General features: G+C 59.3%; 54 protein-coding genes, 3 tRNA genes, 1 other RNA gene and 1 other annotated feature (2 of these 59 running past the window's edge). Of the genes, 36 read left to right on the forward strand and 22 right to left on the reverse strand.

What is annotated here, in order from left to right; genetic code table 11:
• The 8 genes from thrS to ihfA form a co-directional block, all read left to right on the forward strand.
• Positions 1-1,634: the 3' portion of a threonine--tRNA ligase gene (gene thrS, locus WCL58_RS13675; RefSeq protein ID WP_025159696.1), read on the forward strand. Its footprint begins 295 nt before the window's first position; 1,634 of the gene's 1,929 nt are visible here — the last part of the coding sequence; its start codon lies beyond the left edge, outside the window; the stop codon is at positions 1,632-1,634.
• Between the two features lie 3 nt (positions 1,635-1,637).
• Positions 1,638-2,189, forward strand: a complete 552-nt coding sequence (infC, locus tag WCL58_RS13680; protein ID WP_048233542.1) for a translation initiation factor IF-3 — start codon at positions 1,638-1,640, stop codon at positions 2,187-2,189.
• 98 nt (positions 2,190-2,287) lie between these two features.
• Complete coding sequence (gene rpmI, locus WCL58_RS13685; protein ID WP_004931418.1) at positions 2,288-2,485, forward strand: 50S ribosomal protein L35; 198 nt, start codon at positions 2,288-2,290, stop codon at positions 2,483-2,485.
• A 43-nt stretch (positions 2,486-2,528) separates the two neighbouring features.
• Positions 2,529-2,885, forward strand: a complete 357-nt coding sequence (gene rplT / locus WCL58_RS13690; protein ID WP_004931417.1) for a 50S ribosomal protein L20 — start codon at positions 2,529-2,531, stop codon at positions 2,883-2,885.
• 113 nt (positions 2,886-2,998) lie between these two features.
• Positions 2,999-3,121: a sequence feature (Phe leader region), on the forward strand.
• Positions 3,003-3,047 (forward strand): pheST operon leader peptide PheM, encoded by a 45-nt coding sequence (gene pheM, locus WCL58_RS13695; protein WP_121626058.1) that lies wholly within the window; start codon positions 3,003-3,005, stop codon positions 3,045-3,047. Its footprint overlaps the feature before it by 45 nt.
• A 187-nt stretch (positions 3,122-3,308) precedes the next feature.
• Positions 3,309-4,292 (forward strand): phenylalanine--tRNA ligase subunit alpha, encoded by a 984-nt coding sequence (gene pheS, locus WCL58_RS13700; RefSeq protein ID WP_004931416.1) that lies wholly within the window; start codon positions 3,309-3,311, stop codon positions 4,290-4,292.
• A gap of 14 nt (positions 4,293-4,306) precedes the next feature.
• Positions 4,307-6,694 (forward strand): phenylalanine--tRNA ligase subunit beta, encoded by a 2,388-nt coding sequence (gene pheT / locus WCL58_RS13705; protein ID WP_197808187.1) that lies wholly within the window; start codon positions 4,307-4,309, stop codon positions 6,692-6,694.
• A 4-nt stretch (positions 6,695-6,698) separates the two neighbouring features.
• A complete protein-coding gene (gene ihfA / locus WCL58_RS13710; protein ID WP_004931414.1) occupies positions 6,699-6,995 on the forward strand; it encodes an integration host factor subunit alpha in 297 nt (98 codons plus the stop codon).
• 189 nt (positions 6,996-7,184) lie between these two features.
• Here the strand turns inward: ihfA and WCL58_RS13715 are convergent, their stop codons facing one another.
• Positions 7,185-7,316 carry a hypothetical protein gene (locus tag WCL58_RS13715; RefSeq protein WP_047727673.1) on the reverse strand — a complete coding sequence of 44 codons (132 nt, stop codon included), beginning with the start codon at positions 7,314-7,316 and terminating at the stop codon, positions 7,185-7,187.
• A gap of 232 nt (positions 7,317-7,548) precedes the next feature.
• On the opposite strand from WCL58_RS13715, the gene WCL58_RS13720 reads away from it, so the two are divergent.
• From WCL58_RS13720 to WCL58_RS13790, 15 genes are all read left to right on the forward strand, one after another.
• Complete coding sequence (locus tag WCL58_RS13720; RefSeq protein ID WP_336851283.1) at positions 7,549-7,914, forward strand: DUF2502 domain-containing protein; 366 nt, start codon at positions 7,549-7,551, stop codon at positions 7,912-7,914.
• Positions 7,915-8,093: 179 nt separating this feature from the next.
• Positions 8,094-9,101, forward strand: coding sequence for a vitamin B12 ABC transporter permease BtuC (gene btuC / locus WCL58_RS13725; protein ID WP_087763502.1), 1,008 nt, complete (start codon positions 8,094-8,096; stop codon positions 9,099-9,101).
• 45 nt (positions 9,102-9,146) lie between these two features.
• Positions 9,147-9,698, forward strand: coding sequence for a glutathione peroxidase (locus tag WCL58_RS13730; RefSeq protein ID WP_336851284.1), 552 nt, complete (start codon positions 9,147-9,149; stop codon positions 9,696-9,698).
• A 5-nt stretch (positions 9,699-9,703) separates the two neighbouring features.
• On the forward strand, positions 9,704-10,459 hold the full coding sequence (gene btuD, locus WCL58_RS13735; protein WP_049198618.1) for a vitamin B12 ABC transporter ATP-binding protein BtuD: 756 nt from the start codon (positions 9,704-9,706) through the stop codon (positions 10,457-10,459).
• A gap of 401 nt (positions 10,460-10,860) precedes the next feature.
• Positions 10,861-12,015: a UDP-4-amino-4-deoxy-L-arabinose aminotransferase gene (arnB, locus tag WCL58_RS13740; protein WP_089185898.1), complete on the forward strand. Its 1,155-nt coding sequence runs from the start codon at positions 10,861-10,863 to the stop codon at positions 12,013-12,015.
• The gene (arnC, locus tag WCL58_RS13745; RefSeq protein WP_033642884.1) at positions 12,002-12,982 is read left to right on the forward strand and encodes an undecaprenyl-phosphate 4-deoxy-4-formamido-L-arabinose transferase; all 981 of its coding nucleotides are present in this window, start codon (positions 12,002-12,004) and stop codon (positions 12,980-12,982) included. Before arnB ends, arnC begins: the two co-directional genes overlap by 14 nt.
• Positions 12,982-14,964 (forward strand): bifunctional UDP-4-amino-4-deoxy-L-arabinose formyltransferase/UDP-glucuronic acid oxidase ArnA, encoded by a 1,983-nt coding sequence (arnA, locus tag WCL58_RS13750; RefSeq protein ID WP_336851300.1) that lies wholly within the window; start codon positions 12,982-12,984, stop codon positions 14,962-14,964. The genes arnC and arnA overlap by 1 nt, the downstream gene beginning before the upstream one ends.
• Positions 14,961-15,866, forward strand: coding sequence for a 4-deoxy-4-formamido-L-arabinose-phosphoundecaprenol deformylase (gene arnD / locus WCL58_RS13755; RefSeq protein ID WP_147840229.1), 906 nt, complete (start codon positions 14,961-14,963; stop codon positions 15,864-15,866). Before arnA ends, arnD begins: the two co-directional genes overlap by 4 nt.
• On the forward strand, positions 15,863-17,527 hold the full coding sequence (gene arnT, locus WCL58_RS13760) for a lipid IV(A) 4-amino-4-deoxy-L-arabinosyltransferase (protein ID WP_070914902.1): 1,665 nt from the start codon (positions 15,863-15,865) through the stop codon (positions 17,525-17,527). Before arnD ends, arnT begins: the two co-directional genes overlap by 4 nt.
• Positions 17,524-17,868 carry a 4-amino-4-deoxy-L-arabinose-phosphoundecaprenol flippase subunit ArnE gene (gene arnE, locus WCL58_RS13765; RefSeq protein WP_060419210.1) on the forward strand — a complete coding sequence of 115 codons (345 nt, stop codon included), beginning with the start codon at positions 17,524-17,526 and terminating at the stop codon, positions 17,866-17,868. The genes arnT and arnE overlap by 4 nt, the downstream gene beginning before the upstream one ends.
• Positions 17,865-18,257, forward strand: a complete 393-nt coding sequence (arnF, locus tag WCL58_RS13770; protein ID WP_336851285.1) for a 4-amino-4-deoxy-L-arabinose-phosphoundecaprenol flippase subunit ArnF — start codon at positions 17,865-17,867, stop codon at positions 18,255-18,257. Before arnE ends, arnF begins: the two co-directional genes overlap by 4 nt.
• Before the next feature lie 174 nt (positions 18,258-18,431).
• Positions 18,432-18,896 (forward strand): NlpC/P60 family protein, encoded by a 465-nt coding sequence (locus WCL58_RS13775; RefSeq protein WP_016927954.1) that lies wholly within the window; start codon positions 18,432-18,434, stop codon positions 18,894-18,896.
• A 59-nt stretch (positions 18,897-18,955) separates the two neighbouring features.
• Complete coding sequence (locus tag WCL58_RS13780) at positions 18,956-19,969, forward strand: lipoate--protein ligase A (protein ID WP_336851286.1); 1,014 nt, start codon at positions 18,956-18,958, stop codon at positions 19,967-19,969.
• Positions 19,970-20,481: 512 nt separating this feature from the next.
• On the forward strand, positions 20,482-21,213 hold the full coding sequence (locus WCL58_RS13785) for an EAL domain-containing protein (protein WP_087763499.1): 732 nt from the start codon (positions 20,482-20,484) through the stop codon (positions 21,211-21,213).
• Positions 21,214-21,473: 260 nt separating this feature from the next.
• Complete coding sequence (locus WCL58_RS13790) at positions 21,474-22,916, forward strand: protein adenylyltransferase SelO (protein ID WP_084826322.1); 1,443 nt, start codon at positions 21,474-21,476, stop codon at positions 22,914-22,916.
• Between the two features lie 34 nt (positions 22,917-22,950).
• Here WCL58_RS13790 and WCL58_RS13795 read toward each other — a convergent pair whose 3' ends face one another.
• The 9 genes from WCL58_RS13795 to ppsR all read right to left on the reverse strand — a co-directional run bounded on the left by WCL58_RS13795 (position 22,951) and on the right by ppsR (position 31,852).
• Entirely contained in the window at positions 22,951-23,736 is a 786-nt protein-coding gene (locus WCL58_RS13795; protein ID WP_142109794.1) for a heme ABC transporter ATP-binding protein, read from the reverse strand.
• A complete protein-coding gene (locus WCL58_RS13800) occupies positions 23,729-24,733 on the reverse strand; it encodes a FecCD family ABC transporter permease (protein WP_016927948.1) in 1,005 nt (334 codons plus the stop codon). The genes WCL58_RS13795 and WCL58_RS13800 overlap by 8 nt, the downstream gene beginning before the upstream one ends.
• Entirely contained in the window at positions 24,733-25,563 is an 831-nt protein-coding gene (locus WCL58_RS13805) for a heme/hemin ABC transporter substrate-binding protein (protein ID WP_033638352.1), read from the reverse strand. The genes WCL58_RS13800 and WCL58_RS13805 overlap by 1 nt, the downstream gene beginning before the upstream one ends.
• Complete coding sequence (locus WCL58_RS13810) at positions 25,560-26,597, reverse strand: hemin-degrading factor (protein WP_060440066.1); 1,038 nt, start codon at positions 26,595-26,597, stop codon at positions 25,560-25,562. The genes WCL58_RS13805 and WCL58_RS13810 overlap by 4 nt, the downstream gene beginning before the upstream one ends.
• 66 nt (positions 26,598-26,663) lie before the next feature.
• On the reverse strand, positions 26,664-28,706 hold the full coding sequence (locus WCL58_RS13815; RefSeq protein WP_197827520.1) for a TonB-dependent hemoglobin/transferrin/lactoferrin family receptor: 2,043 nt from the start codon (positions 28,704-28,706) through the stop codon (positions 26,664-26,666).
• A gap of 94 nt (positions 28,707-28,800) precedes the next feature.
• Positions 28,801-28,983, reverse strand: a complete 183-nt coding sequence (gene hemP, locus WCL58_RS13820) for a hemin uptake protein HemP (RefSeq protein WP_043141213.1) — start codon at positions 28,981-28,983, stop codon at positions 28,801-28,803.
• 171 nt (positions 28,984-29,154) lie between these two features.
• Complete coding sequence (locus WCL58_RS13825) at positions 29,155-29,640, reverse strand: glutathione peroxidase (protein WP_336851287.1); 486 nt, start codon at positions 29,638-29,640, stop codon at positions 29,155-29,157.
• A 107-nt stretch (positions 29,641-29,747) separates the two neighbouring features.
• Entirely contained in the window at positions 29,748-30,794 is a 1,047-nt protein-coding gene (locus WCL58_RS13830; RefSeq protein WP_336851288.1) for a 3-deoxy-7-phosphoheptulonate synthase, read from the reverse strand.
• 197 nt (positions 30,795-30,991) lie between these two features.
• Positions 30,992-31,852 carry a posphoenolpyruvate synthetase regulatory kinase/phosphorylase PpsR gene (gene ppsR / locus WCL58_RS13835; RefSeq protein WP_162215433.1) on the reverse strand — a complete coding sequence of 287 codons (861 nt, stop codon included), beginning with the start codon at positions 31,850-31,852 and terminating at the stop codon, positions 30,992-30,994.
• A gap of 459 nt (positions 31,853-32,311) precedes the next feature.
• Between ppsR and ppsA the strand changes: the two genes are divergently transcribed.
• Positions 32,312-34,690 carry a phosphoenolpyruvate synthase gene (gene ppsA / locus WCL58_RS13840; RefSeq protein ID WP_060419199.1) on the forward strand — a complete coding sequence of 793 codons (2,379 nt, stop codon included), beginning with the start codon at positions 32,312-32,314 and terminating at the stop codon, positions 34,688-34,690.
• Positions 34,691-34,799: 109 nt separating this feature from the next.
• On the opposite strand, the gene rprA is transcribed toward ppsA, so the two are convergent.
• Together rprA and ydiK are read right to left on the reverse strand one after the other, a co-directional pair.
• An RNA gene (rprA, locus tag WCL58_RS13845) (antisense sRNA RprA) lies at positions 34,800-34,909 on the reverse strand.
• A gap of 255 nt (positions 34,910-35,164) precedes the next feature.
• Positions 35,165-36,265 (reverse strand): AI-2E family transporter YdiK, encoded by a 1,101-nt coding sequence (gene ydiK, locus WCL58_RS13850; RefSeq protein WP_055317060.1) that lies wholly within the window; start codon positions 36,263-36,265, stop codon positions 35,165-35,167.
• Positions 36,266-36,510: 245 nt separating this feature from the next.
• Here ydiK and ydiJ point away from each other — a divergent pair, with 245 nt between their 5' ends.
• Both ydiJ and menI read left to right on the forward strand, forming a co-directional pair.
• Complete coding sequence (gene ydiJ, locus WCL58_RS13855) at positions 36,511-39,567, forward strand: D-2-hydroxyglutarate dehydrogenase YdiJ (protein ID WP_336851289.1); 3,057 nt, start codon at positions 36,511-36,513, stop codon at positions 39,565-39,567.
• Positions 39,564-39,980: a 1,4-dihydroxy-2-naphthoyl-CoA hydrolase gene (gene menI, locus WCL58_RS13860; RefSeq protein ID WP_016927938.1), complete on the forward strand. Its 417-nt coding sequence runs from the start codon at positions 39,564-39,566 to the stop codon at positions 39,978-39,980. The genes ydiJ and menI overlap by 4 nt, the downstream gene beginning before the upstream one ends.
• Positions 39,981-40,025: 45 nt before the next feature.
• Here menI and WCL58_RS13865 read toward each other — a convergent pair whose 3' ends face one another.
• The gene (locus WCL58_RS13865; RefSeq protein WP_047727659.1) at positions 40,026-40,430 is read right to left on the reverse strand and encodes a hypothetical protein; all 405 of its coding nucleotides are present in this window, start codon (positions 40,428-40,430) and stop codon (positions 40,026-40,028) included.
• 526 nt (positions 40,431-40,956) lie between these two features.
• Here WCL58_RS13865 and sufA point away from each other — a divergent pair.
• From sufA to WCL58_RS13900, 7 genes are all read left to right on the forward strand, one after another.
• Positions 40,957-41,328: a Fe-S cluster assembly scaffold SufA gene (sufA, locus tag WCL58_RS13870; RefSeq protein ID WP_004931368.1), complete on the forward strand. Its 372-nt coding sequence runs from the start codon at positions 40,957-40,959 to the stop codon at positions 41,326-41,328.
• 14 nt (positions 41,329-41,342) lie between these two features.
• Positions 41,343-42,839: a Fe-S cluster assembly protein SufB gene (sufB, locus tag WCL58_RS13875; protein ID WP_033638360.1), complete on the forward strand. Its 1,497-nt coding sequence runs from the start codon at positions 41,343-41,345 to the stop codon at positions 42,837-42,839.
• Between the two features lie 43 nt (positions 42,840-42,882).
• Positions 42,883-43,629, forward strand: a complete 747-nt coding sequence (gene sufC / locus WCL58_RS13880; protein ID WP_004931365.1) for a Fe-S cluster assembly ATPase SufC — start codon at positions 42,883-42,885, stop codon at positions 43,627-43,629.
• Positions 43,604-44,890, forward strand: coding sequence for a Fe-S cluster assembly protein SufD (sufD, locus tag WCL58_RS13885; RefSeq protein WP_336851290.1), 1,287 nt, complete (start codon positions 43,604-43,606; stop codon positions 44,888-44,890). Before sufC ends, sufD begins: the two co-directional genes overlap by 26 nt.
• A complete protein-coding gene (gene sufS, locus WCL58_RS13890; RefSeq protein ID WP_087763495.1) occupies positions 44,887-46,113 on the forward strand; it encodes a cysteine desulfurase SufS in 1,227 nt (408 codons plus the stop codon). Before sufD ends, sufS begins: the two co-directional genes overlap by 4 nt.
• Positions 46,114-46,149: 36 nt before the next feature.
• The gene (gene sufE / locus WCL58_RS13895; protein WP_336851291.1) at positions 46,150-46,566 is read left to right on the forward strand and encodes a cysteine desulfuration protein SufE; all 417 of its coding nucleotides are present in this window, start codon (positions 46,150-46,152) and stop codon (positions 46,564-46,566) included.
• 297 nt (positions 46,567-46,863) lie between these two features.
• A complete protein-coding gene (locus WCL58_RS13900; protein WP_060440060.1) occupies positions 46,864-47,877 on the forward strand; it encodes a L,D-transpeptidase family protein in 1,014 nt (337 codons plus the stop codon).
• Positions 47,878-48,019: 142 nt separating this feature from the next.
• Here WCL58_RS13900 and WCL58_RS13905 read toward each other — a convergent pair whose 3' ends face one another.
• The 7 genes from WCL58_RS13905 to WCL58_RS13935 all read right to left on the reverse strand — a co-directional run bounded on the left by WCL58_RS13905 (position 48,020) and on the right by WCL58_RS13935 (position 52,627).
• Positions 48,020-48,256, reverse strand: a complete 237-nt coding sequence (locus tag WCL58_RS13905; RefSeq protein ID WP_004931354.1) for a major outer membrane lipoprotein — start codon at positions 48,254-48,256, stop codon at positions 48,020-48,022.
• A gap of 308 nt (positions 48,257-48,564) precedes the next feature.
• Positions 48,565-49,977: a pyruvate kinase PykF gene (gene pykF / locus WCL58_RS13910; RefSeq protein WP_070914911.1), complete on the reverse strand. Its 1,413-nt coding sequence runs from the start codon at positions 49,975-49,977 to the stop codon at positions 48,565-48,567.
• Between the two features lie 394 nt (positions 49,978-50,371).
• Complete coding sequence (locus WCL58_RS13915) at positions 50,372-50,677, reverse strand: cupin domain-containing protein (protein ID WP_060419183.1); 306 nt, start codon at positions 50,675-50,677, stop codon at positions 50,372-50,374.
• A gap of 121 nt (positions 50,678-50,798) precedes the next feature.
• Positions 50,799-50,875, reverse strand: a tRNA-Val gene (locus WCL58_RS13920).
• Positions 50,876-50,895: 20 nt separating this feature from the next.
• A tRNA-Val gene (locus WCL58_RS13925) sits at positions 50,896-50,972 on the reverse strand.
• 20 nt (positions 50,973-50,992) lie between these two features.
• Positions 50,993-51,069, reverse strand: a tRNA-Val gene (locus WCL58_RS13930).
• Between the two features lie 181 nt (positions 51,070-51,250).
• A complete protein-coding gene (locus WCL58_RS13935; RefSeq protein ID WP_060419181.1) occupies positions 51,251-52,627 on the reverse strand; it encodes an MATE family efflux transporter in 1,377 nt (458 codons plus the stop codon).
• Positions 52,628-52,864: 237 nt separating this feature from the next.
• Between WCL58_RS13935 and WCL58_RS13940 the strand changes: the two genes are divergently transcribed.
• Together WCL58_RS13940 and WCL58_RS13945 are read left to right on the forward strand one after the other, a co-directional pair.
• Positions 52,865-53,515 (forward strand): riboflavin synthase, encoded by a 651-nt coding sequence (locus WCL58_RS13940; RefSeq protein WP_016927930.1) that lies wholly within the window; start codon positions 52,865-52,867, stop codon positions 53,513-53,515.
• Positions 53,516-53,569: 54 nt separating this feature from the next.
• Positions 53,570-53,863 (forward strand): I78 family peptidase inhibitor, encoded by a 294-nt coding sequence (locus tag WCL58_RS13945; RefSeq protein ID WP_038874785.1) that lies wholly within the window; start codon positions 53,570-53,572, stop codon positions 53,861-53,863.
• A gap of 72 nt (positions 53,864-53,935) precedes the next feature.
• Here WCL58_RS13945 and cfa read toward each other — a convergent pair whose 3' ends face one another.
• Together cfa and punC are read right to left on the reverse strand one after the other, a co-directional pair.
• On the reverse strand, positions 53,936-55,087 hold the full coding sequence (gene cfa / locus WCL58_RS13950) for a cyclopropane fatty acyl phospholipid synthase (RefSeq protein WP_038874787.1): 1,152 nt from the start codon (positions 55,085-55,087) through the stop codon (positions 53,936-53,938).
• 343 nt (positions 55,088-55,430) lie between these two features.
• On the reverse strand, positions 55,431-56,642 hold the full coding sequence (punC, locus tag WCL58_RS13955) for a purine nucleoside transporter PunC (RefSeq protein WP_060419179.1): 1,212 nt from the start codon (positions 56,640-56,642) through the stop codon (positions 55,431-55,433).
• Positions 56,643-56,765: 123 nt separating this feature from the next.
• Between punC and punR the strand changes: the two genes are divergently transcribed.
• A protein-coding gene (gene punR, locus WCL58_RS13960) for a DNA-binding transcriptional activator PunR (RefSeq protein WP_060419177.1) crosses the window boundary here: on the forward strand, positions 56,766-56,984 show its 5' portion. 726 nt of this gene lie beyond the right edge of the window; only the first 219 of its 945 coding nucleotides appear in the window; its start codon is at positions 56,766-56,768; its stop codon lies beyond the right edge, outside the window.

Consider the following 56,984-nt stretch of genomic DNA (forward strand, 5'->3'; position numbering starts at 1 on the left):
ACAACGGTTTCTATTATGACGTGGATATCGACCGCACCCTGACGCAGGAAGACCTGGATCTGCTGGAAAAGCGGATGCACGAGTTGGCCGATAAGGATTACGACGTCATCAAGAAGAAGGTCAGCTGGCAAGAAGCCCGCGACACCTTCGCTGAGCGCGGCGAAATCTACAAAGTGGCGATCCTGGATGAGAACATCAGCCATGACGATCGTCCTGGCCTGTATCACCACGAAGAATACGTCGACATGTGCCGTGGCCCGCACGTGCCGAACATGCGTTTCTGCCACCATTTCAAGCTGCAGAAAACCTCCGGCGCTTACTGGCGCGGCGACAGCAAAAACAAAATGCTGCAGCGTATCTACGGCACCGCCTGGGCAGACAAGAAGCAGCTGAACGCCTACCTGCAGCGCCTGGAAGAAGCGGCCAAGCGCGATCACCGCAAGATCGGCAAACAGCTCGACCTGTATCACATGCAGGAAGAAGCGCCGGGCATGGTGTTCTGGCACAACGACGGTTGGACGATTTTCCGCGAGCTGGAAGCCTTCGTGCGCATGAAGCTCAAAGAGTACCAGTACCAGGAAGTGAAAGGTCCGTTCATGATGGACCGCGTGCTGTGGGAAAAAACCGGCCACTGGGAAAACTACAAAGACGCCATGTTCACCACCGCGTCGGAAAACCGCGAATACTGCATCAAGCCGATGAACTGCCCGGGTCACGTGCAGATCTTCAATCAGGGCCTGAAGTCGTACCGCGATTTGCCGCTGCGCATGGGCGAGTTCGGCAGCTGCCACCGCAACGAGCCATCGGGCTCCCTGCACGGCCTGATGCGCGTGCGTGGCTTCACTCAGGATGACGCACACATCTTCTGTACCGAAGAGCAGGTGCGTGCCGAAGTGAACGAATGCATTCGCATGGTCTATGACGTGTACGGCACTTTCGGCTTCGACAAGATCGCCGTCAAGCTGTCTACGCGTCCGGAAAAACGCATCGGCACCGACGACATGTGGACCCGTGCGGAAGAAGACCTGGCCGCCGCGCTGACCGAGAACGGCATTCCGTTTGAATATCAGCCGGGTGAGGGGGCCTTCTACGGACCGAAAATTGAATTTACCCTGCATGATTGTTTGGATCGCGCATGGCAATGTGGTACCGTGCAGCTCGATTTCTTCTTGCCGGGCCGTTTGGGCGCCTCGTACGTTGGCGAAAACAACGATCGCGTCGTGCCGGTAATGATTCACCGCGCCATTTTGGGCTCCATGGAACGCTTCATCGGTATCCTGACCGAAGAATACGCCGGGTTCTACCCGACCTGGATCGCCCCGGTGCAGGTGGTGGTGATGAATATCACCGACAGCCAGTCTGATTACGTCCAGCAATTGACCAAAAAACTGCAGGATGCAGGTATTCGCGTGAAAGCGGACTTGAGAAATGAGAAGATTGGCTTTAAAATTCGCGAACATACTTTACGTCGAGTCCCTTACATGTTGGTGTGCGGCGACAAAGAGGTCGAAGCAGGCAAAGTTGCCGTTCGTACCCGCCGTGGCAAAGACTTGGGAAGCCTGGACGTAAACGAAGTCGTAGACAAGCTGCTGAAAGAGATTCGCAGCCGTAGTCTTCATCAACTGGAGGAATAAAGTATTAAAGGCGGAAAACGAGTTCAACCGGCGCGTCCTAATCGCATTAACAGAGAAATTCGCGCGCAAGAAGTTCGCCTAACCGGCGTCGATGGCGAGCAGATTGGTATTGTCAGTCTGAATGAAGCTCTTGAAAAAGCTGAGGAAGCGGGCGTTGATTTAGTAGAAATCAGCCCAAATGCCGAACCGCCAGTTTGCCGAATCATGGATTACGGCAAATTCCTCTACGAGAAGAGCAAGTCGACGAAAGAACAGAAGAAGAAGCAAAAAGTTATCCAGGTTAAGGAAATCAAATTCCGTCCTGGCACCGATGATGGCGACTATCAGGTCAAACTACGCAACCTGATTCGCTTTCTGGAAGATGGCGATAAAGCCAAAATCACCCTGCGTTTCCGTGGGCGTGAGATGGCGCACCAGCAGATCGGTATGGAAGTGCTTAACCGCGTCCGTAAAGACCTGTGTGAAGATATGGATCTGGCAGTGGTCGAATCCTTCCCTACGAAGATCGAAGGCCGCCAGATGATTATGGTGCTCGCTCCTAAGAAGAAACAGTAAGGCTTACAAGTAATGGAACCCGCGCGGCGCTTGCGCTGTGTGGGTTTTATTCGCCCAACTGATTCGTTGTTTAACAATGCGAAGTGGATTTAATTAAAATGCCAAAGATTAAAACTGTACGTGGTGCAGCCAAGCGCTTCAAAAAAACCGGCAGCGGTGGTTTTAAGCGTAAACATGCCAACCTGCGTCATATTCTGACCAAAAAAGCAACCAAGCGTAAACGTCACCTGCGTCCGAAAGGCATGGTGTCTAAAAACGATCTGGTCCTGGTTACCGCGTGCCTGCCGTACGCATAAGCCATTTTTTTTGAATTTAGAATAAGACTTTAGGAGAGAGCATATGGCTCGCGTAAAACGTGGTGTAATTGCACGCGCACGTCACAAGAAAATTATGAAGCAGGCGAAAGGTTACTACGGTGCCCGTTCGCGCGTATATCGTGTTGCCTTCCAGGCAGTAATCAAAGCAGGCCAGTATGCTTACCGTGACCGTCGTCAACGTAAGCGTCAGTTCCGTCAGCTGTGGATTGCACGTATCAACGCAGCTGCTCGTCAGAACGGTCTGTCTTACAGCAAGTTCATCAACGGCTTGAAAAAAGCGTCGATCGAAATTGACCGTAAGATCCTGGCTGACATCGCAGTCTTCGACAAAGTGGCCTTCGGCGCACTGGTTGAGAAAGCGAAAGCAGCTCTGGCGTAAGTCAGTAGAAGAGGGAGCTTGCTCCCTCTTTTAATCTTTGTTTTCAGCGACAAATATTGACTTTTATTGGCCGCCGCTATATCACTGGTGGGCAATCATCGACAAGGTACCGCAATCATGCACGCAGCTATTTTTCGTTTCTTTTTTTACTTTAGCGCCTGATTTCAGGAGGCTTTGCGCGTAAGAAAAGAAACGAAAAGTAGCGCCTAAGCCTCCCTCGTGGAGGCTTTTTTGTTTTTGGCCATCGTCCCGCCTTGCAAAGCGTTGCGGTGAGAGCGACAGGCGTTGAGCCAGCCTTGTGCCTCGCTGGTGAGTCGCCTGGCCGGCAACGTATTGAAAAGTCTTTGAAGATTGCTCAAAGGCGTGTTCGAATAATAGATAACAATTACTTAGGGCCATCCCGGCCAGAGGAAGAGGAAAGCAATGCCACATCTCGCAGAGCTGGTTGCCAATGCCAAGGCAGCCGTAGAAGATGCCCAGGATGTTGCCGCGTTAGATTTGGTGCGCGTCGAATATTTTGGCAAGAAAGGTCATTTCACCTTGCAGATGCAGTCTCTGCGCGACGTACCGGCGGAAGACCGTCCGGCGGCCGGCGCGGTGATCAACCAGGCCAAGCAAGAGGTGCAAGACGCGCTGAACGCGCGTAAGAACGCACTGGAAAGCGCCGCGCTGAACGCGCGCCTGGCGGCTGAAACCATCGACGTGTCCCTGCCGGGCCGTCGCATGGAGAACGGCGGCCTGCATCCGGTGACCCGCACCATCGACCGGATCGAAACCTTCTTTGGCGAGCTGGGCTTCTCCGTTGCCACCGGCCCGGAAATTGAAGACGATTACCATAACTTCGACGCGCTGAACATTCCAGGGCATCACCCGGCGCGCGCCGACCACGACACCTTCTGGTTCGACGCCACGCGCCTGCTGCGCACCCAGACTTCAGGCGTGCAGATCCGCACCATGAAGAACCAGCAGCCGCCGATCCGCATCATTGCGCCGGGCCGCGTTTATCGTAACGACTACGATCAGACGCACACCCCGATGTTCCACCAGATGGAAGGGCTGATCGTCGATAAAGACATCAGCTTCACCAACCTGAAGGGCACGCTGCACGATTTCCTGAACAACTTCTTTGAAGAAGACCTGCAGGTTCGTTTCCGTCCGTCCTACTTCCCGTTCACCGAGCCGTCCGCTGAAGTGGACGTGATGGGCAAGAACGGCAAGTGGCTGGAAGTGCTGGGCTGCGGCATGGTGCATCCGAACGTGCTGCGCAACGTGGGCATCGATCCGGAAGTTTACTCCGGCTTCGCCTTCGGCATGGGCATGGAGCGCCTGACGATGCTGCGTTACGGCGTCACCGACCTGCGCGCATTCTTCGAAAACGATCTGCGTTTCCTCAAACAGTTTAAGTAAGGCGGGAATATCACATGAAATTCAGTGAACTCTGGTTGCGCGAGTGGGTAAACCCGGCCATCAGCAGCGAAGCATTATCCGATCAAATCACCATGGCCGGCCTGGAAGTGGACGGCGTGGATCCGGTTGCCGGCGCGTTTAACGGCGTCGTCGTGGGCGAGGTGGTCGAGTGTGGCCAGCATCCGAACGCCGACAAACTGCGCGTTACCAAGGTTAACGTAGGCGGCGATCGCCTGCTCGACATCGTCTGCGGCGCGCCGAACTGCCGTACCGGCCTGAAAGTGGCGGTCGCCACCGTGGGCGCGGTGCTGCCGGGCGATTTCAAAATCAAGGCCGCCAAGCTGCGCGGCGAACCTTCGGAAGGCATGCTGTGCTCGTTCTCCGAGCTGGGTATTTCCGACGATCATGACGGTATCATTGAGCTGCCGCTGGATGCGCCGATCGGCACCGACATCCGCGACTATCTGAAACTGAACGACAACACCATCGAGATCAGCGTTACCCCGAACCGCGCCGACTGCCTGGGCATCATCGGCGTTGCGCGCGACGTGGGCGTACTGAACCAGGTTGCGCTGACCGAGCCGGACATGAGCCCGGTAGCCGCCACCATCGACGCCACGCTGCCGATCCGCGTTGACGCGCCGCAGGCGTGCCCACGCTATCTGGGCCGCGTAGTGAAAGGCATCGACGTCAAGGCGCCAACCCCGCTGTGGATGCGTGAAAAACTGCGTCGCTGCGGTATCCGTTCTATCGATGCCGTGGTTGACGTCACCAACTATGTGCTGCTGGAGCTTGGCCAACCGATGCACGCCTTCGATCTGAGCCGCATCGACGGCGGCATCGTGGTGCGCATGGCGGAAGAAGGGGAAACCTTGACGCTGCTGGACGGCAACGAAGCCAAACTGAACGCCGACACCTTAGTGATCGCCGATCATCAAAAAGCGCTGGCGATGGGTGGTATCTTCGGCGGCGAGCATTCCGGCGTCAACGGGGAAACTCAGGACGTGCTGCTGGAGTGCGCCTTCTTCAGCCCGCTGTCGATCACCGGTCGCGCACGCCGTCACGGCCTGCACACCGATGCTTCTCACCGCTATGAGCGCGGCGTCGATCCGGCGCTGCAGTACAAAGCGATGGAGCGCGCCACGCGCCTGCTGCTCGACATCTGCGGCGGTCAGGCCGGCCCGGTTATCGACGTGACCAATGAAAACGAACTGCCGAAGCGCGCTACCATCACGCTGCGCCGCGAGAAGCTGGATCGCCTGATCGGCCACGTGGTGCCGAGCGAGCAGGTTAGCGACATTCTGCGCCGCCTGGGTTGCCAGGTAACCGAACAGGGCGACAGCTGGCAAGCGGTCGCGCCGAGCTGGCGTTTCGATATGGAGATCGAAGAGGACCTGGTGGAAGAAGTGGCGCGCATTTACGGCTACGACAACATCCCGGATGTGCCGGTTCGTGCCGATCTGGTGATGACCCAGCATCGCGAAGCCGATCTGACGCTCAAGCGCGTGAAGACCATGCTGGTCGATCACGGCTACCAGGAAGCGATCACCTACAGCTTCGTCGATCCGAAAGTGCAGGCATTGCTGCATCCGAATGAAGAAGCGCTGATCCTGCCGAGCCCGATTTCGGTCGAGATGTCGGCGATGCGTCTGTCGCTGTGGACCGGCCTGCTGTCTGCGGTGGTGTATAACCAGAACCGCCAGCAGACGCGCCTGCGCCTGTTCGAAAGCGGCCTGCGCTTTGTGCCTGATAGTGCGGCAGATCTGGGTATCCGTCAGGATGTCATGCTGGCAGGCGTGATCGCTGGCCATACGCACGATGAGCATTGGGATCTGGCGCGCAAGCCCGTCGACTTCTATGATTTAAAAGGGGATCTGGAGTCTGTCCTCGAGCTGACCGGTAAATTATCCGAAATTCAGTTCCGGGCGGAAGCCAATCCGGCCCTGCATCCAGGGCAAAGTGCGGCGATTTATTTGCACGGCGAACGCGTAGGTTTCATTGGTGTGGTTCACCCGGAACTTGAACGTAAACTGGATCTTAACGGCCGCACCGTGGTGTTTGAACTGGAGTGGAACAAGCTTGCGAGCCGCGCCGTGCCTCAGGCGCGGGAGATTTCGCGCTTCCCGGCAAACCGCCGTGATATCGCCGTTGTGGTGGCTGAAAACGTCCCCGCAGAAGATATTTTGGCCGAGTGTAAGAAAGTTGGCGCAAATCAGGTAGTTGGCGTAAACTTGTTTGACGTGTACCGTGGCAAGGGCGTGGCAGAAGGTGACAAGAGCCTGGCTATCAGTCTGGTATTGCAGGATACCGCTCGTACACTGGAAGAAGAGGAGATAGCCGCTACCGTTGCAAAATGCGTAGAGGCTCTAAAACAGCGATTCCAAGCATCCTTGAGGGATTGAACCTATGGCGCTTACTAAAGCTGAAATGTCAGAACACCTGTTTGAGAAGCTTGGGCTTAGCAAACGGGACGCCAAAGACCTGGTGGAACTGTTCTTTGAAGAGGTCCGTCGGGCCCTTGAGAATGGCGAACAGGTAAAACTGTCGGGTTTTGGCAACTTTGATCTGCGTGACAAGAACCAACGTCCGGGGCGTAACCCGAAGACCGGCGAAGACATTCCGATTACGGCGCGCCGCGTGGTGACCTTCCGTCCGGGGCAGAAGCTGAAAAGCCGGGTAGAAAACGCCAGCCCGAAAGGGTGAGTGACGTGACATCAAAAAAGGCCGCTTGCGCGGCCTTTTTCTTTTTTTTGGGAAAATTCAGTTTATTCCTAATGGGCAATGTAGGAATTAAATTTATTCATTAAAGCACTACGGCGAAAATTTATTTAATCTTATTTGCGGAATATTCTTATATCTTATTTCATTTGATGGTTGGCCTTATTTGTCATTTCAATAACGGCCATAATAATGGCCTGGGCCGTCGCCGCGGTGGCCGCCGCCCCAATGCGGGCCCCAGCAGCAGGCGCTGAGGCTTGAGGCCAGGGCCACAACGGCCAGCAACATACCGATACGTTTAATCATCTTATTATCCTCCGGTGGGAATCCATTTAATTATAATTGTCTTGAGGTCTGAGAGACGTCAGTTATTCGTTAAACCTTGTCAGTGGTTATGATAATTAAAGGCGGCGGCAAACAGTGTAGGGATTGTGTAAGGCCGTCGAAAACGATCTGAAAATAGGCATCGATGAGATAGTCGTTAAATAAGCACGCTGATATAACCACTGCAGCAAGAAAAATAGAGTGAGAAGGTAAAATGAAAAAGATCCTGTTGCTGGTGTGTTTCCCGCTGTTGCTGCCGCTGGCGGCGCAGGCCGATGTGTCCGTCGATATCAACGTGCCGGGCGTTTCCCTGCATCTGGGGGATCAGGACCGTCGCGGCTACTACTGGGATGGCTACGACTGGCGTCCACCGCAGTGGTGGCATGCGCACCAGGGCCGCGGTCTGGGTGAGCGCAATGCGCGCGGTTTGTACTGGGACGGCGGACGCTGGCAACCTTCGCCGCCGCGTGGCTATGAGCATCGCGAGCCGGAGCGCAGCGGCAATCCGTTCCACGGCGATCGCGATAATCGCGACCGCCGTCAGCCTTATCCACCGGGCAACGCCGGCCCGCATCGTTAATCCCTGAGTTTTTCGGCGGCTGGTTTTGCCATCATCATGGTGATGACGGGCAGGGCCAGCCGCTGCTTTCCTGCGCCATCGCCTACGCAAGGCTTCCCCTTGCGGCGTTAACCCCCTAATATTCGACTCAGACGTCAATTATCCGGCCACGACAGCGGCCGGCAGGGAACCGCCGCGCCATGCCAACCAGTCGTACTTTCACCTTACTGTTGCAACATCAGCGCTACCGCGATAAGCGCCAGGTCACTCTGCTGGCGCTGGGCGTGGCGGTGGCGTTGCTGTTCAGCCTCTGCGCCGGTGACCAATGGATATGGCCGTCAGCGTGGTTCAGCGATCGGGCGCAGCTGTTCGTTTGGCAACTGCGTTTACCGCGCGCGCTGGCGGTGATGCTGGTCGGCGCCGCCCTGGCGGTGGCAGGCGCGGTGATGCAGGCGCTGTTTGAAAACCCGCTGGCGGAGCCCGGTCTGCTGGGGGTGGCTAACGGCGCCGGCGTCGCGCTGGTGTTGACGGTGCTGTTGGGGCACGGTTTGTTGCCGGTGGCGCTGATGAGCGCCGCCGCGATAGCCGGTGCGCTGGCGATGACCTTTTTGCTGCTGGGCTTCGCTCGGCGTCGGCGCCTGACCAATGCACGGCTGTTGCTGGTTGGCGTGGCGCTGGGCATCGTGTGCAGCGCGCTGATGACCTGGGCGGTCTATTTCAGCACCAGCCTCGATCTGCGGCAGCTGATGTACTGGATGATGGGCGGTTTCGGCGGCGTCGATTGGCGGCAAAAGTGGCTGGTGCTGGCGCTGCTGCCGGTGCTGCTGTGGCTGTGCGGCCAGGGCAGAGCGCTCAACCTGATGGCGCTGGGCGAGGTGCAGGCGCGGCAACTTGGGCTGTCGCTGCATCTGTGGCGTAATTTGCTGGTGCTGGCGATCGGCTGGCTGGTCGGCGTCAGCGTGGCGCTCGCCGGAGTGATTGGCTTTGTTGGGTTGGTTATCCCGCATATTTTGCGGCTCACCGGCCTGACCGACCAGCGCTATCTGCTGCCGGCCTGCGCGCTGGCGGGAGCCGGGGTGTTGCTGGTGGCCGATGTGATCGCCCGCGTTGTGCTGCTGGCGGCCGAGCTGCCGATCGGCGTGGTGACCGCCACGCTGGGGGCGCCGCTATTTATCTGGTTACTGACCCGAACAAAGGGCGTAAGGTAGTTTTCTTCATTCACCTGCCATTAAAAAACCAAAGGATGACAACCGATGAGCAAGCCAATCTACAACCTGCCGTTACACACCATCGAAAATCAGGCGACCACGCTGGGCGCCTATCAGGGTAAGGTGCTGCTGGTGGTCAACGTGGCCTCGGAGTGCGGCCTGACCAAGCAATATGAAGGGCTGGAAGCGCTGTACGAAACCTATCGCGATCGGGGGCTGGAAGTTTTGGGGTTCCCGTCCAATGAATTCCTGGGCCAGGAGCCGGGCAGCAACGAAGAGATCCTGGCGTTTTGCCGCGGCACCTTCGGCGTGCAATTCCCGATGTTCGCCAAGATTGAGGTGAACGGCGAACATCGGCATCCGCTGTACCAGGCGCTGATTGCCGCGCAGCCGGATGCTGTCGCACCGCAGGGCAGCGAGTTCCTGGCGCGGATGACCAGCAAAGGGCGGGCGCCGAAGCACGCCGGCGATATTCTGTGGAACTTCGAGAAATTCCTCGTCGCGCGCGACGGCACGGTGATCCAACGCTTCTCGCCTGACACCACACCGGAAGATCCGGCGCTGGTGGCGGCGGTAAAACAAGCGCTGGCAGGATAAGACGGATGCTGCAACTCGTCGAGGTTGGGGTGGCGGGGCGCCTGGCGCCTTTTTCGGCACAGATTGAAGGCGGGTTGCAGGTTCATCTGATCGGCCCAAACGGCGCCGGGAAGAGTACCTTGCTGGCGCGGGTGGCCGGCATGCTGCCGGGGCTGGGCGAGGTTCGCCTGGACGGGCGCGCGCTGGCCGATTATCCGGGTAACGCGCTGGCATGCCGGCGTGGCTATCTCAGCCAGCAACAGCCGCCGGTGTCGCTGATGCCGGTGTTCCAGTATTTGGCCTTGCACCGGCCAGCGGCAGCGGCGCAAACCGATGTGGAACACGCCATTCTCTATTTGTGCCAGCGGCTGAAGCTGGTGGATAAGCTGTCACGCATGCTGACGCAGCTCTCCGGTGGCGAATGGCAGCGGGTGCGGCTGGCGGCGGTGTTGCTGCAGGTGTGGCCCAGCGTCAATCCGCACAGTCGGCTGTTGTTGCTGGATGAGCCGACCAACAGCCTGGACGTGGCTCAGAAAGTCGCGCTGGATCGCCTGCTGCGGGAATTTTGCCAGAGCGGGCGCAGCGCGCTGGTGTGCGCGCACGATCTGAATCATACCTTACAGCAGGCCGATCGGGTTTGGTTGCTGCACGCCGGGCGGCTGGTGGCACAGGGGGCCACGCGTGAGGTGATGGCACCCGCGCTGCTGTCGCAGATCTATGAAGTGGACTTCCACCTGCAATGGGTGGGGGACCAGCGTTGGATCATGACCCGCACGGCTTGAGTCGCGGCGGCGGCGGGGCGCAACGTAAACGAAAACTAAACGTAGTGAATATAAATAGCCGGGTAATCATCGGTTAATATTGGGCTGCCTCTCACTTTCTTATCGATTTTCTTGAAAAACGTCGATGACGTGCTACGCTTGATTCGGCAAAAATAAAATACGTAAATAATTATTAATAAATATAAGAAATTGATTTTAACAATGATTTTAAATAGATGATGGCGGCACCCACCAATCAGTTGACCCACTGATGACAAGTCTCGTCTTAAGGTTTAGTTAAGCTTGCGGCCTTACATTGGCAGTTAATCCACGGAAACGATTCTTCTCTGGCGTTTAATATCCGTTAAACGAAAGGGATTTACAGTGTCATCAAAAGCAGTTCGATACGTTTGGGGTTAACTATGGATCAATTTTTGCCTTTCTCTCGCCCGGCCATCGGCGATGAAGAAATCGCCGCGGTAGAGAAAGTGTTGCGTTCCGGTTGGATCACCACCGGGCCGCAAAACCAGCAGCTGGAAAGCGACTTCTGTTCCACCTTCGGCTGTAAGCATGCGATCGCCGTCAGTTCCGCCACGGCGGGCATGCACATCACGCTGATGGCGCTGGGTATCGGCCCCGGCGACGAAGTCATCACCCCTTCGCAAACCTGGGTTTCCACCCTCAACATGATCGAGCTGCTGGGCGCCACGCCGGTCATGATCGACGTTGACCGTGATACGTTGATGGTCAGCGCCGCCGATGTTGAGGCTGCCATCACCCCGAAAACCAAAGCGATTGTTCCGGTGCACTACGCCGGCGCTCCTCTGCAGATGGATGCGCTGCGTGCCGTGGCCGAACGCCACGGCCTGCCTTTGATCGAAGACGCCGCCCATGCGGTTGGTACGCGCTACAACGGCGAATGGGTCGGTGCGCGCGGCACGGCGATTTTCTCGTTCCACGCCATTAAAAACGTGACCTGCGCCGAAGGCGGCCTGATTGCCACCGACGACGATGCGCTGGCGGATCGCCTGCGTTGCCTGAAGTTCCACGGTCTGGCCGTCGATGCCTTCGATCGTCAGCAGCTTGGCCGCAAACCGCAGGCCGAAGTGGTGGAGCCGGGTTACAAATACAACCTGTCCGACATTCACGCGGCGATCGCCGTGGTGCAGCTGTCGCGCTTCGCTGAGCTGAACGCGCGCCGCAAGGCGCTGGCACAGCGCTACCTGAGCGCGCTCGAAGGCTCGCCGTTCCAACCGTTGGGCGTGCCGGATTACCCGCATGACCACGCCTGGCATCTGTTTATGGTCCGTGTCGATCCTGAGCGTTGCGGCATCGATCGCGATCGGTTGATGGAGCGTCTGAAAGAGGTTGGCGTCGGCACCGGGCTGCATTTCCGCGCCGCGCATACCCAGAAATTCTACCGTGAGCGTTATCCGCAGCTTTCCTTGCCGAATACCGAATGGAACTCGGCGCGGCTGTGCACTTTACCGCTATTCCCTGATATGACCGACGCCGACGTGGATCGCGTGGTCAATGCCTTGTCTTCTGTTGTGGAGTCTTTACGTGTCTCGCGTTGAACCGATTAAAAAAGTGTCGATAGTCATCCCGGTATACAACGAGCAGGAAAGTCTGCCGGCGTTGCTGGAGCGTACTACCGCCGCTTGCAAGCAGTTATCTCAACCTTATGAAATCATCCTCGTCGACGATGGCAGCAGCGACAACTCCGCGGACATGCTGACCGCGGCGGCGGAAAAGCCGGACAGCCACGTCATCGCCGTTTTGCTGAACCGCAACTATGGCCAGCACTCGGCGATCATGGCCGGTTTCAACCAGGTGACCGGCGATCTGGTGATTACGCTGGACGCCGATCTGCAGAACCCGCCGGAGGAGATCCCTCGTCTGGTCAGCGTGGCGGAAGAGGGCTATGACGTGGTGGGCACCGTGCGCGCCAACCGTCAAGACTCCTGGTTCCGCAAAAGCGCTTCGCGCGTGATCAACATGATGATTCAACGCGCCACCGGCAAGTCGATGGGGGACTACGGCTGCATGCTGCGCGCCTACCGTCGTCACATCGTTGAGGCGATGCTGCACTGCCACGAGCGCAGCACCTTTATCCCGATTCTGGCGAACACCTTCGCCCGTCGCACGACCGAGATCGACGTGCGTCACGCCGAGCGCGAGTTTGGCGATTCCAAGTACAGCCTGATGAAGCTGATCAACCTGATGTACGACCTGATCACCTGCCTGACCACCACCCCGCTGCGTTTGCTCAGCGTGGTCGGCAGCATCGTGGCGCTGTCCGGTTTTGTGTTGGCGCTGGTGCTGATTGCGCTGCGTCTGCTGCTCGGCCCTGAATGGGCCGCCGGCGGCGTGTTCACCCTCTTCGCCGTGCTGTTCACCTTTATCGGCGCCCAGTTTGTTGGCATGGGGCTACTGGGTGAATACATCGGCCGCATCTATACCGACGTGCGCGCACGTCCTCGCTATTTTGTTCAGAAAGTGGTCGGCGTACAGCAGGACCACAATACTCAGGAAGAAGAATGATGAAAGCTATTGTATTTGCTTACCATGATATTGGCTGCGCAGGTCTGAAAGCGCTGACTGAGGCGGGTTATGACGTGCAGGCCGTATTCACGCACACCGACGACCCTGGTGAGAACAACTTCTTCTCCTCCGTGGCCCGTTTGGGCGCCGAATTGGATCTGCCGGTCTATGCGCCGGAAGACGTGAACCACCCGCTGTGGGTTGACCGCATTCGCGACCTGCAGCCGGACGTGATCTTTTCGTTCTACTACCGCCATATGCTGAGCGACGAGATCCTCTCGCTGGCACCGCAGGGCGGCTTTAACCTGCACGGTTCGCTGCTGCCGCATTACCGTGGCCGCGCCCCGGTGAACTGGGCGCTGGTGAACGGCGAAACCGAAACCGGCGCCACGCTGCACAAGATGGTGAAACGCCCGGACGCCGGCGACATCGTCGGTCAGCAGAAAGTGATCATCGCCGACAGCGACACTGCGCTGACGCTGCACAAAAAAGTGCTGGAAGCCGCGCAGGCCGTATTGAAAGAGCAGTTGCCGAAGCTGAAGAACGGCACCGCCACCTTCACCAAGCAGGATGAGTCTCAGGCCAGCTACTTCGGCCGTCGCACCGCGGCGGACGGCGAGATCCTGTGGCACAAGTCCGCCAAAGAGATCAACAACCTGGTACGTGCCGTCACGGAACCGTACCCGGGTGCCTTCAGCTACCTCGGCCAGCGCAAGCTGATCGTCTGGCGCTCTCGCGTGCTGGATACCCAACACGACAAGCAGCCGGGCACCGTACTGAGCACCTCGCCGCTGGTCATCGCCTGTGGCGAAGGCGCGCTGGAGATCGTTGCCGGTCAGAACGACAGCGGCCTGTACGTGCAGGGCAGCCGCCTGGCGCAGGAAATGGGCATCGTCACCGACGTGCGCCTGGCCGCCAAGCCGAACGCCGTAATGAAACGCCGCACTCGCGTGCTGATCCTCGGGGTCAACGGCTTCATCGGTAACCACCTGACCGAGCGCCTGCTGCGTGACGATCGCTACGACATCTACGGCCTGGATATCGGTTCTGACGCCATCAGCCGTTTCCTCGACAACCCGCGTTTCCACTTCGTGGAAGGCGACATCAGCATCCACTCCGAGTGGATCGAGTATCACATCAAGAAATGCGACGTGGTGCTGCCGCTGGTGGCGATCGCGACGCCGATCGAATACACCCGTAACCCGCTGCGCGTGTTCGAGCTGGACTTCGAAGAGAACCTGAAAATCGTTCGCGACTGCGTGAAATACAACAAGCGCATCATCTTCCCGTCCACCTCAGAAGTGTACGGCATGTGCGACGACAAAGAGTTCGACGAAGACCATTCGCGCCTGATCGTCGGGCCAATCAACAAACAGCGCTGGATCTACTCGGTCTCCAAACAGCTGCTGGATCGGGTGATCTGGGCTTACGGCGCTAAAGAAGGCCTGAAGTTCACGCTGTTCCGTCCATTCAACTGGATGGGGCCGCGCCTGGATAACCTGGACGCTGCGCGTATCGGCTCTTCCCGTGCCATCACCCAGCTGATCCTCAACCTGGTGGAAGGTTCGCCGATCAAACTGATGGACGGCGGCGCGCAGAAACGTTGCTTCACCGACATCAACGACGGCATCGAAGCGCTGTTCCGCATCATCGAGAACCGCGACGGCCTGTGCGACGGCCAGATCGTCAACATCGGCAACCCGACCAACGAAGCGAGCATCCGCGAGCTGGCGGTAATGCTGCTGGAAAGCTTCAACAACCACCCGCTGCGCGACCGCTTCCCGCCGTTTGCCGGCTTCAAGGACGTTGAGAGCAGTAGCTACTACGGTAAAGGTTACCAGGACGTCGAGCACCGCACGCCGAGCATCAAGAACGCTCACCGCCTGCTGGGCTGGCAGCCGACCATCGAGATGAAGCAAACCGTCGCCGATACGCTGGACTACTTCCTGCGCACTACCGTTCAGGAAGGGAACGATGCATGAAGAAAGTCGGTCTGCGGGTTGATGTAGATACCTTCAGCGGCACCCGTGAAGGGGTGCCGCAGTTGCTGGACCTGTTCGACAAGTACGACATTCAGGCCAGCTTCTTCTTCAGCGTGGGACCGGACAACATGGGGCGCCATCTTTGGCGCCTTTTGCGTCCGAAATTTCTGTGGAAAATGCTGCGTTCGAACGCCGCCTCGCTGTACGGCCTGGACATTCTGCTGGCCGGCACCGCCTGGCCGGGGCGCAACATTTCACGCGCGTTGGGGCCGCTGATGAAGCGCACCGCCGAAGCCGGCCATGAAGTCGGGCTGCACGCCTGGGATCACCAGGGGTGGCAGGCCAAGGTCGGCAAGTGGAGCGAGGCGCAGCTGACCGAACAAGTGCAGCTGGGCGTCGATGCCCTGAGCGCCAGCACCGGCCAGCCGGTGAAATGCTCCGCCGTGGCGGGCTGGCGTGCCGATACGCGCGTGCTGGAGGTCAAGCAACGCTTCGGCTTCCATTACAACAGCGATTGCCGCGGCACCCATCCGTTCCGTCCGGTGCTGAGCGACGGGCGTCATGGCACGGTGCAGATCCCGGTGACGTTGCCGACCTTCGACGAAGTGATCGGCAGCGAAGTCAGCATGGCCGACTTCAACGACTACATTCTGCGCGCCATCGAGAATGATCGCGGCGTGCCGGTGTACACCATTCACACCGAAGTGGAAGGCATGTCGCAAGCGGCGATGTTCGAACAGTTATTGCAACGCGCACGGCAGCAGGGCATCGAATTCTGTCCGCTTGGCGCGCTGTTACCACAAGATTTGGCGTCACTGCCGTTGGGCCGCATCAAGCGTGCTCCTTTCCCCGGCCGCGAAGGTTGGCTGGGCTGTCAAACCGATGTGAAGGACGTTACATGAAGGCGCTAAAAGGATCCTGGGCCATTCTGCTGGCCGTTTTTTTTGCTCTGGTTTACCTGATCCCGCTTAACGGCCGCCTGCTGTGGCAGCCGGACGAGACGCGTTATGCCGAGATCAGCCGTGAAATGCTGCAGCGCGGCGATTGGGTTGTGCCGCACCTGCTGGGGCTGCGCTACTTCGAAAAGCCGGTGGCGGGTTACTGGTTCAATAACATCAGCCAGTGGCTGTTCGGCGAAAACAACTTTGCGGTGCGCTTCGGCTCGGTGTTCAGCACCGGCATGACCGCACTGCTGGTGTTCGCGCTGGCGATGCTGATGTGGCGCAATGCGCGCCGCGCTAGCCTGGCGGCGCTGATATTCCTGTCGATGGTGCTGGTGTTCAGCATCGGCACCTACAGCGTGCTGGATCCGATGATCTCGCTGTGGCTGGCGGCGGCGATGGTCAGCTACTACCTGACGCTGAAAGCCACCTCGGTCAAAGGCAAGCTGGGCGCCTACGCGCTATTGGGCTTGGCCTGCGGTATGGGCTTTATGACCAAGGGCTTCCTGGCGCTGGCGGTGCCGGTGATCGCGGTGATCCCGATCGTCATCCAGCAACGTCGCATCAAGGATCTGCTGTGCTACGGCCCGGTGGCGATCGTGACCGCTACGTTGCTCAGCCTGCCGTGGGCGCTGGCGATCGCGCAACGCGAACCCGATTTCTGGAATTACTTCTTCTGGGTCGAACATATTCAGCGTTTCGCCGAAGATAACGCCCAGCACAAGGCGCCGTTCTGGTATTACCTGCCGATCCTGCTGGCGGCGGTGCTGCCGTGGCTGGCGCTGCTGCCCGGTGCGCTGCTCAAGGGCTGGCGCGAACGCGTACAGCGCCCGGAGCTGTTCTTCCTGCTGAGCTGGGCGATGATGCCGCTGATCTTCTTCAGCATCGCCAAAGGCAAGCTGCCGACCTACATTCTGCCGTGCATGGCGCCGCTGGCGCTGCTGATGACCGCCTATGCGGAAGACTACGCCGCCACCCTGCGCGCCAGACTGTTCAAGGCCAATGCCTGGCTGAACGGCCTGTTCGGGCTGATCGGCATCGTGGCGCTGGTGGTGTTGAGCGCCGGCCTGCTGCCGAAAGCCCATCTGTTTACCGCGCAAGAGTGGCCGAAGGTGGTGCTCGGCCTGATCGCCTTCGGCGGCTGGCTCCTGTTCGCGCTGGTTTCCGCACGCGATAACGGCCGTCAATGGCGCTGGGCGGCGGCCTGCCCGGTATTGCTGTGCCTGGTGATCGGCTACGCCATCCCGCAACAGGTGACCGATTCCAAGCTGCCGCAGAACTTCGCGCGCGCCACGATGGCCGAGCTGGGCGACAGCCGTTACGTGCTGACCGACAGCGTCGGGGTAGCGGCCGGTTTGGCCTGGGAACTGAAGCGTAGCGACGTGCTGATGTACAGCCAGAAAGGCGAGGTAGCTTATGGTCTGGAGTATCCGGACGCCAAAGGCCACCTGATCAGCGACGCCGACTTCCCGCAGTGGCTGGCGCAGGCGCGCAAACAGGGGAATGTGTCCCTGGTGCTGCAGCTGTCCCGTGGCGAAGCGCTGCCGCAGGAACTGCCTGCCGCAGACAAGGTAGATCGTATGAATCGCCTGGTGCTGATGTGGTATAAACAGCAACCATGATGGGTTTTCTGTTGGTGATTGTGGTCAGCCTGCTCACCTGCGGTGGGCAGCTGTGCCAGAAGCAGGCGGCGCACTGTTGGGAGCGGGCGGACGAAGCGCGGCTGAAGCAGACGCTGCGTTGGCTGGCGCTGGCGGTGCTGCTGCTGGGGCTGGGCATGGCGGTGTGGCTCAATGTGCTGCAACGCCTGCCGCTCAGCCTGGCTTACCCGATGCTCAGCCTGAACTTCGTGATGGTGACGCTGGCGGCGCGCTGGCTGTTTCATGAGCCGACGACCGTGCGCCACTGGTGTGGCGTAGCGTCGATTATGTTGGGGATCCTGCTGATGAGCGTGCATTCATGAGGGGCTATGCCTGGGGCGCCGCCAGCGTGTTGCTGGTGACGCTGGCGCAGTTGCTGATGAAGTGGGGCATGGTGCAAATCCCGCTGATGTCGTTCGCCGACGTCTCGTTGGCGTTGATCGGCGACTACTGGCTGCCGCTTCTGGCGGTGGGCGACGGCATCTTCGGTTATGCGCTGTCGATGCTGTGTTGGTTCTTTGCGCTGCGCCACCTGCCGTTAAACCGCGCTTATCCTCTGCTGAGCGTCAGCTACGCGCTGGTCTATCTGGCGGCGGTGATCCTGCCGTGGTTTAACGAATCCGCTACGCTGCTGAAAACGTTGGGCACGCTGTTTATTCTGTTCGGCGTCTGGCTGATTAACAGCAAATCCGAGACAAAATCGCCGGAATAGGGTCAAAACCGGCGATCCTGCTATTATCTCCCTCATGGCGCTTGCCTTTTTCCCCGTGCGGGAGATAAATTAACGCCAAATAGCGCTCTCCTTACGTGGTGCCGGCTTCGCCTCGCAGGCGGTGGTGGTGTGCCGATTGGCATAATGCGGCAGCGTGTTCAATGAAGGAATATTATGCGGATGCGTGTGTGGTTTTTATTAGCCAGTTTGATCCTCGCCGGCTGCAGCAGCCATGCGCCGCCGCCGAGCGGCCGCCTGGCGGACTCTATCGTGGTGGTGGCCCAGCTCAACGAGCAACTGCGTCAGTGGTACGGCACGCCATACCGTTACGGCGGCCTGGATCGCGGCGGCGTAGATTGTTCCGGCTTTGTTTACCGCACGTTCCGCGATCGTTTCGACATGCAGCTGCCGCGTTCGACCGAAGAGCAAACCTCGCTGGGCACCAAGGTTTCGCGTGATGAGCTGATGCCGGGCGACCTGGTGTTTTTCAAAACCGGCGGCGGTGAGAACGGCCTGCATGTCGGCATTTACGATACCAACGACCAATTTATCCACGCGTCGACCAGCCGCGGAGTGATCCGCTCCTCGCTCGATAACGTCTACTGGAAGCGGGTATACTGGCAGGCGCGACGCATTTAGCCTTAACCTATTGATTTGGTGTATCATGGCGGCATCACGTGTTTTGAACGGTGCCTGCCATGAACAGCCTGCGTTTACTGATCTCCGATTCCTACGATCCCTGGTTTAACCTGGCGGTGGAAGAATGCATCTTCCGCGAGATGACCACGCAAAAAATCCTCTTTCTGTGGCGCAATGCCGAAACGGTGGTGATTGGCCAGTCGCAGAACCCGTGGAAAGAGTGCAACACCCGGCGCATGGAGCAGGACGGCATTCGGCTGGCGCGGCGCAGCAGCGGTGGTGGGGCGGTATTTCACGACCTCGGCAACACTTGTTTCACCTTTATGGCCGGCAAACCGGGTTACGACAAAAGCGTCTCGACCGACATCATTCTGCAAGCGCTGCGGCAGCTGGGCGTCACTGCCGGCGCGTCGGGGCGCAACGATCTGGTGATGGAAACCGTCGACGGGCCGCGCAAAATATCCGGCTCGGCCTATCGAGAAACCCAGGACCGTGGTTTCCACCACGGCACGCTGCTGCTGAACGCCGATCTGGAGCGGTTGGCGGACTACCTCAATCCGGATCCCAAAAAGCTGCAGGCCAAGGGCATCACCTCGGTGCGTTCGCGCGTCGCCAATTTGGCGGAGTTTTTGCCGGGTATCAGCCATGAACAGGTGTGCGAAGCCATCGTGCAGGCCTTTTTTGCCCATTATGGCGAGACGGCCGAGCCGGAGATCATTTCGCCGGACGTATTCCCCGATTTGCCCGATTTTGCCGCGCAGTTCGCCAAACAGAGCAGTTGGGAATGGAATTTCGGCAAGGCGCCGGCGTTCAGTCATCTGCTTAACGAACGCTTCGTCTGGGGCGGCGTGGATCTGTTCTTCGACGTGGAGAAGGGAACGATTGTTCGCGCGCAGGTGTTCACCGACAGCCTGAATCCCGCCCCGCTGCAACGGCTGGCGAAAGCGCTGGTGGGCTGCGCGTATCGCAGCGAGCCCGTTGCCGCTTGCTGCGATCGGCTGATGGCGGATTATCCGCAACAGGCGGCGGAATTGACCGAACTGCGGCAATGGCTGAGCGAAACGATCCGTTAGCCGGTATGGGATGGTGAAGGGGATGAGCGTGCTCATCCCTTTTTTTATCGCTGAAATCGACGTTTCGCAGGGGCGTAGCGCAGATTTTCTGAAAATCAAGGTGGGCATTTTTTTACGTTTTCAATGCTGAGAATAACGGGCGGAATTGATGTGTTATTAAATTTAATCAGTCATCGTTAACGACAGGAAAAATCGGCGTTACGGCAGAAAGATTATTTTACTTTATTTAAGATTTTTCTTAAATAAAACAACGGAGATAAGTCAAATTTAGCCCGTCATCCAATCCACTTAAGCCAAATACCTTTTCATATCACGCGTTAGGCGAGAAAGGTGGCATAAGTTCAGCTGCTTTTCTTTTGCGCCTTTCGCGATTGTCGTATAGCTTTAATCTATCAATTAAATGATATTTCATGGGTATTTGCATTGATATTTCCGATTAATCCCAGAAGGATTGATCGATAAAATATATTGATATACGATGATACGCTAGCCATTCATCCTGTGGCATTAAAATGAACATCCAACTCGAAGCTGACTTTATTAGTAGCTATGTTTTTCAACCTGTTTACTCAATGGAGGGCAGGCTGTTGGCGGTGGAAATGTTGAGCCGTTTCAACAGTCTCGACGGTGATTTAGCCATGCCGGCCGAAATTGGGATTAATTTATTGGCGCCTGAACAAAGGATTGAGTTATTTAATGAGCAATTGAAACTTGCGGAGCGGCACGCGGGCTGGTTTACCGGTAACAGCGTGCAGTTGACCATCAATATCGAAGAAACCATCGTCGAACTTATTCTTTCCGATCCGGCATTGTGCCAATGGATCAGGCAATATCCTTTTATTGCATTCGAAATGAGTGAGAGTTTTCCGAATCTTTCGGCCGGGAAGAACAACCCGAACGTGCAGCGATTAAGCGAAATGTTTACGCTGTGGCTCGATGATTTCGGTTCCGGTAAAGCCACCTTGACCGCGCTGTATGATGGTTTGTTTGACTATGTAAAGATAGACAAGCGTTTTTACTGGCAGCTGTTTACCCATCAGGGGTATGACGTGGTCATCGACTCGTTGTTAAAGAATATCAACCTGTTGTGTAAAGGCGTGATCGTCGGAGGAATAGAGAAAAAAGAGTACTTTAATAAACTCAGATACGCCGGTGTTTTAGGCCTGCAAGGTTTTTTATGGCCCAGCGTTGGTGTGGATAATCTGCAAACTTTGCTGGCGAAGCCCAGCGAGTTCAATAATTAAGAAGTGATATAAAAAACTACACACAATGAGGTAAATAATGCGCGGGGTGATGTTTGCCGTGATTCCGTCGCCGTTATTCGCCATCGTTTTTTGGCTGATGACACCGTTTTGTCAGCCCACGTTAAACCGCGTTTCCTCCGCCAGGTGGAAACGCCAAACTCCCCGCATCCGTCCTGGCGACAGGAGGATGCGTTCTCCCTGCATTCCTTCGGTGTTAATCCGCCCGTCCAGGCTCTACACTACGCTGAAACGGAGGGCCTATGCCGCAGTTCGATAACGCTTACTACCAACAGTTACCCGGTTTCTACACCGCCCTGAACCCGACGCCGCTCAAGGATGCGCGCCTGCTGTACCACAGCGAGCCGCTGGCGCGCGAGCTGGGGCTGGATGAAAGTTGGTTTACCCAGGATAAAACCCCCATTTGGGCGGGAGAAACGCTGCTGCCCGGCATGCAGCCGTTGGCACAGGTGTACAGTGGCCACCAGTTTGGCGTATGGGCCGGGCAGCTGGGGGATGGCCGCGGCATTTTACTGGGCGAACAGGTCCTGGCGGACGGCAGCCACCGCGACTGGCACCTGAAGGGCGCCGGGCTGACGCCATATTCGCGTATGGGGGACGGCCGCGCGGTGCTGCGTTCGGTGATCCGCGAGTTTCTGGCCTCCGAGGCGTTGCATCATCTGGGGATCCCGACCACCCGGGCGTTGACCATCGTGACCAGCCGGCAGCCGGTGTTCCGCGAGCAGCCGGAACGCGGCGCCATGCTGATGCGGGTGGCGGAAAGCCACGTGCGCTTCGGCCACTTCGAGCACTTTTACTACCGCAAACAGCCGGAGCAGGTGCGGCAGTTGGCGGATTTCGTCATTGCCCGTCACTGGCCGCAGCTGCAGGATCAGGCTGAACGTTACCTGCTGTGGTTTACCGACGTGGTGGAACGGACGGCGCGCCTGATCGCCCATTGGCAAACCGTCGGTTTCGCTCACGGCGTGATGAACACCGACAACATGTCGATTCTCGGCATCACCATTGACTACGGCCCTTACGGCTTCCTCGATGACTATCAGCCCGGTTATGTCTGCAATCACTCCGACCATCAGGGGCGTTACGCCTTCGACAATCAGCCGGCGGTGGCGCTGTGGAACCTGCATCGCCTGGCGCAGACCCTGTCGGGGCTGATGACCACTGAACAGCTGCAGCAGGCGCTGGCGGCGTATGAACCGGCGCTGATGCGCGCCTACGGCGAACAGATGCGCGCTAAACTCGGCTTCTTCACGCCGACGGCGCAGGACAATGACGTGCTCACCGGGCTGTTGAGCCTGATGGCGCAGGAAGGGCGGGACTATACCCGCACGTTCCGCCTGTTGAGCGACACTGAACAGCAACAGGCGCAGTCGCCGCTGCGCGACGAGTTTATCGACCGCGCGGCGTTCGATTCCTGGTATCAGCAGTATCGTCAGCGTTTGCAGCAGGAGCAGGTGAGCGATGAGGAACGGCAACGGGCGATGAAGGCGGTGAACCCGCGCCTGATCCTGCGCAACTATCTGGCGCAGCAGGCGATTGAAGACGCGGAGCAAGACGACGTGGGCCGTTTGCAGCGGTTGCATCAGGCCCTGCTGCGGCCGTTCGACGATGCGCCGGAATATGACGATCTCGCCGTGCTGCCGCCGGACTGGGGCAAACATCTGGAGATTTCCTGCTCCAGCTGAGATGAAAAAAGGGCGCTTAATGGCGCCCTTGACGTTATTGACGCAGGTAGACCTGCGGCAGCGACACTTCGGGATGATGCACCACGCCGAGATCGGCCTGATACCAGCGGGTGAGGATCTCCGTCTGCAACACCTCCTGCGGCGTGCCGCTCGCCACCAGACGCCCCTGATGCAGCAGCAGGATCCTATCGGCGTACAGCGCGGCCAGATTAAGATCGTGCAGCACGCAGCAGACGCCCAGCGGCTGTTGGCGCGTCAGCGAGCGCAGCAGGCGCAAAGTGTGCTGCTGGTGGTACAGATCCAGCGCCGAGGTCGGCTCGTCGAGAAATAGCCAGGCGGGAGACGGCTGCGGTTGCCACAGCTGCGCCAACACCCGCGCCAGCTGTACCCGCTGCTGTTCGCCGCCGGACAGTTGGCGGTAGTCGCGCTGCGCCAGCGCCAGGCAGTCGGTCTGCGCCATCACCTGTTGGATCGCCTGATGCTCGTCGCGTTTGCCGTGCGGCGCCCGCCCCATGCTGACCACTTCCTCCACGCTGAACGGAAACGCCAGATCGCTGTACTGGCGCATCACGGCTCGGACTTTGGCCAACTGCTGCGGCGCCCACTGTTCCAGCGGGCGATCAAGCAGGCGACATTCGCCGCAGTCCGGCGTCAAATAGCCGGTCAGCAAGCGCAGCAGCGTCGATTTGCCGGCGCCGTTAGGGCCGATAATCGCCACCATTTCGCCGCCGACGAGGCTGAGCGAAACGTCGTTGATCAGGCGGCGCGCACCGAGGCTGTAGCGCAGCTCTCGGGCCGTCAGACAGGCGGCGTTATCCACCGGTTCGCTCCCGCTGGCGCATCACCAGCCACAAGAAGTAAGGACCGCCGATCAGGCTGGTCATCAACCCCACCGGCATTTCGGCCGGCGCCACCAGCGTGCGCGCCAGCGTATCGCTGACCAGCAGCAGGCAGGCGCCGCCCAGCGCGGAGCAGGGCAGCAGCCAGCGGTGATCGCCGCCGAGGCGCATGCGCACCAGATGCGGCACCACCAAACCGACAAAGCCGATCACGCCGCTCATCGCTACCGCCGCGCCGATCAGCAAGGCGCTCAGCAACAGCAGCTGCAGCTTGGCGCGCTGGACGTTCACCCCGAGGTAGTGGGCCTCTTCGTCCCCCAGCTGCAACAGGTTCAGCCGGCGCGCCTGCAGCAGCGTCAGCAGCGCCGTAGGCAGGATCAGCGAGGCGGAAACCGCCAGCGTCGGCCACTGTGACTGGCTGAGGCTGCCCATCATCCACAGCGAGAACTGGCGCAGCTGTTGATCGCTGCTGACGTAAGAGAGCACGCCGATGGCCGCCATGCACAGGGCGTTGATGGCGATGCCTGCCAGCAGCAGCCGCGACAGATTGCCGTGCCCGCTGCGGCTGATGCCGTAGATCAATAGCGATACCAGCAGGCTGCCGAGGAACGCCGCCAGCATATGGCCATACAGCGCGATCGTCACCGGCAACGCCAGCGGCATCACGATGAACAGGGCGACAAACAGCGCGCCGCCGCTGCTGATGCCCAGCAGGCTCGGATCCGCCAGCGGGTTGCGGAACAGCCCCTGCATCACCGCACCGGATACCGCCAGCGCGCAGCCGATCACCACCGCCAGCAGCACGCGCGGCAGGCGGATGTTCAACCAGATGTGCCAGGCGGCGTCGCTGAAAGGTTCGCGCCACAGGGTGCGAAACGACAGCGTCAGCGCGCCCAGGTTGGCGGCGACCAGCGCCAGCAGCGTCAGCAACACCAGCAGACCGATGATGGCCAGCTGAGGCGAGGTGCGACAGCGCATTACTTTTGCTCCGCCGCGTGGCGCAGTTTGGCCAGCGCCGCCGGCGTTTCCAGACCGAAGCCCAGCAGCGCCATGTCATCGACGATCAGCACGCGGCGTTGCTTGCCTGCCGGTGTCAACGCCAGGCCCGGCAGCGTCCACAGCTGCTGTTCGCCGCCGAGGGTGCGCACGCCGTCGGTAGTGACCAGCAACAGATCCGGCGCGCTGGCGATGACGCCTTCCTGCGACAGCGGACGGTAGCGGTCAAAGCCCTGCATGGCGTTTTTCAGGCCGGCGGCGGCAATCACCGCGTCGGCGGCGGTGTGTTGCCCGGCGGCCATCGGCGTGATGCCGCCGTGGCTCATCACGAACAGCACCTTGACCGGCAGCGGGGAGGTATCGACCGCCGCCAGCTGTTGTCGATAGCGCTCGCTCAGCTGTTTGCCTTGCTCAACGCGCTGCAGCGCGGCGGCGATCGTAGCGATTTTCTGCGGTACCGCCTGCAGGGTGGTGTCACCCGGCACGCTGACCACGTTGACGCCGCTGTCCGCCAGCTGTTTGAGCACCAGCGCCGGCTGTGCCAGCTCGGTTGTCAGCACCAGCGTCGGCTTCAGCGCCAAAATGCCTTCGGCGTTCAGCTGGCGCATGTAGCCGACGTCCGGCAGCTTTTTCACCGCTTCCGGGTGCAGACTGGTGCTGTCGCGGGCGATCACCTCGTCGCCGGCGCCGAGCGCGAAGGCGATTTCCGTCACGTCGCCGCCGATCGAGACGATGCGCTGCGCCGCCGCAGCGGTGAGCGGCAGCGCCAGCGACATCATCAACGCCAGGCGGCGGATCAAGGAAGATTTCATGCGGCGATGTCCTTGGCGGCGAGCGCGGCAACCTGCTCGCGCCACTGGGTTTGTTCCGGCTGACCTTCGGTACGCTGGCCATACAGCTGCGCAATCTGCGTGCCATCGGCGGCGAACAGCTCCAGGCTGGTGACGATGCCGTCTTTGGTCGGTTTGCGGGTAATCCAGCTTTCGGCGATGGCGTCTTCGATCAGGTGCAGCGTGAAGCGGCGGTTGAACACGTTGATCCAGCCTTCCTGCGGCATCAAACGTTCGATCTGGCCGGTGAAGATCTGCACGCAGCCGCGGTTGCCGACGAAGATCATGATCTCGTTCTGCTGCTGCTGCGCCGCTTCCAGCAGCTGCGACAGCGCGCTGTTGTCCACCTGATAGGCCAGATCGTCGCCGACGGCGCGGAACGCCTGCTGGCGCGTCAGTTTGTTGCGGCTGAGCAGCTGGAAGAACTGGTGAACGTCGGTCATCGCACGCCATTCACCGTCGATTTTGGCATGATCCTGCGTCGTTTCATCCGCGCTGCTCGCCTCGGCGGGCTGCAGCGCCAGCGCCGGGTTTTCTTCGCTCAGGTGGCGTTCCACCAGTGCCATCCAGGCCGGCAGATCGGTCTCTTCGGTGGTGTAGACCTTGTGCAGCGCATCGCCCTGTTGGTCGAAGAACTGGATGCTGTGGCGCACGCCGCGCTTGTTGGTTTCGCTCATGGCGAAAACGCTGGTCCAGTGGTTGAGGAACAGGCGCAGATCCAGCTCGCGCGGGTTGAGGATCAGCCCGGCGTGGCCGTTGAGGTGCTGATTGCGGTAGCGGCCCATCTGCTCATGCACCGCATAGCTGTTGCGGGTGATGGACTTGGTGACGCCGACCTGCTCAAGCTCGGTCAGCAGGGTGCGTGCGTCGGCCTGCAGGCGGCGAGTATCGTGGCCGACGCGGGCGTGCGTCAGCTCCGCTTCGCTGACGCCGAGGATCGCCGCCAGATCGCGGGCGTATTTGCCGGGGTGATCGATTTTAGCCTGTTGGTAGCGTTCGTATAGGGTATTGCTCATGCGGGATTCTCCTGCGCTGTAATGCGAACGGCGGACAACCGGGTTGTCCGCCAGATAGTCAAATGATTACCACTGGTAGCTGACCAGCAGTTTGGCGTTGCGGCCATCCTGCGGGACGCCCTGCGGCGAGTAATATTCTTTGTCGAAGGCGTTGCCCAGCACCACGGTGGTGGTCACGCCCTGCAGCCGATCGCGGCCCTTGTAGCTCAGATAGAAATCGTTGACGCCGTAGCCACCTTGCTCCGGCATCCCCGTTTGTACGCGGGTGGCGCGTTCGGCGAAGGTGGCGACCCAGCCGGCGGACAGACCGGTTTCGCCCAGCGGCACGTCCAGCGAGCTGGTGACGGTATCCGGGCTGATGTCGGCCAGCCAATCGCCGCTTTTCGCGTTCAATTCGCCATTGCGAGACTTGTCCTTGCCGCGTGTGCGGTTGTAAGCCAGATCCCAGTTAAACCACTTGGTCTGGTAGTTCAGCGAGGTGTCCCAACCCCAAATCTTGGCGCGAGAGATATTCGCTGAGGCGGTCTGCGTACGAGTGACATACATGAAGATGTAGTCTTTGGCGTCGGTATCGAAGTAACTGGCCTTGAATTGCAGGCTGTCATCCGCCAGCAGCAGGTCGTCGAAGCGCAGGCCGAAACCGGCTTCGGTGGTGCTGGTGGTTTCCGGCCGCAGATTCGGATTAGGCACCCAATAGTTACCGGGGAAGTGGCGCGAATCGTTGTACATCTCGCCCATGGTCGGAGCACGGAAGGCCTGGGAATAGGAGCCGAACAGCATCAGCCAGTCGGTCGGCGAGTAGCTCAGGGCGCCGCGGGACGACCATTTGTCGGCCTTGACGTCTTCGTGGCCTTGGCTGCTGCCTTTGTAATCGTCGTAGCGCGTGCCGGCCAGCACGGTGATCGGAATGTCGCGCAGCGTGATTTCATCCTGCAGCCAGCCGGAGGCGAAGTTGATCTTGGCCTGCGGGAAGCTGGTGGTGGCGCCGCCCGGCTGCTGTTTCTGTTCATAGACCTCGGAGCCGTAGGTCAGCAGGTGTGACGCAAAACTGTCGGCGAACAGACGCGTGCGGTTTTCCAGCTTGCCGCCGTTGGTGGTCTGCTTGCGGAATTCGTCGGTCGCACCGGCGTTGTGCGCATTGATTTTGACTTCCGAGGTGTACAGTTTCGCGGTGGCGTCCAGCCAATCCTGGCCGACCGGCTTGAGCTTATAGCTCAGAGCGGCATCGCGCTGGATGGTGGAGCGGTTGGTCATCGGGTTGCCGCTCGAGCTGCCCGGCGTCTGCGGGTTTTTCGGCTCCTGGGCGCTGTTGTTGTAGTAGCGCAGATCGCCGCTCAATGACTGATTGTCGTCGATTTTCCAGGTGCCTTTGGCCAGCACGTTGCTGATGGTTTCATCGTTTGGCGCATCGAAGCCGTTGCCCTGACGCAGATTGCCGACGTCGCGGGTGCCGAACGACAGCAGGCCGTCGAGGTTATCGGTCTTGCCGTAAGCGCTGGCGCCCATGCCCAGGCTGTGATCGCCGGTGCCGGCGGTGCCGTAGACGCGGAACCCGGTATCGTGGCCCGGCAGCAGCAGATCGGCGGCATCGACGGTCTCGTAGGCGATGACGCCGCCCAGTGCGCCGCTGCCGTACAGCAACGCAGAGGGTCCGCGCACGATTTCAATGCGCTTGACCAGCGCCGGATCGAGGAAGGTGCCGCCGATGTGGCCGGTATCGGTACCCTGGCGGATGCCGTCGACCAGCGTCAGCACGCCGTTTTTGCCGTAGCCGCGCATCGTTACGTCCTGACCGTTGCTGCGCCCGGTGCCGTTGACGGTGATGCCCGGCACGCGGCGCAGCATATCGGCGGCCGAGGTGGCAGTCTGGCTTTCCGGCGAGTTGCCTTCGATGACCGTGACCATCATCGGCGCTTCAAAGCTGCTGCGTTGGTTACCGGTGGCGACCACCGTCATGGTCTCGTCGGCGGCTTTGGCTTTTTTAGCCGGCGCCGCGTTGGAAGAGGATGTTGTGCTGGTGTTTTGTGCCAAGGCCACCGTAGGCAGAGCGCAGGCAATCGCCAGACTCAAAGCGGAAAAACGCAGCCGGGTGGAAAATGTCAGAGGCATGGTGCAACTCTCCGTATGTAATAAAACATATCAATAGATTTGCTGGCTGCCTGGATCAAAAGATCGGGGTGGCTGGCGTTTGAGGATTCTGTGGTTATTTGGTCAGGATCAATTTCCCGGCTTTGGTCTGCCGTAGCTGATAGCGCTGGCCCTGATGGGTAATGAACGCGATGCCGTCGGTGCCGAGCAGCTGTGCGCTGTCGTAGCTGGGCGGCGCGTTTGCGCTGTGCTCGGTCGGGGCCGCGGCGGCGGGGGTAGGCGTGTTGGCAGTATCCATCATCATTGTGCTTATAAAACAGACCATTAAATGGTAATTAATATCAAACTGAGAATCATTATCATGTGAAGGAAAGGTTACATCAAGGAAAATTTTCTTACCGATGGAACCTTTTTGTCGAACGGACATCTGGCGGCGGGCCGAGCGCACTCGGCCCGTAAAAAAGGGGCGTTATTTCAGCAGGGTTTCGATGCGGTCAAACAGACGTTCGGGCTTGGTGATCGGCGCAAAGCGCGTGACGCGCTGGCCGTCGGCGGTAAGCAGAAACTTGGTGAAATTCCACTTGATGCGGCGGCTACCCAAAATGCCGGGCGCCAGGCGTTTCAGCTCATTGAACAGCGGGTGCGCGCCGGGGCCGTTAACGTCTACCTTGCTGAACAGCGGGAAACTGACGCCGTAGTTGAGGCTGCAAAAGTTGGCGATCTCCAGCGGGCTGCCCGGCTCCTGAGAACCAAACTGGTTGCAGGGGAAGCCGAGCACCACCAGGCCGCGTTCGCGATAGTATTGCCACAAATTTTCCAGCCCGCGGTATTGCGGGGTGAAGCCGCACTTGCTGGCGGTGTTGACCACCAGATAAGCGCGCGCCGGGAAATCGCCCAGCGTTTTTTGCTCGCCCTGCAGCGTGACGCAGGGGATGGATAACAGAGAGTGAATCATGCCGGGGCTCCAGGTGCGTTTCGGCGGGTGCAAAGAGGTTGCAATCAGTATAGATGAGAGCGGGGCGGGAGGGATAAAGCCGGGGCGAAGCCCCGGCCCAGGTTGCGTCAGAAACGGCTATCGATCGCATCCGCCAGCATCGCCAACAGCTGTTCGCTGTCGGACCAGCTCAGGCAAGGATCGGTGATCGACTGGCCATAGGTCAGCGGCTGGCCGGCGACGATTTTCTGCGTGCCTTCCACCAGGAAGCTTTCCGCCATCACGCCGGTGATGGCGGCGGAGCCTGCGCGGATCTGTTGGCAAACGTTGTCGGCCACTTCCAGCTGGCGGCGGTGCATCTTCTGGCAGTTGCCGTGGCTGAAGTCGATCACCAGGTGCTCCGGCAGATCGAACTCGCGCAGGCTGTCGCAGGCGGTAGCGATGTCGCTGGCGTGGTAGTTCGGCGTTTTGCCACCGCGCATGATGATGTGGCCATACGGGTTGCCGCTGGTCTGGTAGATGGTCATCTGGCCATGTTTGTCCGGCGACAGGAACATGTGCCCGGCGCGCGCCGCACGAATGGCGTCGATGGCGATGCGGGTGTTGCCGTCGGTGCCGTTTTTGAAGCCGACCGGGCAGGAGAGCGCCGAGGCCATTTCACGGTGGATCTGGCTTTCGGTGGTGCGTGCGCCGATGGCACCCCAGCTGATGAGATCGGCGATGTATTGGCCGACCACCATGTCCAGGAATTCGGTGGCGGTCGGCAGGCCGAGCTGGTTCACTTCCAGCAGCAGGCGGCGCGCCATTTCGATGCCGCGGTTGACCTGGAAGGTGCCGTCCAGCGCCGGATCGGAGATCAGGCCTTTCCAGCCGACGACGGTGCGCGGTTTTTCGAAGTAGGTGCGCATCACGATTTCCAGACGATCCTGGTAGCGTTCGCGCAGGGCGTTCAGCCGGCCGGCGTAATCGACGGCGGCGTCGAGATCGTGGATGGAGCAGGGGCCGATCACCACCAACAGGCGGCGGTCTTCACCGGTGAGGATTTTTTCAATGCGTTTTCGTGACGCTGTCACGTTATCGGCGACGGCCGCCGAGATCGGCAGCTTGTCTGCCAACGCTTGCGGCGTGACGAGGCTGTCGATGCGCGCGGTCCGCAGTTCATCTGTTTTGTACATGTTGTTCCCTGGAAACTGTTCTTCTCTGCGGCAGGAGTGCCGGGAAGTGATGGCGATCACAATAACGCAAAAAGCGCTGAATTCAACCGTAGAGATTGCGTTCTGTTGATCAAAGCCGCGAAAAAAAGCACAAAAAAATCAGCTGCTGCTGAAATAAACGGCAGGCGGCGGGGCGCGACGGCCCCGCGAGGAAAAGATCAGAACATGCGGCGGCTCATGCCGAGGATATCGAGGATTTTGGTGGAGATCTCTTCGACCGAATAGTTGGTGGTATTGAGATAGCGGATCTGGTTTTTGCGGAACAGCGCCTCGACCTCGGCGATCTCCATGCGGCACTGGCGCAATGAGGCGTAGCGGCTGTTTTCGCGCCTCTCTTCGCGGATCGCCGCCAGGCGCTCCGGATCGATGGTCAGGCCGAATAATTTATGCTGAAACGGTTTCAGCGAAGCCGGCAGGTGCAAATTGTCCATATCGTCGGCGATAAACGGATAGTTGGCGGCGCGGATGCCGAACTGCATCGCCAGATAGAGGCTGGTAGGGGTTTTGCCGCAGCGCGACACGCCGAGCAGGATCACCTGCGCCTGATCGAGGTTGCGCAGCGAAATGCCGTCATCGTGCGCCAGGGTATAGTCGATGGCGGCGATGCGCGCATCATACTTGCCGAGGTTGCTGGCGGTCAGGCCGTGGGTGCGGTTCGGCACCGGCGTCGGTTCTACGTCCAGCTCGCCCTGCAGCGGGCCGACCAGCGCCTGCACGATATCCTGGCAAAAGCCCTGGCTCTGGACGATCACATCTCGCACTTCCGGCGAGATGATGGAGTAAAACACCAGCGGCCGCACGCCGGTTTCATTATAGATATCATCGATTTGTTGGCGAACTGCGCGTGCGCGGGCCTCGGTTTCGACAAACGGCAAGGTGTACGTGGTCGCCGTGACCGGGAACTGCGACAGCACCGCGTGCCCCAGCACTTCGGCAGTGATCGCCGTACCATCCGAAATATAAAAAACGCTTCTTTCCACCCGAGGCTCCTTACCTGAGAACGGTGTTCCTGCTGTCATCACTGCCAATATCATGAGCCGCAGACGATTCGCCGGTAAAGGGGCGAGGGAAAAAATTGTGACGGCGGGGCGGTAAACCGCCTTGCGGCGGCGCGTGAAGAAAAGTGCATTTTGACGACGGTAAAAATCGTGGCGCAGCGACGCTTTTCGATCCGAAACGCAAATTTGCCGCTATTTTCACCAAAAACGGTAGCGTTTGCGTGGTCATTAAAACAGAAGTTTAAAAAGAACGTAATTTGTTGAGAACTAAGCTTTTCGTGCGATTGGGAACGGTTCCCAGGCAAATCAGCCGGTTAGGACATTCTCTTAAAAACCACTTTCTTCAGTGGGTTGATCGATTCACCTTTCCATTTTCCCCAGATCAGTGTGCTAGTCTGATTCGGCTCCGTGTTAGCGGCGCCGTAAAGCAAGCGAATTAAATCCGTCTTTACCCTACTGATAGCAATAAGGATTGTCTCGATGTCCAACAATGGCCCAGACTTGCGTAATGTGCTTTGGTACAACCAGCTTGGCATGCACGACGTTGACCGTGTCGGCGGCAAAAACGCCTCCCTCGGTGAAATGATCACCAATCTTTCCGATTTGGGCGTGGCCGTGCCAAACGGTTTTGCCACCACCGCACAGGCGTTTAACGATTTCCTCGAACAAAGCGGTGTTAACCAGCGCATCTATCAGCTACTGGATCAGACCGACGTTGACGACGTTGCACAACTGGCCAAGGCCGGCGCCCAGATCCGCCAATGGGTGATCGACACGCCGTTCCACGCCGAGTTCGAACGTGAAATTCATCAGGCTTACCAACAGCTCGCCGACGGCGAACCGGAAGCCTCCTTTGCGGTGCGTTCCTCCGCCACGGCGGAAGACATGCCGGACGCGTCCTTTGCCGGCCAGCAGGAAACCTTCCTCAACGTGCAGGGCATCGACGCCGTGATGGTGGCGATCAAGCACGTGTTTGCGTCGCTGTTCAACGACCGCGCCATCTCTTATCGCGTGCACCAAGGCTATGACCACCGCGGCGTGGCGCTGTCGGCGGGCGTGCAGCGGATGGTGCGCTCCGATCTGGCCTCCTCGGGCGTGATGTTCACCATCGACACTGAGTCCGGCTTTGATCAGGTGGTATTCATCACCTCCGCCTTCGGCCTGGGCGAAATGGTGGTGCAGGGCGCGGTGAACCCGGATGAGTTCTACGTGCACAAACCGACGCTGCAAAACGGCAAGCCGGCGATCGTGCGCCGCAACCTGGGCTCGAAAAAGATCCGCATGGTGTACGCACCGTCGCAGGATCACGGCAAGCAGGTGCGCATCGAAGACGTGCCGGAAGCGCAGCGCAGCCGTTTCTCGCTGACGGATGAAGAAGTGCAGGCGCTGGCGCAGCAGGCGATCCTGATCGAAAAACATTACGGTCGCCCGATGGATATCGAGTGGGCGAAAGACGGCCATACCGGCAAGCTGCTGATCGTGCAGGCACGCCCGGAGACCGTACGCTCCAACGAGCAGACCATGGAGCGCTACCAGCTGAACGGCTCCAGCCCGGTGCTGGTGGAAGGCCGCGCCATCGGCCACCGCATCGGCGCCGGCCCGGTGAAAGTGATCCACGACATCAGCGAAATGGATCGCATCCAGCCGGGCGACGTGTTGGTCACCGACATGACCGACCCGGATTGGGAACCGATCATGAAGAAAGCCGCCGCGATCGTCACCAACCGCGGCGGGCGCACCTGCCACGCGGCGATCATCGCCCGTGAGCTGGGCATTCCGGCGGTGGTGGGCTGTGGCCACGCCACCGACGTGCTGAAAGACGGCCAGAAAGTCACCGTCTCCTGCGCGGAAGGCGACACCGGTTTCGTTTACAGCGATATGCTGGACTTCAGCGTGCAGAGCTCCGAAGTGACCGAGCTGCCTGATCTGCCGCTGAAGATCATGATGAACGTCGGCAACCCGGATCGCGCCTTCGACTTCGCGCGTTTGCCGAATGAAGGCGTGGGCCTGGCGCGGCTGGAATTTATCATCAACCGCATGATCGGCGTGCACCCGCGCGCGCTGCTGGAGTTTGACCAGCAGACGCCGGCGCTGCAAAACGAAATTCGCGCGCTGATGCAGGGTTACGATCATCCGGTCGAGTTCTACGTCGGCCGTCTGACCGAGGGCATCGCGACGCTGGGCGCCGCGTTCTGGCCGAAGCGCGTGATTGTGCGTCTGTCCGACTTTAAATCCAACGAGTACGCCAACCTGGTGGGCGGCGACAAGTATGAACCGCACGAAGAGAACCCGATGCTGGGCTTCCGTGGTGCCGGCCGTTACGTGGCCGACAGCTTCCGCGATTGCTTCGCGCTGGAGTGCGAGGCGGTGAAACGCGTGCGTAACGAAATGGGGCTGACCAACGTCGAAATCATGGTGCCGTTCGTGCGCACCGTGGCGCAGGCGGAAGCGGTGGTGGCCGAGCTGGCGCGTCAAGGGCTGAAGCGCGGCGAGAACGGGCTGAAAGTGATCATGATGTGCGAGATCCCGTCCAATGCGCTGTTGGCGGATCAGTTCCTCGAGCACTTCGACGGCTTCTCCATCGGTTCCAACGACATGACCCAGCTGGCGCTGGGGCTGGATCGCGACTCCGGCGTGGTGTCGGAGCTGTTCGACGAACGCAACGAGGCGGTGAAAGCGCTGCTGTCGATGGCGATTCAGGCGGCCAAGCGCCACGGCAAATACGTCGGCATCTGCGGCCAGGGCCCGTCCGACCACGAAGACTTCGCCGAGTGGCTGATGGAGCAGGGCATCGACAGCCTGTCACTCAATCCGGACACCGTGGTGCAGACCTGGATCAATTTGTCGAAAAAGAAATAATGTTTCGGCATCGCTAAGGCATTAACGCCAGGCCGCAGTTTACGCTGCGGCCTTTTTATTTCTGAATGTAAATAACGGCGCGTAAAATAATCAATTTGGCGAAAAAAGAATAAAAAAAAGCCCACCGTAGGAGATGGGCAAAGACTACACACAGCAATTCACATGTATGGCATTACATAGTTCAGAAAGGTTGCTTTAAAATCAGTGATTTGAAGCAATAGATGGCCATAATACTAGATTTTTGAACGCGACTAGTCATTAAGAATCATCCTAATCGATAGCGGCATCACATTTTATTTGCGGGCGTTATCTCTTTTTGCCGCTTGCAATAAACAGGGATTTACATTGCATCTTTCATTCGCCGAGGCCCAATCAATATAGGGCGGCATTATATTTGGCGTAGATATTACTCGAATGAGGTAGGAACAATGACGGGGCGAAATATTCCGCCCGACGATGCGGGCGGAAGGGGAATTAGCGTTTTTCCAGATCTTCGATGACTTGCTCCGGCGCGGTGGTCGGCTCCGGCGCTTCATTCATCCAGGCGGTCAGCAGGCGATAAGATACCGCCAACACCACCGGGCCGATGAACAGGCCAATCATGCCGAAGGCCAGCAAACCGCCGATAACGCCGGAGAGGATCAGCAGCAGCGGCAGATCGGCGCCCATGCGGATCAGCACCGGGCGCAGCACGTTATCCAGCGTGGCTACCACGCAGCTCCAGACCAGCAGCACGGTGCCCCAGGTGGTATCGCCATGCCAGTACAGCCAGATAATGGCCGGCACCAGCACCAACAGCGGCCCCAATTGCGCCACGCAGCAGATAAAGATCAGCATCGTCAACAGGGTGGCGGCCGGAATGCCGCTCACCGCCAGACCGATACCGCCCAGCACCGACTGCACCAGCGCCGTCACCACCACGCCCAGCGCGACGGCACGGATCGCCTGGCCGCCCAACAGCACTGCCGCATCGCCCCGCGCAGAACCGAGGCGCACCGCAAAGTGGCGGATACCCAGCGCTACCTGCTCGCCGCGCGCATACAGCAATGCGCTGAACAGCAACATCAGCGCGCAGTGCAGCAGCAGACGGCCGATATGCGCCGCCTGCGCCACGAACCAGGTGGCGGTCTGGCCGAAGTACGGCTGCACCTTCGCCAGCAGCGCGGCGCCGCCGGCGTTAACCAGCGTGTGGTAGCTGGTGTAGAGCCTGTCGCCGATCATCGGCACGGACTGCAGCCAGGCGAGGTCGGGAATGTGCAGCTTGCCCGGTGAACTGGCCCAGGCGATCAGCGGCGCGCTGTTATCCACCACGCTGCTGATCAGCAGGGAGATTGGCAGAATGAACAGCAGGATCAGCAGCAGGGTCATGACCAACACCGCCAGCGAACGGCGGCCCCACAGCAGTTTTTGCAGTTTGAGCAGCAGCGGCCAGGTGGCGATCACCACCATGCCCGCCCAGGCGAAGCCGAGAATAAACGGTTGGATCACCCAAAAACAGGCGACGATCATGATGGCGATAAACAGCACGCCGAAAATAATTCGCGGTAAGTCGTAACGCGATTGCGGGAGTGGCATCAGTGGCTTCTCATCCTGGTCAATTAAATCCCTGGCACCGGGGAATCGGGGTGCCTGTCGGTCGGTTTCTCACCGCCGGGCGGCCGCCTGTGGCGGCGCTCGCAGGGCGGTAATAATGTGAATGCCTTCACTAAACGAGTATGTTAGTTTTTAGTGTCACTAAAAAATAGGGTGGGTCTGAATTAAAGGCCCGATTCAGCGTACATCAGCGCATAAAAAATAGACGGACAGGGTCAAAAAAGCGAATGATCCCACAGATTTCTCAGGCGCCCGGCCTCGTTCAACGGGTGCTCGACTTTTTGGAAGCACTGAAGCAAAACGGATTCAACGGCGACACCGCCACCAGCTACGCTGACCGGCTGACGATGGCCACCGACAACAGCATCTATCAGCTGTTGCCCGATGCGGTGGTGTTCCCCCGTTCCACCGCCGACGTGGCGCTGATCGCCCGCCTGGCCGGGGAAGAGCGATTCAAGACGCTGACCTTCAGCCCACGCGGCGGCGGCACCGGCACCAACGGCCAGTCGCTCAACACCGGCATTGTGGTCGATATGTCGCGCCATATGAATCGCATTCTGGAGATCAACGTCGAACAGGGCTGGGTAAAAGTCGAAGCCGGGGTGATCAAGGATCAGCTGAATCAATATCTGCGGCCGTTCGGCTACTTTTTCTCGCCGGAACTGTCCACCAGTAACCGCGCCACGCTGGGCGGCATGATCAACACCGACGCCTCCGGCCAGGGCTCGCTGGTGTACGGCAAAACCTCCGATCACGTATTGGGCCTGCGGGCGGTGCTGCTGGGCGGTGAGATGATCGATACCCGCGCCATGCCGACGGCGCTGGCGGAAACGATTGCTCTGGAAGAGACCGCCGAAGGGCGCATCTACCGCACGGTGCTCAACCGCTGCCGCGAGCAGCGTGCGCTGATCCTGGAGAAATTCCCCAAGCTCAACCGCTTCCTCACCGGTTACGATCTGCGCCACGTGCTGAGCGACGATCTGCAAACCTTCGATCTGACGCGCATCCTGACCGGCGCCGAAGGCACGCTGGCGTTTATCACCGAGGCGCGGCTGGACATCACGCCGCTGCCGAAAGTACGCCGTTTGGTTAACGTAAAATACGACTCTTTCGACTCGGCGCTGCGCAATGCACCCTTTATGGTCGAAGCCAAGGCGCTGTCGGTGGAAACCATCGATTCCAAGGTGCTGAACCTGGCGCGTGAAGACATCGTTTGGCACTCGGTGAACGAACTGATCGCCGACGTGCCGGATAAAGAGATGCTCGGGCTGAACATCGTCGAGTTCGCCGGCGACGATCGGGCGCTGATCGACGGCCAGATGGAAACCCTGTGCCAACGGCTGGACGAACTGATCGCGCAGCAGCAGGACGGCGTGATCGGTTACCAAATCTGCGGCGATCTGGCGGGCATCGAGCGCATTTACAACATGCGCAAGAAGGCGGTCGGGCTGCTGGGTAACGCCAAGGGCCGCGCCAAGCCGATTCCGTTCGCCGAGGACACCTGCGTGCCGCCGCAACACCTGGCGGACTATATCGTCGAATTCCGTCAACTGCTCGATGACCACCACCTGAGCTACGGCATGTTCGGCCACGTCGACGCCGGGGTACTGCACGTGCGCCCGGCGCTCGACATGTGCGACCCGCAGCAGGAGGTGCTGATGAAGCAAATCTCCGATCGGGTGGTGGCGTTGACCGCCAAATACGGCGGCCTGCTGTGGGGGGAGCACGGCAAGGGGTTCCGCGCGGAATACAGCCCTGAGTTCTTCGGCGAAACGTTGTATGAAGAGCTGCGCCGCATCAAGGCGGCATTCGACCCGGATAACCGCCTGAACCCGGGCAAGATCTGTTCGCCGCTGGCGGTGGATGCGCCGATGATGCAGGTTGACGCGGTCAAACGCGGCACCTTCGATCGCCAGATCCCGGTCGAGGTGCGCACCTCATTCCGCGGCGCGCTGGAGTGTAACGGCAACGGCCTGTGCTTCAACTTCGACGTGCGCAGCCCGATGTGCCCGTCGATGAAGATCAGCGGCAACCGCATTCATTCACCGAAAGGGCGGGCGACGCTGGTGCGCGAGTGGCTGCGTCTGTTGGCCGAGCAGGGCGTCGATCCTTTGGCGCTGGAGAAACAGCTGCCGCAGCAGCGAGTCAGCCTGCGCGGTTTGCTCGAAAAGACCCGCAACAGCTGGCACGCGGGCAAGGGCGAGTATGACTTCTCGCACGAAGTGAAAGAGGCGATGTCCGGTTGCCTGGCCTGCAAGGCCTGCTCCACCCAGTGCCCGATCAAGATTGACGTGCCGGGTTTCCGTTCGCGCTTCCTGCAGCTCTACCACACCCGCTATCTGCGCCCGGTAAGCGACTACATGGTCGCCGGCGTGGAGAGCTATACCCCGTTGATGGCCCGCGCGCCGAAGGTGTTCAACTTCTTCTTCCGCCAGCCGTGGCTGCGGGAGATGAGCCGCAACGCCATCGGCATGGTCGATCTGCCGCTGCTGTCCAGCCCGACGCTGCGTCAGCAGCTGTCCGGCCATCGCGCGACCACGCTGACGCTGGAGCAGCTGGAAGGGCTGAGCGCCGAGCAGCGCGCAGAACACGTGCTTATCGTCCAGGATCCGTTCACCAGCTATTACGACGCCAAAGTGGTGGCGGACTTTGTCAGGCTGGTGGAGAAGCTCGGCTATCAACCGGTGCTGCTGCCGTTCTCGCCGAACGGTAAGGCGCAGCATGTGAAAGGTTTCCTGACGCGCTTTGCCCGCACCGCGCGCAAAACCGCCGATTTCCTCAACCGTGTGGCGCAGCTCGGCATGCCGCTGGTGGGCGTCGATCCGGCGCTGGTGCTGTGCTACCGCGACGAATACCGCGAGATCCTCGGCGCCGAACGCGGCGATTTCCAGGTGCAGCTGGTGCATGAATGGCTGCAGCAGCGGATTGCGGATCGCGCCGAACAGCCGGCGACCGGCGAGCCGTGGTATCTGTTTGGCCACTGCACCGAAACCACCGCGCTGCCGGCCAGCGGCCAACAGTGGGCGGCGATCTTCGCCCGCTTCGGCGCCAAACTGGAGAACGTCAGCGTCGGCTGCTGCGGCATGGCGGGCACTTACGGCCATGAAGCCAAGAACCTGCAAAACTCGCTCGGCATTTATGAGCTATCATGGCATCCGACGCTGCAGCGTTTGCCGCGGCAGCGCTGCCTGGCGACCGGCTATTCCTGCCGCAGCCAGGTGAAACGCATCGAGGGCAATGGCGTGCGCCACCCATTACAGGCACTTCTGGAGATGATTGAGTGAAATTGTGGAAACGTGAAACATCGCTGGAGCAGCTGAACCGCGCCGGCGACGGCTGCATGGTCAGCCATGTGGGCATCGAGTTTACCCAGCTGGGCGAAGATTTCCTCGAGGCCACCATGCCGGTCGATGGCCGCACCCGGCAGCCGTTCGGGCTGTTGCACGGCGGGGCATCGGTGGTGTTGGCGGAGTCGATGGGATCGATGGCCGGCTACCTGTGCAGCGAAGGCGAGCAGAAAGTGGTGGGGCTGGAGATCAACGCCAACCACCTGCGCGCGGTGTTCGATGGCCAGGTGCGCGGGGTGTGTCGCGCACTGCACGTCGGCCGTCGCCATCAGGTGTGGCAAATCGAGATCTTCGACGCGCGCGATCGGCTGTGCTGCACCTCGCGTCTGACCACGGCGGTCATCGACTGATTCCCGCCGGTTTCCGCAGGCGTTCGGCCTGCGGAGCCTTTCGCCTTACAGCTGAAACGGCACGCGTTTGACGAAGTCCTTTTGAAACGCGTTCGCCTTCTCCCAGGTGCCTTCCATTGCATATTTTTGGCAGATCAGCGTCAGCGTGTGGCGGGCGAAGTGGTAGCTTTGCACCCGAAACAGCTGGCAGCGCTGTGGGTTGTTGATCTCGACGATCAGCCGGTTGTGCAGCTTGCTGAGCGCGTGCAGGTAGCTGTCGTCGTCGCCGTTCTCCAGACACAGATTGGCCATGGTGAGGCTGACGCTGTTGTACCGCTTCAGATGGTCGATATTGCATTCCGGGCGCCGCAGCGCCGCTTCGGCCATATAAAAGTCCACCGTGGCGTCGCGCACGCTGAATTTGTATTCATCAATCTTGCCCAGCAACCATGCGTTGATCGAAAGAGTCATTGGCTTCGCGCTCAAATTCAAATTGAATGATAATCATTATCATATAAACTGCCGCGTTGCCGATCAATCCCGGCGCGGCGTTTTTTATTGCTCAGGAGGGTAAAAGACCGCCGCCGACCCAACTTAATCCTGAGCGACTAAACTTTAACCTGAGGGCCGCGCGCTTGCGCCGCGCCACGAAATGCCGATAAACGCACATTTACGACAGACAGAATGCAGAAATAGGTATTTTCTATGAATGTTTAGATCGGCAACGCACCGCAGCGCTGTAACGCTGACGGGCCACCGGGGAGTGCGGTACGGTGATGCAGGATAGATAACGAATTCATAGGGATAGCATGCACACCTTGCCGCCTGACGCCGCAAGCCGCCACGGGTGTCCCGTTGGCTTGCCGCGCGCCGCAGCGAAAAACCGCGCTCGCGGCGGATACCCCCGCAAAACAAACGGTTGAAGTGATAATCGTTATCACTAACATATAAGCAACCCAGATTGGCTGTGGCCAAACACGAGTGTGAGGTAGACCCTATGCAAACGGAAAATGTCGGCACTTTTTCTCTGGATGAAAATGTCTGGCAAGGCATTTCGCTCAGCGACAGCGCCGTACGACAAATAACGAAACTGATGCAGCAGGATCCGCAGGTGAAAGGGCTGCAGCTAGGGGTGAAACAATCCGGCTGCGCCGGCTTTGCCTATGTGCTGGATCTGACCCGCGAACCCGCCGATGACGATCTGCTGTTTGAGCGCGACGGCGCCAAACTCTATGTGCCGCTGAAGGCTATGCCGTTCATCGACGGCACCACGGTAGATTATGTCCGCGAAGGGCTGAATCAGATATTCAAATTCAATAACCCTAAAGCTCAGCATGCCTGCGGGTGCGGCGAGAGCTTTGGCGTTTGAGCGATGCAATCAACATGACACGAAGCAATGTAGAAATGCCTAATGAAGTGCAGGCTTGGGTCAGCGAAGGTCGCTACAAAGAAGGTTTCTTCACCCAGCTGGCAACCGATGAGTTGGCCAAAGGCATCAACGAAGAGGTGGTGCGCGCCATCTCGGCCAAGCGCAACGAACCCGAGTGGATGCTGGAATTCCGCCTCGAGGCCTACCGTGCCTGGCTGCAGATGGAAGAGCCGCACTGGCTGAAGGCCAATTACGATCGCCTGAACTACCAGGACTACAGTTACTATTCGGCGCCGTCCTGCGGCAGCTGCGACGATGCCTGCGGTTCGCAACCCGGCGCCGAGCAGCAACCGGGCGCGGCGACGGAAAAAGATTACCTGACCAGCGAAGTGGAGCTGGCGTTCAATCAGCTCGGCGTGCCGGTGCGCGAGGGCAGCGAGGTGGCGGTGGACGCCATCTTCGACTCGGTCTCGGTCGCTACCACTTACCGTGAAAAACTGGCGGAAAGCGGGGTGATCTTCTGCTCGTTCGGCGAAGCGATCCAGGAATACCCGGACCTGGTGCGTCAGTACCTGGGCCGCGTGGTGCCCTCCAACGATAACTTCTTCGCTGCGCTGAACGCCGCGGTGGCCTCCGACGGCACCTTCGTCTATGTGCCGAAAGGCGTGCGCTGCCCGATGGAGCTGTCGACCTATTTCCGTATCAACGCCGCCAAAACCGGCCAGTTCGAGCGCACCATCCTGATCGCCGACGAAGGCAGCTATGTCAGCTACATCGAAGGCTGCTCGGCCCCGGTGCGCGACAGCTACCAGCTGCACGCGGCGGTGGTGGAAGTGATCCTGCATAAAGACGCCGAAGTGAAATACTCGACGGTGCAGAACTGGTTCTCCGGCGGCGAGAGCAAGGGCGGCATCCTCAACTTCGTCACCAAGCGCGCGCTGTGTGAAGGCGCCGGCTCGAAAATGTCCTGGACCCAGTCGGAAACCGGCTCGGCCATCACCTGGAAATACCCGAGCGTGATTTTGCAGGGCGACAATTCGATCGGCGAATTCTTCTCGGTGGCGCTGACCAGCGGCCATCAGCAGGCGGACACCGGCACCAAGATGATCCACATCGGCAAAAACACCAAGTCGACCATCATCGCCAAAGGCATCTCCGCCGGCCACAGCGAGAACACCTATCGCGGCCTGGTGAAAATCCTGCCGGGGGCGGAAAACGCCCGTAACTTTACCCAGTGCGACTCGATGCTGATCGGGCCGGACAGCGGTGCCCACACGTTCCCTTACGTTGAAGCGCGCAACAACAGCGCTCAGCTGGAGCACGAAGCCACCACCTCGAAGATCGGCGACGACCAGCTGTTCTACTGCCTGCAGCGCGGCATCAGCGAGGATGACGCCATTTCGATGATCGTCAACGGTTTCTGCAAGGACGTTTTCTCCGAGCTGCCGCTGGAGTTCGCCGTCGAGGCGCAGAAACTTCTGGCCATCAGCCTGGAACACAGCGTGGGTTAATCGCCGCATTTTTAGCGCCGTCGGCGCTATCTGAGGACACAGCATGTTAAGCATCAAGAATTTGAAAGTCAGCGTGGAAGGCAACGAGATCCTCAAGGGATTGGATCTGGAGATCAAACCGGGCGAAGTGCACGCCATCATGGGGCCGAACGGCTCGGGCAAGAGCACGCTGTCCGCCACGCTGGCCGGGCGTGAAGAGTACGAAGTGACCGAAGGGGAAGTCACCTTCAAGGGCAAGGATCTGCTGGAGCTGGATCCGGAAGATCGCGCCGGCGAAGGCGTGTTCCTGGCCTTCCAGTACCCGGTGGAGATCCCTGGCGTCAGCAACCACTTCTTCCTGCAGACGTCGGTCAACGCGGTGCGCAAATACCGCGAGCAGGAGCCGCTTGATCGCTTTGACTTCGCCGATTTCATCGAAGAGAAAATCGCGCTGCTGGATATGCCGGCCGATCTGTTGACCCGTTCGGTCAACGTCGGCTTCTCCGGCGGTGAGAAAAAACGCAACGATATTCTGCAGATGGCGGCGCTGGAGCCGGATCTGTGCATTCTCGATGAAACCGACTCGGGCCTGGACATCGACGCGCTGAAGATCGTCGCCAACGGCGTCAACTCGCTGCGGGACGGCAAGCGCGCCTTTATCATCGTGACCCACTATCAGCGCATTCTGGACTACATCAAACCGGATTACGTACACGTGCTGTCCCAGGGGCGCATCGTTAAGTCCGGCGATTTCTCGCTGGTGAAACAGTTGGAGGAGCAGGGCTATGGCTGGCTTACCGACCAACAGTAATTCAAACGCGCTGCAGCAGCTGTATCGCCTGTTCGAAGGCCGCGGCGGCGAGCGTTCGCCGCATGCGCTGGCGCACTGGCAGCAGGCGCTGCGCCTCGGCTGGCCGACGCGCAAGCATGAAAACTGGAAATACACGCCGCTGGAGAGCATGCTGGAGCAGCAGTTCCTCGATCCGCAGCCCGCGCCGGTGAGCGCAGAGCAGCTTGAGGCGCTGGCGCTCGGCATCGATGCCTGTCGGCTGGTGTTTATCGACGGCCGCTACAGCGCCGCGCTCAGCGATGGCGATCTGGGCGACTACCAGTTCGAGTTGACCGCCTACGGCACGCCGCAGGCGCTGCCGGAGCCGATCCAGCCGGAGATTTTCCTGCACCTGACCGAAAGCCTGGCGCAGGAAACCAGCCTGATTCGTTTGCCGGCCGGCAAGGCCCCGGCCCGCCCGCTGTACCTGCTGCACATCAGCAGCGGACGCGGCGCCACCGGGGAAGTGAACACCGTGCATCATCGTCACCATCTGGAGATCGGGCGCGGCGCCGAGGCGGAAGTGATTGAACACTATGTCAGCCTGGGCGAGGCCGCGCACTTCACCGGCGCGCGCCTGACCGCCAACGTGGCGGACAACGCCGGGCTGTTGCACTGCAAGCTGGCGTTTGAGAGCCAGCCGAGCTACCACTTTGCCCATAACGATCTGGTTATCGGCCGCGACGCGCGGGTGAAAAGCGACAGCTTCCTGCTGGGCGCCGGCCTGACGCGGCACAACACCAGCGCACAGCTGAACGGCGAAGGCGCAAACCTGGTGATCAACAGCTTGGTGCTGCCGGTGGGCAAAGAGATCTGCGATACCCGCACCTATCTGGAGCACAACAAAGGCTATTGCGAAAGCCGCCAGCTGCATAAAACCGTGGTCAGCGATCGCGGCAAGGCGGTGTTCAACGGCATGATCAAAGTGGCTAAGCACGCGATCAAAACCGACGGCCAGATGACCAACCATAACCTGCTGTTGGGTAAGGTGGCGGAAGTGGATACCAAGCCGCAGCTGGAGATTTACGCCGACGACGTCAAATGCAGCCACGGCGCCACCGTGGGGCGTATCGATGAAGAGCAGCTGTTCTATCTGCAGTCGCGCGGCATCGACAAACATGCGGCGCAGCAGATGATTATCTTTGCCTTCGCCGCCGAGCTGACCGAAGGCATCGCCAACGACACCATCCGGGAACGGGTGCTGGCGCGCATCGCCCAGCGCCTGCCGGGGGAGGCTGCATGAGTTATCCGATTGAACGCGTGCGCGGCGATTTTCCGCTGCTGGCGCGTGAGGTGAACGGCCAACCGCTGGCCTATCTCGACAGCGCCGCCAGCGCGCAGAAACCGCAGGCGGTGATCGACCGCGAGCTGGAGTTCTACCGCCACGGTTATGCGGCGGTGCATCGCGGCATCCACACCCTGAGCGCCGAGGCGACTCAGCAGATGGAAGCGGTGCGGGAGCAGGCGGCGCGCTTTATCAACGCCGCCTCGGCGGAAGAGATGGTGTTCGTCAAGGGCACCACCGAAGGCATCAATCTGGTGGCCAACAGCTTTGGCCGCCACCTGCTGCAGCCGGGCGATGCGATTCTCATCACCGAGATGGAGCACCACGCCAACATCGTGCCGTGGCAGATGCTGGCGGAGGAGCGCGGGCTGCAGCTGCGGGTGTGGCCGCTACAGCCGGACGGTACGCTGGATCTGGCGCGGCTGCCGGAACTGGTCGATGCGTCCTGTAAACTGCTGGCGCTGACCGAGGTCTCCAACGTGCTGGGCACCGTCAACCCGGTGCGCGACATTATCGCCCGCGCCAGAGCCCTGGCGCCGAATTTGACGGTGCTGGTGGACGGCGCGCAGGCGGTGATGCACCAGCGCGTCGATGTCCAGGCGCTGGACTGCGATTTTTACGTGTTTTCCGGCCACAAGCTGTACGGTCCTTCCGGCATCGGCATGCTGTATGGCCGCCAGGCGCTGCTGCAGCAGATGCCGCCGTGGGAAGGGGGCGGCTCGATGATCCGCCAGGTCAGCCTGACGGCGGGCACCACCTTCGCCGATCCGCCGTGGCGCTTCGAGGCCGGTTCGCCGAACACCGCCGGCATCATGGGGCTGGGGGCGGCGTTTGATTACGTTGAAGCCCTGGGCCTGAATGCGATCCACGATTATGAACAGTCGCTGATGCACTACGCGCTGAAGGCGCTCAGCCAGGTGCCGACGCTGAAAGTCTATGGCCCGGCCCATCGCGCCGGGGTGATCGCCTTCAATCTGGGTGAACACCATGCCTATGACGTCGGCAGCTTCCTCGATCAGTACGGCATCGCCATTCGCACCGGCCATCACTGCGCCATGCCGCTGATGGCGTTTTATCAGGTGCCGAGCATGTGCCGCGCTTCGCTGGCGTTATATAATACCCGCGAAGAGGTGGACCGGCTGGTGGCCGGGCTGCAACGCATTCATCAGCTATTAGGCTAGGCCGGGGCGCGTCCCCGGCGGTACAAAAGGATCCCCATGGCGAATTTGCCGGACAAAGATAAATTGGTGCGAAATTTCTCCCGCTGTTTGAACTGGGAGGAGAAATACCTGTACGTGATTGAACTCGGCGCCAAATTGCCGCCGCTGGACGAGGCTGAGCGGCAGGCCGGCAACCTGATCTCCGGCTGTCAGAGCCAGGTGTGGATTGTGATGCGCCTCGATGAGCAAGGGCAGGTCGAGTTTCACGGCGACAGCGACGCGGCGATCGTCAAAGGCCTGCTGGCGGTGGTGTTTATTCTGTATCGCCTATTGACGCCGCAGCAGATTGTCGAGCTCGACGTGCGGCCGTTTTTCGCCGAGCTGGCGCTCAGCCAACACCTGACGCCTTCGCGTTCACAGGGGCTGGAGGCGATGATCCGCGCCATTCGCAGTAAAGCCACGCAGCTGGCCTGAGCCTGAACGCCCCCGTTCTTGAGGGCTCATTGATACATTCGTTTTGTCAATGAGCCTTTACAATCCACGCTTTCCCCCCAGATAACATCCCCAATTCAGTGATATTTCAGCAGCTTATCCGTTGACGTTTCGTTGACAATCAACGGCGGTGATTACGTTATAACGTGTTGATTTTTAGAGAACTTATTGCCTTTGATGCCAGCATTGCTAGTATTAATCAGGTATTGTCTGATTTACCCGCCGCCGGGCGCTCGTTAGCCTTGGGGACGAACCGTCATAAAAAATATAGGGATGATAATGAAACGTGCGTTGAGTTTAATGGGCATGGTCTTCGCCACCGTATTGGCCGGCACGCAGGCCGCCAGTGCGACCGAGTACCCGCTGCCGCCGCCGGACAGCCGTCTGATCGGTGAAAACACCACTTATACCGTGCCAAACGACGGCCGTCCGCTGGAGGCGATCGCCGCCGACTACAAGATTGGCCTGCTGGGCATGCTGGAAGCCAACCCCGGCACCGACCCGTTCCTGCCTAAGCCGGGTACGGTGCTGACCATTCCGACCCAAATGCTGCTGCCTGATACCAAGCGTGAAGGGATCATCGTCAACCTGGCCGAGCTGCGCCTTTACTACTATCCGAAAGGCGAGAACAAAGTGATCGTCTATCCGATCGGTATCGGCCAGACCGGGATGCACACGCCGCTGGAAGTGACCTCCGTGAGCCAGAAGATCCCCAACCCGACCTGGACACCTACCGCCAACATCCGCAAACGCTATCAGTCCCAGGGCGTGACGCTGCCTGCGGTGGTGCCGGCAGGCCCTGAGAACCCGATGGGGCTGTTCGCCCTGCGTCTGGCGATGGGGCGCGGTGAATACCTGATCCACGGCACCAATGCCAACTTCGGGATCGGCATGCGCGTCAGCTCCGGCTGTATTCGTCTGCGTCCGACGGACATCGAAGCGCTGTTCAACCAGGTGCCACGCGGTACGCGGGTGCAGGTGATCAACGATCCGGTGAAGATTTCGGTTGAGCCGGACGGCAAACGCTATGTGGAAGTGCACCAGCCGCTGTCGCGGGTAGAAAGCGACGATCCGCAGACCATGCCGATTGCGTTGTCTAAAGCGGAGAAAGCCTTCGCTGCAGATGGGCAAACCGATCGCGCCGTGTTCGATAGCGCGGTTGTACGCCGTTCTGGCATGCCGGTGCTGGTCAACGTGGGGGAGAACCCGTCTGAGGTGAGTTTAACGCCTGTAGCGGCGCCTGCGGCGAATAAGAGCCCATTCAAGGCAGCGCCAATCAGTTCAGTGAACTAAGTTTGCAGGACTGAGCGGTTGAAGAGGGGTTCAGCGTGCTGAGCCTCTTTTTTTTTGTCTGCCGAAGGAGAACCCCCGGGCCGATGAGCAGGCAAAAAAAAACGGCGCACACTGTGCGCCGTTTTCAATAACCAAAGCTAACTTACTTTTTGTAAGCGTGAGCTTGGTTGTCCAGACGCTGGTTAGCGCGTGCTGCGTCGTCTTTAGCCGCTTGAACGTCAGAACGCATTGCGTTCACGTCGTTGCTCAGCTGATCAACTTTAGCGTTCAGAGTCTGAACGTCAGAAGACAGTTGATCGATTTTAGCGTTGCTAGAGCAGCCAGCCAGCAGAGTGGAACCCAGGATTACCGCGCCCAGTACCAGTTTAGTACGATTCATTATAACACCCTCTAGATTGAGTTAATCTCCATGTAGCGTTACAAGTATTACACAAACTTTTTTCGAAAGAGAATAATTTTTTAGTGTTGAGGTGCTTTATTTTGATCGTTCGCTCAAACTTGCATCTGGTTTTACAAATTAGTTAAAAAAACGAGGGAAAACAGCCGGCTTCCATGGGACTACTCCGATTTGTTATTAGCTAAATAATGAGCGGATCGCGGTTGCGTTTTGAGAAAAATAGTTTACTGCCGATAAAAAAAACGCCGCAAAGCGGCGTTTTGATCAAGGTAATTATGTCACGTTTTATATTACAGCACGTGTACCGAGGCGGTGTTGGTAGTGCCGCTCGGCACCAGCGCGCCGGAAACCATCACCACAACGTCGCCTTTCTGCGCCAGGCCGCTGGCCAGCGCGGCTTCTTTACCGATGCGGTAGAAGTCGTCGGTAGAGGCGATTTCCTTGACCATCTGCGGGATAACGCCCTTGCTCAGCACCAGCTGATGCGCGGTGGTTTCATTGGTGGTGAGCGCCAGGATCACTGCGTTCGGGAAGTATTTACGCACGGATTTCGCTGACTTGCCGCCGCTGGTGGCGACGACGATCAGCGGCGCGTCCAGTTTCTCGGCGGTCTCTACCGCACCGCGGCACACCGCTTCGGTGATGCGCAGCTTGCGATGGTCGTTCAGGGTATCGATGCGGCTAGGCATCACGCGATCGGTACGCTCGCAGATGGTGGCCATGATGTTGACCGCTTCCAGCGGGTATTTGCCCTTGGCGCTCTCGCCGGACAGCATGACGGCATCGGTACCGTCCAGGATGGCGTTGGCAACGTCGCCGGCTTCCGCGCGGGTAGGGCGCGGGTTCTTGATCATGGAGTCGAGCATCTGGGTGGCGGTGATCACCACTTTACGCGCGCGGTTACATTTCTCGATCATCATCTTCTGGGCGAAGATCACTTCTTCGACCGGGATCTCGACGCCCAAGTCGCCACGGGCAACCATGATGCCGTCGGACGCTTCGAGGATCTCGTCGAAATTGTTCAGGCCTTCCTGGTTTTCGATCTTGGAGATGATCTGGATCTGCTCGCCGCCGTGGGCTTTCAGGTGTTCGCGGATCTCCAGCACGTCGGAGCGCTTGCGGATGAAGGATGCCGCCACGAAGTCGACGCCTTGTTCGCAGCCGAAGATCAGGTCGCGTTTGTCTTTTTCGGCCAGCGCAGGCAGCTGGATGGAAACGCCCGGCAGGTTGACGCCCTTGTTCTCGCCGAGATCGCCGTTGTTCAGCACCTTACAAATGACTTCGTTTTCGGTCACGTTGGTGACTTCCATGCCGATCAGGCCGTCGTCTACCAGCACGGTGTTGCCGATCTTCAGGTCGGCGGCGAAGCCGGCGTAGGTGACCGCTACGCGATCGCTGTTGCCGATCACGCTCTGGTCGGTGGTGAAAGTGAAGGTTTGGCCGGCGACCAGCGAGGCGTCTTTACCGCCTTCCAGTTTCATGGTGCGAATTTCCGGGCCTTTGGTATCCAGCAGGATGCCGGCATTGATACCGGTTTTCGCCATCACGGCGCGCATGTTCTTGATGCGGTTGCCGTGCTCTTCATAGTCGCCGTGAGAGAAGTTGAGACGCATCACGTTCATGCCCGCATTGAGCAGGTTGGTCAGCATTTCTTCCGATTCGGTTTTTGGACCGATGGTACAAACAATTTTGGTCTTTTTCATGGCGGAGTTTTCTACAAGTTGTGATGGATAAAAAAACGAATTTGACCGGCGCGGTTTACGCCGGTAGGGAATTTGGGCCGTGCCTGGTGGTGAAAAACATAGTTAAGGATAGGTGACGACAGTTGAAGCGGGGCGGAAAAATTCAGCCCGCGCGGGGGCGCGGGGATGCTGCGCAACGGGGTAAGATCAGATCGTGTTGTTATAGCGTTTTCGCAGATCAAGGGCTGAAACCATTCAACTGATAGACGTTGCGCATTATAAAGGCTAAGCGGTGGGAAACAAAATAAAAAACCGCGGCGGCGCGGCGGATATGTCAAAACGGGGGCAAATGTGGCGCAAATGCAACGCGTTGCGGGCCGCTTGTTGCGCAAATAACCATGCTGTAAATACAGGTTTAACGCGTTTGGGGAATTTCCAGCAGCACGCCGGCGCTCAGGCAGAAGCAGCCGCTGGCGACGTTGGCCGGCAATATCAGGCTCTCGCCGGCCCGTACCACCCGGGTGTCACCGCCGAGGGTAAACTCGAATTCACCGGAGATCACCCGGGTTTGCCGCGCGTGCGGGGGCTTTTGCAGCTGGCCGAAGGCACCGGCCTCGAAACGCACTTCTGCCGCCGGCGAACCGTCGCTCATCACGCCTTCACGGCGAGCAAGGCCATTGTCGAGCGATAAAAAGGCGGTTTTGGCGGTAAAGGTGGTCATGTGGCGTTCCTGGTGGCTGATGGCGGTAGCACGGCGCGATCGACATAAAAGTACAGGCGGTCGGGCAGAGACGAAACAACGGGAAGTATAACGCGATAGGGGGAGAGATGAATCAGCAATATGGTGCGTCCGAGTGGACTCGAACCACCGACCCCCACCATGTCAAGGTGGTGCTCTAACCAACTGAGCTACGGACGCACTGCACTGCTTCTGAAATTTGGTGCGTCCGAGTGGACTCGAACCACCGACCCCCACCATGTCAAGGTGGTGCTCTAACCAACTGAGCTACGGACGCACTGTACGGCTTTAGGAATTTGGTGCGTCCGAGTGGACTCGAACCACCGACCCCCACCATGTCAAGGTGGTGCTCTAACCAACTGAGCTACGGACGCATCTTTTCCTGTCTGTCATGGCTGACAGCGGGGACGAATATTAACGAGCTACCCGCGTGCTGGCAAGGGGAAAAGCGCAATTTTATTCGGTATTTCACGCGATTGCTGAGGTTGTGCGCAGTCCGGCGTTTTTTTCCGCAAACCGCAGCCCGGCCGGGGATGAAACCGGCCGGGCGCGGGCTCAGCGCGTGGATCGCTGCAGGATGACGGCGGTCGGCTGTTTCTGCAGCCAGCGCATGCGTAGCGCCATCATGATGGCGGCGAAGGTCAGGCCGATGATAAAGCCGATCCAGAAACCGCTTGGCCCCATTGCCGGCACCACCACATCGGTTAACGCCAGCAGATAGCCGCTCGGCAGGCCCAACACCCAATAAGCGATGAAGGTGATAAAGAAGATCGCGCGGGTGTCTTTATAACCACGCAGCACGCCGCTGCCGATCACCTGGACAGAATCCGAGATTTGGTACAGCGCCGCCAGCAGCATCAGCTGCGACGCCATCGCCACCACCGCCGGGCTGTCGTTGTACAGCAGGGCGATCGGTTCGCGGAAGGTGGCGGTAAACAGCGCGGTGCAGACGGCCATGGTGATGCCGACGCCGATGGCGGAGTAGGCGGCGACACGGGCGCCTTCAACCGAACCTTCCCCCAGACGGTAACCGACGCGGATGGTGGCGCCGACGCCCAGCGACAGCGGCAGCACGAACATCAGCGCGCTGAAGTTAAGCGCGATCTGGTGGCCGGCGACCGCAACGATCCCCAGCGGCGAAACCAGCAGCGCCACCACGGCGAACAGCGTGACTTCGAAGAACAGCGCCAGCGCCACCGGCATGCCGATGCCGATCAGGCGCTTCAGCGCCGCCCAGTCCGGGCCGCCGAGATCGCCTGCCTGGCGTTTGATGTCGCGCTGCGAGGGCGCGCGCTTCACGTACCAGCGCATCATCAGGAACATGATCCAGTAGACGCTGCCGGTGGCGACGCCACAGCCGACGCCACCCAGCTCCGGCATGCCGAACTTGCCGTAGATGAAGATGTAGTTGATCGGGATATTCACCAGCAGGCCGAGGAAGCCGATCACCATGCCGGGCTTGGTTTTGGACAGGCCTTCGCACTGGTTGCGCATCACCTGGAAGAACAGGTAACCCGGCGCTCCCCACATGATGGCGTGCAGATAACCGACGGCTTTATCCGCCAGCTGCGGGTCGATGTTGTGCATCATGTCGATGACGAACTTGCAGTTATACAGCACCACGATCAGCAGCACGGACACGCCGGAAGCCAGCCAAAAACCCTGGCGCACCTGGTGAGCGATGCGATCGCGCCGCCCGGCGCCGTTAAGCTGGGCGATAACCGGGGTCAGCGCCAGCAGCAGGCCGTGGCCGAACAGGATGGCCGGCAGCCAGATTGAAGTGCCGACCGCAACCGCCGCCATGTCGGTGGCGCTGTAGGCGCCGGCCATGATGGTATCCACCACGCCCATGGCGGTTTGCGATATTTGCGCGATGATGACCGGGATAGCGAGAGCCAATAAACTACGCGCTTCAATTAAGTACTTCTGCACGCATACACCTTTCTATTTATATATGTGGGAGGGAGGGCTGCCGCGAGAGGACAACAATTAAAATAGCGGAATTTTGTCAAAAATATTGTACCTGCTCGGCGTCGTTAAGCAAACGCCGCAGATAAATAGTTATTAAATGCGCAGGCCCGCGTTTTTTGCCTACGCGGATTTGGTTTTCAGCGCCAACTGGGGCAAACTGCCGGGAGCGTTTTAACCTATTAGTAAGAAGAGGCACATATGTTCACCGGTATCGTACAAGGCACCGCGCCGCTGGTCGCCATTGATGAGAAACCCAATTTCCGCACCCACGTGATCGAGATGCCTGCCGAGCTGTTGCCGGGGCTGGAGCTGGGCGCGTCGGTGGCCCATAACGGCTGCTGCCTGACCGTGACCGCGGTGGAAGGCAACCGCGTCAGCTTCGATTTGATCAAGGAAACGCTGCGCCTGACCAACCTCGGCGATCTGGCGCTGGGCGACATCGTCAATATCGAGCGCGCGGCGAAGTTCAATGACGAAATTGGCGGTCATTTGATGTCCGGCCATATTATCTGCACGGCGGAAGTGGCCAAGATTTATACGTCAGAAAATAACCGCCAGGTATGGCTGCGCATGCCGAATGCGGAATTGATGAAATATGTGCTGCACAAAGGTTTCATCGGCATCGACGGCATTAGCCTGACCATCGGCGAAGTGGTGAATAATCGTTTCTGTGTGCACCTGATCCCGGAAACGCTGGATCGCACCACGCTGGGTAAGAAACGCCTGGGCGATAAGGTGAACATCGAAATCGATCCGCAAACGCAGGCGGTGGTGGATACCGTCGAGCGCGTGCTGGCCAACCGGGAAGCGACGCTGGCGGCGGCGATGGCGCCGGCGCACAAAGACTGACAGCGATTCTGGCGTTGCCGCCGGCATCGAATCATAAGCAGAGAGGAGAAACGCGTGAAGTTTTATGGGAAAACGTTGTTGTTAACCGCGTTGCTGGCGCTGAGCGCCTGCAGCAGCTCACCTGAGCAGGGCGCCGGCGCGCAAATGGCCGATGCGGACGATACCTGCGGCGCTTCGCAGTATCAAAACTTCGTCGGTAAGCCGATGACCTCGCTGGAAGGCGTGCGGATCGACGCCAAGGTGCGCGCTATTCCGTACAACTCTGCCGTTACCATGGATTTCAACCTGCGCCGCCTGAACTTCCTTGGCGATAGCAACGATAAAATCATTCGCGTTTATTGCGGTTAACCCGCAGCATCCGAAAGAGCAAAAAAAAGCCCCGGCGATGATGTTACCGGGGCTTTTTTATTGGGGAAACGTTCAGCGCGCGACGCGAATGCCGCCTTCAACGCCTTTCGGGCTGAACACCACCTGCCACAGCTGCAGATCGCGCGCCCGGAACGCGCCGGCGCAGGCGTTCAGGTAGTAGCTGAACATCCGCTCGAAGCGTTCGGAATAGCGCGGGGCAAGCTGCGGCCACGCCTGTTTGAAGCGCTCGAACCAGGCCATCAGCGTGCGGTCGTAGTCGGCGCCGATGTTGTGCCAGTCTTCCATCACGAAATGGCCCTCGCTGGCTTCGGCAATATGGCTCACTGAAGGCAGGCAGCCGTTCGGGAAAATGTACTTGTTGATCCACGGATCGACGTTCATATCGGTCTTGTTGGAGCCGATGGTGTGCAGCAGGAACAGGCCGTGCGGCGCCAGATTGCGTTCTACCACGTTGAAATAGGTGCGGTAGTTTTTCGGCCCGACGTGCTCGAACATGCCGACCGAGACAATGCGATCGAACTGCTGATGCAGATCGCGGTAATCCTGCAGCAGGATCTGCACATCCAGCCCGGCGCAGCGCGCCTGAGCCAGCTTCTGCTGTTCGGCAGAAATGGTTACGCCGACCACTGACACGCCGTAATGCTTCGCCGCATAGGCGGAAAGACCGCCCCAGCCGCAGCCGATGTCCAGCAGGCGCATACCTGGCTGCAGCTGCAGTTTTTCGCAGATCATCCGCAGCTTCGCTTCCTGCGCTTCCTCCAGCGTAGTAGCGTCTTTCCAGTAGCCGCAGGAATATTGCATGTAAGGATCGAGCATCAGGGTAAACAGATCGTTGCCGAGATCGTAATGTTCTTTGCCGACGATCCAGGCGCGCTTTTTCGATTGCAGGTTGGTCAGGCGCGCGGCGGCGATACGCAGGGTATCTTTCAGGTGGTGGGGGAGTTTCTTCTCCAGCCCGGCGCTGACCACGCGCTGGAAGAACATATCCAGCCGTTCGCACTCCCACCAACCGTCCATGTAGCTTTCGCCCAGGCCCAGCGACCCTTGCTGCAGGACGCGTTTAAAGAAATCGGGGTTTTTAACCTGAATATCGAAAGGGCGCGATCCGTTGATTTCAATGCCGGCCAGACCGAGCATTTCGTGCGCGATACGGTACCACTGATTGTCCTGGATGCTCAGATCTTCTATACACGATGAACTCATAGCTTCTCCATCACCTTCTTCTGACTGATGACCCGTTAGGAAACAGCTTAGACAATTTCTGCGGGTGCATACGTTTACCGGCGGAAAATAGGCCCGCGGCGTCTGATATCCGACTATGAACAGAGGAAATTTAAAGAAACGACCCGGCGCGAACGGCGCGGGATAAACGCATCCTTAAAAAAGAGTGTGACGCAAAGCGCGTACACAAGTGCTAATTGAGATATAGAGATTATAAGGTGTTACTTTACAAGGTTGTTTTTGAGTATAGGCGTGCCGAGGCGTTGACTCAACTGTAAATCGCACTCGGCACGCATATTCTTTAAGTGATTATTAAACTTGGTAATTATGACGCTGAGTTAGCATGTTCCCGCTGCGCCTTTTGCTGCGCGTCAACTGCTTTTCCCCGCTGCAGGAAATACCCCAGCGCGGCCAGGATCACCGTCGATACCATTACCGTCACCGTCGCCAACAGCGGCTGGGCAATGAACGCCGACACCAGCATGCTCGCCACAAAACACAGCCCCAGCTGCAGCGTATTTTGCAGCGCGGCGGCCTTGCCACTGCTTTCCGGGAACGGCATCAGCGCATTCGCCACCATGATCGGATAGCCGGCGCCGTTGACCAGCGCCATCACGCAGAACGGGATCAGCAGCGTGGTGAGCGTCGGTGCGGTCAGGGTCGCCACCAGATACAGCGCCACCATGCTGACACCATAAGCTACCAGCAGCCACGGCAGCAGGGTTTTGCCATTGATGCGCTTGAGCGCGGCGCGGCAGCCATAGCCCCCCAGCAGGAAAGCCAGCGTCTGCGGCACATAGCTCAGACCGATGTCGCTCGGGCCATAGCCCATATCACCGAGGATGAACGGCGAGCCGGTCAGCCAGGCGAAGAAGCCTGCCGAGCAGGCGGCGTACATGGTGACGTTGCCGCTGAACACCGGGGATTTCAACAGTCGCCAGAAGCTGACGCCGTTTTTTGGCGCCTCGGCGGTGGGCTGCGTTTTGGCGCGCTCTTTGAGCATCAGCGTCGGCAGCAGCAGCAGTACGGTGATGGCCAGCAGCACGGCGAAGATTGCACGCCAGCTGGCGTGGTTCAACAGCCAGGCGCCCAGCAGCGGCGCCAGCGCCGGCGACAGCGCCACCAGCGGCATGATGGTGGCGAATACGCGATTGGCCTGGCCTTCGCGATAGCGGTCGACCACCAGCGCTTGCCAGATGGCGGCGGCGGAACAGACGCCGACGGCCTGAATAAAGCGCAGGATCCAGAGCTGCACGGCGTTCTCTACCCACAGCATGCCCAGGCAACCGAAGGCGAACAGCGTCAGGCCGATCAATAATACCGGTTTGCGGCCCAGACGGTCGGAGAGCGGCCCCCACAGCAGCTGCGCGAAGGCGAAGCCGGCCAGGAAGATGCTCAGGCTGGCGCTCACCGCGCCGGCGGAAATTTGCAGTTCTTCCCGCATGGCGCCGAAGGCGGGCAGGTACATATCGGTCGCCAGATAACCCAGCATGCTCAGGCCGGCGAGGTAGAACATAAAGCCAAAGGAATTTCGCATGGTATTTCTCGTTAATATTTTAATGTCGCAGGTTTTTAGCGCCGGCCAGTGTATCCGGCTGGATCTCTGCTTGTGAAACGGTAATATTTGCAAAGTGCTGTTAAAAAAATTGAAGGCAAAGCGATGTGGTCTGAATATTCTCTTGAAGTGGTCGACGCGGTGGCGCGCACCGGCAGTTTCAGCGCGGCGGCGCAGGAACTGCACCGGGTGCCGTCGGCGGTGAGCTATACCGTACGGCAGCTGGAGCAATGGCTGGCGGTGCCGCTGTTTGAGCGGCGTCACCGCGATGTGGAGTTGACGCCGGCCGGCGCGCTGTTTATCAAGGATGCGCGAGTTGTTATC

This window comes from Serratia sp. TMDUHS_CL, assembly GCF_037137105.1.
Classification (GTDB): domain Bacteria; phylum Pseudomonadota; class Gammaproteobacteria; order Enterobacterales; family Enterobacteriaceae; genus Serratia; species Serratia nevei.

Coding starts and splice junctions, on each gene's coding strand:
- sufB (WP_033638360.1), top strand. CDS start 41,343: ATGACACGAAGCAATGTAGAAATGCCTAATGAAGTGCAGGCTTGGGTC.
- WCL58_RS13800 (WP_016927948.1), bottom strand. CDS start 24,733: ATGCGCTGTCGCACCTCGCCTCAGCTGGCCATCATCGGTCTGCTGGTG.
- arnE (WP_060419210.1), top strand. CDS start 17,524: ATGATGGGTTTTCTGTTGGTGATTGTGGTCAGCCTGCTCACCTGCGGT.
- arnB (WP_089185898.1), top strand. CDS start 10,861: ATGGATCAATTTTTGCCTTTCTCTCGCCCGGCCATCGGCGATGAAGAA.
- sufE (WP_336851291.1), top strand. CDS start 46,150: ATGGCGAATTTGCCGGACAAAGATAAATTGGTGCGAAATTTCTCCCGC.
- sufA (WP_004931368.1), top strand. CDS start 40,957: ATGCAAACGGAAAATGTCGGCACTTTTTCTCTGGATGAAAATGTCTGG.
- pheT (WP_197808187.1), top strand. CDS start 4,307: ATGAAATTCAGTGAACTCTGGTTGCGCGAGTGGGTAAACCCGGCCATC.
- WCL58_RS13715 (WP_047727673.1), bottom strand. CDS start 7,316: ATGATTAAACGTATCGGTATGTTGCTGGCCGTTGTGGCCCTGGCCTCA.
- WCL58_RS13815 (WP_197827520.1), bottom strand. CDS start 28,706: ATGCCTCTGACATTTTCCACCCGGCTGCGTTTTTCCGCTTTGAGTCTG.
- rpmI (WP_004931418.1), top strand. CDS start 2,288: ATGCCAAAGATTAAAACTGTACGTGGTGCAGCCAAGCGCTTCAAAAAA.
- WCL58_RS13940 (WP_016927930.1), top strand. CDS start 52,865: ATGTTCACCGGTATCGTACAAGGCACCGCGCCGCTGGTCGCCATTGAT.
- punC (WP_060419179.1), bottom strand. CDS start 56,642: ATGCGAAATTCCTTTGGCTTTATGTTCTACCTCGCCGGCCTGAGCATG.
- WCL58_RS13830 (WP_336851288.1), bottom strand. CDS start 30,794: ATGTACAAAACAGATGAACTGCGGACCGCGCGCATCGACAGCCTCGTC.
- WCL58_RS13825 (WP_336851287.1), bottom strand. CDS start 29,640: ATGATTCACTCTCTGTTATCCATCCCCTGCGTCACGCTGCAGGGCGAG.
- WCL58_RS13785 (WP_087763499.1), top strand. CDS start 20,482: ATGAACATCCAACTCGAAGCTGACTTTATTAGTAGCTATGTTTTTCAA.
- sufS (WP_087763495.1), top strand. CDS start 44,887: ATGAGTTATCCGATTGAACGCGTGCGCGGCGATTTTCCGCTGCTGGCG.
- rplT (WP_004931417.1), top strand. CDS start 2,529: ATGGCTCGCGTAAAACGTGGTGTAATTGCACGCGCACGTCACAAGAAA.
- hemP (WP_043141213.1), bottom strand. CDS start 28,983: ATGGATACTGCCAACACGCCTACCCCCGCCGCCGCGGCCCCGACCGAG.
- ihfA (WP_004931414.1), top strand. CDS start 6,699: ATGGCGCTTACTAAAGCTGAAATGTCAGAACACCTGTTTGAGAAGCTT.
- arnF (WP_336851285.1), top strand. CDS start 17,865: ATGAGGGGCTATGCCTGGGGCGCCGCCAGCGTGTTGCTGGTGACGCTG.
- WCL58_RS13900 (WP_060440060.1), top strand. CDS start 46,864: ATGAAACGTGCGTTGAGTTTAATGGGCATGGTCTTCGCCACCGTATTG.
- WCL58_RS13865 (WP_047727659.1), bottom strand. CDS start 40,430: ATGACTCTTTCGATCAACGCATGGTTGCTGGGCAAGATTGATGAATAC.
- ppsR (WP_162215433.1), bottom strand. CDS start 31,852: ATGACAGCAGGAACACCGTTCTCAGGTAAGGAGCCTCGGGTGGAAAGA.
- WCL58_RS13905 (WP_004931354.1), bottom strand. CDS start 48,256: ATGAATCGTACTAAACTGGTACTGGGCGCGGTAATCCTGGGTTCCACT.
- cfa (WP_038874787.1), bottom strand. CDS start 55,087: ATGAGTTCATCGTGTATAGAAGATCTGAGCATCCAGGACAATCAGTGG.
- btuC (WP_087763502.1), top strand. CDS start 8,094: ATGCCAACCAGTCGTACTTTCACCTTACTGTTGCAACATCAGCGCTAC.
- WCL58_RS13775 (WP_016927954.1), top strand. CDS start 18,432: ATGCGGATGCGTGTGTGGTTTTTATTAGCCAGTTTGATCCTCGCCGGC.
- WCL58_RS13805 (WP_033638352.1), bottom strand. CDS start 25,563: ATGAAATCTTCCTTGATCCGCCGCCTGGCGTTGATGATGTCGCTGGCG.
- arnT (WP_070914902.1), top strand. CDS start 15,863: ATGAAGGCGCTAAAAGGATCCTGGGCCATTCTGCTGGCCGTTTTTTTT.
- btuD (WP_049198618.1), top strand. CDS start 9,704: ATGCTGCAACTCGTCGAGGTTGGGGTGGCGGGGCGCCTGGCGCCTTTT.
- WCL58_RS13790 (WP_084826322.1), top strand. CDS start 21,474: ATGCCGCAGTTCGATAACGCTTACTACCAACAGTTACCCGGTTTCTAC.
- sufC (WP_004931365.1), top strand. CDS start 42,883: ATGTTAAGCATCAAGAATTTGAAAGTCAGCGTGGAAGGCAACGAGATC.
- ydiJ (WP_336851289.1), top strand. CDS start 36,511: ATGATCCCACAGATTTCTCAGGCGCCCGGCCTCGTTCAACGGGTGCTC.
- pykF (WP_070914911.1), bottom strand. CDS start 49,977: ATGAAAAAGACCAAAATTGTTTGTACCATCGGTCCAAAAACCGAATCG.
- WCL58_RS13780 (WP_336851286.1), top strand. CDS start 18,956: ATGAACAGCCTGCGTTTACTGATCTCCGATTCCTACGATCCCTGGTTT.
- arnA (WP_336851300.1), top strand. CDS start 12,982: ATGAAAGCTATTGTATTTGCTTACCATGATATTGGCTGCGCAGGTCTG.
- ppsA (WP_060419199.1), top strand. CDS start 32,312: ATGTCCAACAATGGCCCAGACTTGCGTAATGTGCTTTGGTACAACCAG.
- pheS (WP_004931416.1), top strand. CDS start 3,309: ATGCCACATCTCGCAGAGCTGGTTGCCAATGCCAAGGCAGCCGTAGAA.
- WCL58_RS13810 (WP_060440066.1), bottom strand. CDS start 26,597: ATGAGCAATACCCTATACGAACGCTACCAACAGGCTAAAATCGATCAC.
- WCL58_RS13720 (WP_336851283.1), top strand. CDS start 7,549: ATGAAAAAGATCCTGTTGCTGGTGTGTTTCCCGCTGTTGCTGCCGCTG.
- sufD (WP_336851290.1), top strand. CDS start 43,604: ATGGCTGGCTTACCGACCAACAGTAATTCAAACGCGCTGCAGCAGCTG.
- arnD (WP_147840229.1), top strand. CDS start 14,961: ATGAAGAAAGTCGGTCTGCGGGTTGATGTAGATACCTTCAGCGGCACC.
- WCL58_RS13730 (WP_336851284.1), top strand. CDS start 9,147: ATGAGCAAGCCAATCTACAACCTGCCGTTACACACCATCGAAAATCAG.
- WCL58_RS13915 (WP_060419183.1), bottom strand. CDS start 50,677: ATGACCACCTTTACCGCCAAAACCGCCTTTTTATCGCTCGACAATGGC.
- ydiK (WP_055317060.1), bottom strand. CDS start 36,265: ATGCCACTCCCGCAATCGCGTTACGACTTACCGCGAATTATTTTCGGC.